The 57,671-nt window shown below is 63.0% G+C and carries 49 protein-coding genes (1 of these 49 running past the window's edge); 29 read left to right on the forward strand and 20 right to left on the reverse strand.

The features are described from left to right. The 3 genes from AC1DX4_RS32105 to AC1DX4_RS32115 all read left to right on the forward strand — a co-directional run. The coding region (locus tag AC1DX4_RS32105) for a beta strand repeat-containing protein (RefSeq protein WP_477224141.1) at nucleotides 1–3,121 on the forward strand (3,121 nt) is incomplete at its 5' end. 61 nt (nucleotides 3,122–3,182) lie between these two features. Next, nucleotides 3,183–4,877, forward strand: coding sequence for a type I secretion system permease/ATPase (locus AC1DX4_RS32110; protein WP_477224142.1), 1,695 nt, complete (start codon nucleotides 3,183–3,185; stop codon nucleotides 4,875–4,877). 19 nt (nucleotides 4,878–4,896) lie between these two features. Beyond that, nucleotides 4,897–6,234, forward strand: a complete 1,338-nt coding sequence (locus AC1DX4_RS32115) for an HlyD family type I secretion periplasmic adaptor subunit (RefSeq protein ID WP_477224143.1) — start codon at nucleotides 4,897–4,899, stop codon at nucleotides 6,232–6,234. 73 nt (nucleotides 6,235–6,307) lie between these two features. On the opposite strand, the gene AC1DX4_RS32120 is transcribed toward AC1DX4_RS32115, so the two are convergent. The 8 genes from AC1DX4_RS32120 to AC1DX4_RS32155 form a co-directional block, all read right to left on the reverse strand. Continuing rightward, nucleotides 6,308–7,039, reverse strand: coding sequence for an ABC transporter permease (locus AC1DX4_RS32120; protein WP_477224144.1), 732 nt, complete (start codon nucleotides 7,037–7,039; stop codon nucleotides 6,308–6,310). A gap of 4 nt (nucleotides 7,040–7,043) precedes the next feature. After that, nucleotides 7,044–7,751: an ABC transporter permease gene (locus AC1DX4_RS32125; protein ID WP_477224145.1), complete on the reverse strand. Its 708-nt coding sequence runs from the start codon at nucleotides 7,749–7,751 to the stop codon at nucleotides 7,044–7,046. A 162-nt stretch (nucleotides 7,752–7,913) separates the two neighbouring features. Next, nucleotides 7,914–8,711 (reverse strand): transporter substrate-binding domain-containing protein, encoded by a 798-nt coding sequence (locus tag AC1DX4_RS32130; protein WP_477224146.1) that lies wholly within the window; start codon nucleotides 8,709–8,711, stop codon nucleotides 7,914–7,916. A 75-nt stretch (nucleotides 8,712–8,786) separates the two neighbouring features. Continuing rightward, nucleotides 8,787–10,757: a DUF2817 domain-containing protein gene (locus tag AC1DX4_RS32135; protein ID WP_477224206.1), complete on the reverse strand. Its 1,971-nt coding sequence runs from the start codon at nucleotides 10,755–10,757 to the stop codon at nucleotides 8,787–8,789. A 67-nt stretch (nucleotides 10,758–10,824) separates the two neighbouring features. Further along, a complete protein-coding gene (locus AC1DX4_RS32140; RefSeq protein WP_477224147.1) occupies nucleotides 10,825–12,351 on the reverse strand; it encodes an FAD-binding oxidoreductase in 1,527 nt (508 codons plus the stop codon). Continuing rightward, the gene (gene hisC / locus AC1DX4_RS32145) at nucleotides 12,348–13,469 is read right to left on the reverse strand and encodes a histidinol-phosphate transaminase (RefSeq protein ID WP_477224148.1); all 1,122 of its coding nucleotides are present in this window, start codon (nucleotides 13,467–13,469) and stop codon (nucleotides 12,348–12,350) included. Before hisC ends, AC1DX4_RS32140 begins: the two co-directional genes overlap by 4 nt. A gap of 47 nt (nucleotides 13,470–13,516) precedes the next feature. Further along, nucleotides 13,517–14,644: a 2Fe-2S iron-sulfur cluster-binding protein gene (locus AC1DX4_RS32150; protein ID WP_477224149.1), complete on the reverse strand. Its 1,128-nt coding sequence runs from the start codon at nucleotides 14,642–14,644 to the stop codon at nucleotides 13,517–13,519. Next, nucleotides 14,641–15,681 carry an aromatic ring-hydroxylating dioxygenase subunit alpha gene (locus tag AC1DX4_RS32155; protein ID WP_477224150.1) on the reverse strand — a complete coding sequence of 347 codons (1,041 nt, stop codon included), beginning with the start codon at nucleotides 15,679–15,681 and terminating at the stop codon, nucleotides 14,641–14,643. The genes AC1DX4_RS32150 and AC1DX4_RS32155 overlap by 4 nt, the downstream gene beginning before the upstream one ends. On the opposite strand from AC1DX4_RS32155, the gene AC1DX4_RS32160 reads away from it, so the two are divergent. Further along, the gene (locus tag AC1DX4_RS32160; protein ID WP_477224151.1) at nucleotides 15,648–16,718 is read left to right on the forward strand and encodes a LysR family transcriptional regulator; all 1,071 of its coding nucleotides are present in this window, start codon (nucleotides 15,648–15,650) and stop codon (nucleotides 16,716–16,718) included. The two genes, AC1DX4_RS32155 and AC1DX4_RS32160, sit on opposite strands and share 34 nt — an antisense overlap. A gap of 130 nt (nucleotides 16,719–16,848) precedes the next feature. Here the strand turns inward: AC1DX4_RS32160 and AC1DX4_RS32165 are convergent, their stop codons facing one another. Then, nucleotides 16,849–17,754, reverse strand: a complete 906-nt coding sequence (locus AC1DX4_RS32165) for a LysR family transcriptional regulator (protein ID WP_477224152.1) — start codon at nucleotides 17,752–17,754, stop codon at nucleotides 16,849–16,851. Nucleotides 17,755–17,889: 135 nt separating this feature from the next. Between AC1DX4_RS32165 and pxpA the strand changes: the two genes are divergently transcribed. From pxpA to AC1DX4_RS32215, 10 genes are all read left to right on the forward strand, one after another. Continuing rightward, nucleotides 17,890–18,612, forward strand: coding sequence for a 5-oxoprolinase subunit PxpA (gene pxpA / locus AC1DX4_RS32170; RefSeq protein WP_477224153.1), 723 nt, complete (start codon nucleotides 17,890–17,892; stop codon nucleotides 18,610–18,612). 67 nt (nucleotides 18,613–18,679) lie between these two features. Further along, nucleotides 18,680–18,913 (forward strand): acetyl-CoA carboxylase, encoded by a 234-nt coding sequence (locus AC1DX4_RS32175; RefSeq protein ID WP_477224154.1) that lies wholly within the window; start codon nucleotides 18,680–18,682, stop codon nucleotides 18,911–18,913. Beyond that, nucleotides 18,913–20,277, forward strand: coding sequence for an acetyl-CoA carboxylase biotin carboxylase subunit (locus tag AC1DX4_RS32180; RefSeq protein WP_477224155.1), 1,365 nt, complete (start codon nucleotides 18,913–18,915; stop codon nucleotides 20,275–20,277). The genes AC1DX4_RS32175 and AC1DX4_RS32180 overlap by 1 nt, the downstream gene beginning before the upstream one ends. A 9-nt stretch (nucleotides 20,278–20,286) precedes the next feature. Next, nucleotides 20,287–21,162, forward strand: a complete 876-nt coding sequence (locus AC1DX4_RS32185; RefSeq protein ID WP_477224156.1) for a 5-oxoprolinase subunit B family protein — start codon at nucleotides 20,287–20,289, stop codon at nucleotides 21,160–21,162. After that, the gene (locus AC1DX4_RS32190) at nucleotides 21,152–22,123 is read left to right on the forward strand and encodes a 5-oxoprolinase subunit C family protein (protein ID WP_477224157.1); all 972 of its coding nucleotides are present in this window, start codon (nucleotides 21,152–21,154) and stop codon (nucleotides 22,121–22,123) included. The genes AC1DX4_RS32185 and AC1DX4_RS32190 overlap by 11 nt, the downstream gene beginning before the upstream one ends. 251 nt (nucleotides 22,124–22,374) lie before the next feature. After that, nucleotides 22,375–23,127 carry an ABC transporter ATP-binding protein gene (locus AC1DX4_RS32195; protein ID WP_477224158.1) on the forward strand — a complete coding sequence of 251 codons (753 nt, stop codon included), beginning with the start codon at nucleotides 22,375–22,377 and terminating at the stop codon, nucleotides 23,125–23,127. Next, nucleotides 23,124–23,858: an ABC transporter ATP-binding protein gene (locus AC1DX4_RS32200; RefSeq protein WP_477224159.1), complete on the forward strand. Its 735-nt coding sequence runs from the start codon at nucleotides 23,124–23,126 to the stop codon at nucleotides 23,856–23,858. Before AC1DX4_RS32195 ends, AC1DX4_RS32200 begins: the two co-directional genes overlap by 4 nt. Nucleotide 23,859: 1 nt before the next feature. Continuing rightward, on the forward strand, nucleotides 23,860–24,765 hold the full coding sequence (locus AC1DX4_RS32205; protein ID WP_477224160.1) for a branched-chain amino acid ABC transporter permease: 906 nt from the start codon (nucleotides 23,860–23,862) through the stop codon (nucleotides 24,763–24,765). Between the two features lie 3 nt (nucleotides 24,766–24,768). Then, complete coding sequence (locus AC1DX4_RS32210) at nucleotides 24,769–25,857, forward strand: branched-chain amino acid ABC transporter permease (RefSeq protein WP_477224161.1); 1,089 nt, start codon at nucleotides 24,769–24,771, stop codon at nucleotides 25,855–25,857. A 42-nt stretch (nucleotides 25,858–25,899) separates the two neighbouring features. Next, nucleotides 25,900–27,096, forward strand: coding sequence for an ABC transporter substrate-binding protein (locus AC1DX4_RS32215; protein WP_477224162.1), 1,197 nt, complete (start codon nucleotides 25,900–25,902; stop codon nucleotides 27,094–27,096). Between the two features lie 102 nt (nucleotides 27,097–27,198). Here the strand turns inward: AC1DX4_RS32215 and AC1DX4_RS32220 are convergent, their stop codons facing one another. The 9 genes from AC1DX4_RS32220 to AC1DX4_RS32260 form a co-directional block, all read right to left on the reverse strand. Then, nucleotides 27,199–27,615, reverse strand: a complete 417-nt coding sequence (locus AC1DX4_RS32220) for a nuclear transport factor 2 family protein (protein ID WP_477224163.1) — start codon at nucleotides 27,613–27,615, stop codon at nucleotides 27,199–27,201. Then, entirely contained in the window at nucleotides 27,612–28,994 is a 1,383-nt protein-coding gene (locus tag AC1DX4_RS32225) for an aspartate aminotransferase family protein (protein ID WP_477224164.1), read from the reverse strand. The genes AC1DX4_RS32220 and AC1DX4_RS32225 overlap by 4 nt, the downstream gene beginning before the upstream one ends. Before the next feature lie 95 nt (nucleotides 28,995–29,089). Next, nucleotides 29,090–29,821 (reverse strand): LamB/YcsF family protein, encoded by a 732-nt coding sequence (locus tag AC1DX4_RS32230; protein WP_477224165.1) that lies wholly within the window; start codon nucleotides 29,819–29,821, stop codon nucleotides 29,090–29,092. An 11-nt stretch (nucleotides 29,822–29,832) separates the two neighbouring features. Then, nucleotides 29,833–32,181 carry a xanthine dehydrogenase family protein molybdopterin-binding subunit gene (locus AC1DX4_RS32235; protein WP_477224166.1) on the reverse strand — a complete coding sequence of 783 codons (2,349 nt, stop codon included), beginning with the start codon at nucleotides 32,179–32,181 and terminating at the stop codon, nucleotides 29,833–29,835. After that, a complete protein-coding gene (locus tag AC1DX4_RS32240; protein ID WP_477224167.1) occupies nucleotides 32,174–32,671 on the reverse strand; it encodes a (2Fe-2S)-binding protein in 498 nt (165 codons plus the stop codon). The genes AC1DX4_RS32235 and AC1DX4_RS32240 overlap by 8 nt, the downstream gene beginning before the upstream one ends. Further along, a complete protein-coding gene (locus tag AC1DX4_RS32245; RefSeq protein WP_477224168.1) occupies nucleotides 32,668–33,519 on the reverse strand; it encodes an FAD binding domain-containing protein in 852 nt (283 codons plus the stop codon). Before AC1DX4_RS32245 ends, AC1DX4_RS32240 begins: the two co-directional genes overlap by 4 nt. Nucleotides 33,520–33,676: 157 nt before the next feature. After that, a complete protein-coding gene (locus AC1DX4_RS32250) occupies nucleotides 33,677–35,644 on the reverse strand; it encodes a hydantoinase B/oxoprolinase family protein (RefSeq protein ID WP_477224169.1) in 1,968 nt (655 codons plus the stop codon). 3 nt (nucleotides 35,645–35,647) lie between these two features. Next, nucleotides 35,648–37,675 carry a hydantoinase/oxoprolinase family protein gene (locus AC1DX4_RS32255; RefSeq protein WP_477224170.1) on the reverse strand — a complete coding sequence of 676 codons (2,028 nt, stop codon included), beginning with the start codon at nucleotides 37,673–37,675 and terminating at the stop codon, nucleotides 35,648–35,650. Between the two features lie 104 nt (nucleotides 37,676–37,779). Next, nucleotides 37,780–38,760 (reverse strand): AraC-like ligand-binding domain-containing protein, encoded by a 981-nt coding sequence (locus AC1DX4_RS32260; protein ID WP_477224171.1) that lies wholly within the window; start codon nucleotides 38,758–38,760, stop codon nucleotides 37,780–37,782. Nucleotides 38,761–39,123: 363 nt separating this feature from the next. Here AC1DX4_RS32260 and AC1DX4_RS32265 point away from each other — a divergent pair, with 363 nt between their 5' ends. The 5 genes from AC1DX4_RS32265 (at nucleotide 39,124) to fabG (ending at nucleotide 45,094) form a co-directional block, all read left to right on the forward strand. Continuing rightward, nucleotides 39,124–41,394 carry a propanediol/glycerol family dehydratase large subunit gene (locus AC1DX4_RS32265; protein ID WP_477224172.1) on the forward strand — a complete coding sequence of 757 codons (2,271 nt, stop codon included), beginning with the start codon at nucleotides 39,124–39,126 and terminating at the stop codon, nucleotides 41,392–41,394. Next, nucleotides 41,391–41,810 (forward strand): diol dehydratase small subunit, encoded by a 420-nt coding sequence (locus tag AC1DX4_RS32270; protein ID WP_064992266.1) that lies wholly within the window; start codon nucleotides 41,391–41,393, stop codon nucleotides 41,808–41,810. The genes AC1DX4_RS32265 and AC1DX4_RS32270 overlap by 4 nt, the downstream gene beginning before the upstream one ends. 9 nt (nucleotides 41,811–41,819) lie before the next feature. Next, nucleotides 41,820–42,518 carry a cysteine hydrolase family protein gene (locus AC1DX4_RS32275; protein WP_477224173.1) on the forward strand — a complete coding sequence of 233 codons (699 nt, stop codon included), beginning with the start codon at nucleotides 41,820–41,822 and terminating at the stop codon, nucleotides 42,516–42,518. A 98-nt stretch (nucleotides 42,519–42,616) separates the two neighbouring features. Continuing rightward, on the forward strand, nucleotides 42,617–44,143 hold the full coding sequence (locus tag AC1DX4_RS32280) for an APC family permease (protein ID WP_477224174.1): 1,527 nt from the start codon (nucleotides 42,617–42,619) through the stop codon (nucleotides 44,141–44,143). Between the two features lie 186 nt (nucleotides 44,144–44,329). Beyond that, nucleotides 44,330–45,094, forward strand: a complete 765-nt coding sequence (fabG, locus tag AC1DX4_RS32285; RefSeq protein ID WP_477224175.1) for a 3-oxoacyl-ACP reductase FabG — start codon at nucleotides 44,330–44,332, stop codon at nucleotides 45,092–45,094. Nucleotides 45,095–45,107: 13 nt separating this feature from the next. Here fabG and AC1DX4_RS32290 read toward each other — a convergent pair whose 3' ends face one another. Together AC1DX4_RS32290 and AC1DX4_RS32295 are read right to left on the reverse strand one after the other, a co-directional pair. Next, nucleotides 45,108–46,118: a phosphotransferase enzyme family protein gene (locus AC1DX4_RS32290; protein ID WP_477224176.1), complete on the reverse strand. Its 1,011-nt coding sequence runs from the start codon at nucleotides 46,116–46,118 to the stop codon at nucleotides 45,108–45,110. Between the two features lie 117 nt (nucleotides 46,119–46,235). Next, nucleotides 46,236–47,519 carry a class-III pyridoxal-phosphate-dependent aminotransferase gene (locus AC1DX4_RS32295; RefSeq protein ID WP_477224177.1) on the reverse strand — a complete coding sequence of 428 codons (1,284 nt, stop codon included), beginning with the start codon at nucleotides 47,517–47,519 and terminating at the stop codon, nucleotides 46,236–46,238. A 102-nt stretch (nucleotides 47,520–47,621) separates the two neighbouring features. Here AC1DX4_RS32295 and AC1DX4_RS32300 point away from each other — a divergent pair, with 102 nt between their 5' ends. The 10 genes from AC1DX4_RS32300 to AC1DX4_RS32345 form a co-directional block, all read left to right on the forward strand. Next, the gene (locus AC1DX4_RS32300) at nucleotides 47,622–48,383 is read left to right on the forward strand and encodes an SDR family NAD(P)-dependent oxidoreductase (RefSeq protein WP_477224178.1); all 762 of its coding nucleotides are present in this window, start codon (nucleotides 47,622–47,624) and stop codon (nucleotides 48,381–48,383) included. 350 nt (nucleotides 48,384–48,733) lie between these two features. Continuing rightward, nucleotides 48,734–49,096 (forward strand): DUF3088 domain-containing protein, encoded by a 363-nt coding sequence (locus AC1DX4_RS32305; RefSeq protein WP_477224179.1) that lies wholly within the window; start codon nucleotides 48,734–48,736, stop codon nucleotides 49,094–49,096. A 189-nt stretch (nucleotides 49,097–49,285) separates the two neighbouring features. Continuing rightward, complete coding sequence (locus tag AC1DX4_RS32310) at nucleotides 49,286–50,272, forward strand: MsnO8 family LLM class oxidoreductase (protein WP_477224180.1); 987 nt, start codon at nucleotides 49,286–49,288, stop codon at nucleotides 50,270–50,272. Between the two features lie 28 nt (nucleotides 50,273–50,300). After that, nucleotides 50,301–51,653 carry an LLM class flavin-dependent oxidoreductase gene (locus AC1DX4_RS32315; protein WP_477224181.1) on the forward strand — a complete coding sequence of 451 codons (1,353 nt, stop codon included), beginning with the start codon at nucleotides 50,301–50,303 and terminating at the stop codon, nucleotides 51,651–51,653. Beyond that, entirely contained in the window at nucleotides 51,653–52,882 is a 1,230-nt protein-coding gene (locus tag AC1DX4_RS32320; protein WP_477224182.1) for a M20 aminoacylase family protein, read from the forward strand. Before AC1DX4_RS32315 ends, AC1DX4_RS32320 begins: the two co-directional genes overlap by 1 nt. Then, a complete protein-coding gene (locus tag AC1DX4_RS32325; RefSeq protein ID WP_477224183.1) occupies nucleotides 52,879–53,403 on the forward strand; it encodes a GNAT family N-acetyltransferase in 525 nt (174 codons plus the stop codon). Before AC1DX4_RS32320 ends, AC1DX4_RS32325 begins: the two co-directional genes overlap by 4 nt. Nucleotides 53,404–53,589: 186 nt before the next feature. Continuing rightward, nucleotides 53,590–55,392 carry an amino acid ABC transporter permease/ATP-binding protein gene (locus AC1DX4_RS32330; protein ID WP_477224184.1) on the forward strand — a complete coding sequence of 601 codons (1,803 nt, stop codon included), beginning with the start codon at nucleotides 53,590–53,592 and terminating at the stop codon, nucleotides 55,390–55,392. Between the two features lie 110 nt (nucleotides 55,393–55,502). After that, nucleotides 55,503–56,444 (forward strand): ABC transporter substrate-binding protein, encoded by a 942-nt coding sequence (locus tag AC1DX4_RS32335; protein ID WP_477224185.1) that lies wholly within the window; start codon nucleotides 55,503–55,505, stop codon nucleotides 56,442–56,444. 102 nt (nucleotides 56,445–56,546) lie between these two features. Then, a complete protein-coding gene (locus AC1DX4_RS32340) occupies nucleotides 56,547–57,485 on the forward strand; it encodes an ABC transporter substrate-binding protein (RefSeq protein WP_477224186.1) in 939 nt (312 codons plus the stop codon). A 37-nt stretch (nucleotides 57,486–57,522) separates the two neighbouring features. Further along, nucleotides 57,523–57,671, forward strand: partial view of an LLM class flavin-dependent oxidoreductase gene (locus AC1DX4_RS32345; RefSeq protein WP_477224207.1) — the 5' end (the start) only. 883 nt of this gene lie beyond the right edge of the window; the window shows 149 of its 1,032 coding nt (coding positions 1–149); it begins with the start codon at nucleotides 57,523–57,525; its stop codon lies beyond the right edge, outside the window.

Below are 57,671 nucleotides of genomic sequence, written 5' to 3' on the forward strand. Positions count from 1 at the left end.
GCGCGCGCAGGCCAGTACGGCCGGCATCTATGGCGACTTCTCGATCGACGCCGACGGCGCCTGGAGCTACGCCGGCAACGGCGCCCACAACGAACTGACCGCGGGCCAGGTCGTGACCGACACCTTCACGGTGACGAGCCAGGACGGCACGGCGACGGGGACGGTGACSGTGACCATCACCGGCACCAACGATGCGGCGACGGTGAGCTCGGACTCGAAGTCCGTGACCGAAGGCGACACGGCGGCGGCGCTGAACACCGGCGGCCAGCTGACGATCACCGACCCAGACACGGGTGAAGCGCATGTGGTGGCGCAGGCCAGTACGGCCGGCATCTATGGCGACTTCTCGATCGACGCCGACGGCGCCTGGAGCTACGCCGGCAACGGCGCCCACAACGAACTGACCGCGGGTCAGGTCGTGACCGACACCTTCACGGTGACGAGCCAGGACGGCACGGCGACGGGGACGGTGACGGTGACCATCACCGGCACCAACGATGCGCCGGATATTCATCTTGTGGGAACGGGGACGCCGGACACTGCATCGGCGACCCTGACGGAAACCAATGCCGGCCTCTCGACCACGGGCACGCTGACGGTGACCGATGCCGATCTCTCCGACACGGTGAGTTCTTCGGTCACGACTGTCGTGGCTTCGGGAACGACGGCTGGCCTTGGTCTGACCAACGCCCAGCTTCTTGCCATGATGGCTGTTACACCGACATCGGGCTTGGCCGCCAATCCGGCGGACACCCACAACCTCGGCTGGACCTTCAATTCCGGCACGCAGGCMTTCGACTATCTTGCTGTCGGCCAGTCGCTGACGCTCACCTACACGGTCCARAGCACCGACAACAATGCAGCCTCGGACACCCAGACCGTGACGGTGACCGTGAATGGCACCAACGATGCGCCGGATATTCATCTTGTTGGAACGGGGACGCCGGACACTGCATCGGCGACCCTGACGGAAACCAATGCCGGCCTCTCGACCACGGGCACGCTGACGGTGACCGATGCCGATCTCTCCGACACGGTGAGTTCTTCGGTCACGACTGTCGTGGCTTCGGGAACGACGGCTGGCCTTGGTCTGACCAACGCCCAGCTTCTTGCCATGATGGCTGTTTCGCCGACATCGGGCTTGGCCGCCAATCCGGCGGACACCCACAACCTCGGCTGGACCTTCAATTCCGGCACGCAGGCATTCGACTATCTTGCTGTCGGCCAGTCGCTGACGCTCACCTACACGGTCCAGAGCACCGACAACAATGCAGCCTCGGACACCCAGACCGTCACCGTCACCGTGAATGGCACAGACGACGTCAGTGCTACGTTGATTTCCTCCGTCGTGGACGGCGCCCAAGGAAACAACGCAGCGCCAAGCACCGTGAAGATAACGTTTGCTTCGGCGGTCAACGCGAATTTTGTGAATCTCTCGGACGTGATGCATGTCACCGGCCTGCCGAATGTCAGCGTGATCGCGGGGTCGGGAAGCTTCAATGCAGCCCACACTCAGTATACGTTCCAAGTCGACAAGGGCGCTGGAAGCAACAACGGCTCGTCCTACACGCTTAATATCGATAGCGGAGCATTCACGGACACCACAGGGCATACAAACGCAGCGAAAACCCAGTCAGGCCTCAAACCCGCAGGCACGTCCGGCGAGCCCATCAATCTCGCCCTGACCGATCCATCGCATGAAGGTGCACTCATCACCCTCACGGTGAAGGACGTGCCTTCGGGCTGGACGATCGACGGTGCGACCCACAATGCCGACGGAAGCTGGACGACACAGACCAGCGACCTGCACGGGCTGACCGTCACCACACCGGCCAGTTTCACCGGGGCAGCCGTGCTCGACGTCCAGATGACCTGGATCAACGCCGACGGCACGGTGGGCACAGCGTCGGTCGCCGACAATGTCGAGGCCTACGCTCCGGGTTCGCCGATCTTTGCCTGGTCCGGCGACGACGTGCTGACCGGCTCCCACGGCAACGATCTCTTTGTCTTCTCGCAACCGATCGGCGCCGACACGGTGCACAATTTCGATGCGGCCGCCGACCAGATCGATCTCATCGGCTACAACGGATTGGCAGACTTTGCCGACCTCCAGACGCATATCGCCGACGATGCCCATGGCAATGCGGTGATAACGCTCGGCGACGGACAGTCGATCACGCTGGACGGCGTGCACTCGGACGCGCTGACCGGCAGCAATTTCGTCTTCGACCAGACACCGGTAGTTAACAATTCCGGCACCATGACGATCGGCGACGGCGCTTTGCTGCCGCTCAGCGGCATTATCAACAACAGCGGTCTCATCTCGCTCGACTCGACCGGCGGCGATACGTTGCTGCAGGTCATCCAGCATGGCATGACCCTGCAGGGTGGCGGACAGATCCTGCTGTCCGACAGCGCCACCAACGTCATCTCCGGCACCGGGCCGGACGTCACTCTGGTCAATGTCGACAACACGATCTCCGGCGCCGGCCAGCTGGGCGGCGGGATGCTGAGCCTCGACAACAGGGGAACCATCATCGCCTCCGGCTCGAACGCGCTGGTCATCGATACCGGTGGCAGCGTCGTCATCAACTCCGGAACGCTGGAAGCAACGGGTTCGGGCGGCTTGACGGTCGCCGGCGGCCTGGCGAATTCAGGCATGCTCTGGGCCAATGGCGGCGACATCGTCATCCATGGCCAGGTTACCGGCGACGGCGATGCCACCATCGGCAATCTGTCGAAGCTCGAGTTCGGCGCCGCTTCGTCGACCGACGTCACCTTCGGCCACGACGCTGCCGGCACGCTGCAACTCGACGATTCCTTCGATTACAGCGGCCGGATCGGCGGCATCACCAATGATGACAGGCTGGACCTTAGGGACATCCTGTTCGGTGCGGGAACGACGGCCGTCTATCAGGCAAACCAGGATGGCAGCGGCGGAACGCTGACCGTTTCGGATGGCACCCATGGCGCCGCGTTGCATCTGGTCGGCAGCTATGATGCGAACGCGTTCAAACTTGCCGATGATGGCCAGGGCCATACCGTCGTTTCGTACAATCCGGCGGAATTCACGCTCACCGGCATCGGCGATGGGGCGATTTCAAACGACTTCGTGGTGTGAACCAAAAAGGGCCGCCGTCAGCGGCGGCTTACCTGACAAAGTATCGAGTGGGGTTCTGGAAGTGGATAGCAAGTCTCGAATTGTGAAGGATGCGCTTCGGGCATGCCGCCGCTATTTTCTGGTTGCGGCGGCATTCAGCCTGGCGATCAATCTGCTCTATTTGGCCTCCCCGCTCTACATGCTGCAGATCTACGACCGGGTTGTCACAAGCGGCAGCGAAACCACACTGGTAATGCTGACCCTGGTGTTGCTGGCGGCCTTTCTTTCGCTGGCAGGCCTCGACCTGGTACGCGCCTGGATACTGACGCGTGCCAGTGCGCGGCTCGACCGGCTGCTGTCGGCCAAGATCCTCGCCGCGTCGGTCGAAACCCCATCGCCCGGCTCCTCGCCGAGCCAGCCTATCCGAGACTTCGACACGTTCCGGCAGGTCATCACCGGCAGCGGCATCCACGCCCTGTTCGACCTGCCATGGTCGCCTATCTACATCGGCATCATCTTCCTGCTGCATCCGTGGCTCGGCTTCTTCGCACTGGGCTGCTCGCTGCTCTTGATCGGCATGGCGGTGCTCAACGAGTATCTCGTGCGCTCGCCGCTGAAGCAGGCCAACGAACTGGCGACGACCAACTATAACTTCACCGAGATGAGCCTCAGGAACGCCGAAGTCGTTCGCGCCATGGGGATGATCGACGGTCTCATCCGCCGCTGGGGGCGCGACCGCAACCTGGCGCTGCGGCGCCAGGCGGAGGCAAGCGACCGTGCCGCCCTGATGTCGGGCCTGATCCGTTTCCTGCGGCTCACCATGCAGTCGCTGATCCTCGGCCTCGGCGCCTATCTGGTCATCGAACGGCAGATTACCGGCGGCACCATGTTCGCGGCGAGCCTCCTGCTGGGTCGGGGGTTGCAGCCGGTCGAGCAGATCGTCGGCCTCTGGCGCAGCCTGATCCTGGCGCGGGCGGCGTTGGCAAGGGTCGAGAAGCTGGTCGACGGTGGCGCGCGGAACGAAAGATCGTTTAACCTGCCAAAGCCGAGCGGCAAGATTTCGGTCGAGCAGGTCAGCTTTGCAATTGCCAGCCAGCAGAAGGTGCTTCTGCGGGACGTATCGTTCCGGCTGGAAGCAGGCGAGGCACTGGGGATCGTCGGCCCTTCCGGCGCGGGCAAATCGACGCTGGCACGTCACCTTGCCGGCGTCATGCAACCCAGCCGCGGCACAGTCAGGCTGGATGGCGCCGACCTGTCGCAATGGGGGCATGACGCGCTCGGCGACCATATCGGCTACTTGCCGCAGGATATCGAGCTCTTCTCCGATACGGTCGCCGCCAACATCGGCCGCTTCAAGACCAATGTCGACCAGGAGGTGATCGAGGCCGCGCGGCTCGCCGGTGTGCACGAGATGATCATCCGCCTGCCGCAGGGCTACGAGACCCAGATCGGCGAAGGCGGCGCAGTTCTTTCGGGAGGATACCGGCAACGGATCGCTCTTGCCCGGGCGGTGTTCGGAACGCCGAACTTGATCATTCTCGACGAGCCGAGCTCCAATCTCGACGCCGATGGCGACCGTGCGCTGAGCGACTGCGCGATTGAGCTGAAGCGCCGCGGCAGCACGGTGATCATCGTCTCGCACCGGCCCTCTACCTTGGCGAATGTCGACAAGATCCTTCTGTTGCGCGATGGCGCCGTCGAGGCCTTCGGCATGAGAAACGAGATCGTGGCGCTGCTCAACCAGCGCGCGGCTCCAATGGCGGTGGCAACCCAATGAGCTGTGGCCGGAGAGATCGATGAGCGACGGCGCCCTTACCTATAAGAGCCTGCCTGGCGAGACCGGCATGCTGGCTCCGGATTCGATCCGGGTGCCGGCCTATGTCGGCCTGCTGATCATCGTCGCCTTCTTCGGCATCTTCGGCGGCTGGGCGGCCTTTGCCCCGCTGAACGGCGCCGTGCTCGCGGACGCCATCGTCAAGGTGGAAGGCAATCGCAAGAGCGTACAGCACTTCGACGGCGGTACGGTGAAGGAGATCCGCGTCAAGGATGGCGACGTCGTCAGGAAGGGCGACGTCATGCTGAAGCTGGACGACACCAGGATTCGGTCCGAGTTCAATCTTTACGCCCAGCAATATGCACTGTTGCGGGCAACCGATGCCAGGATCCGGGCCGAACTGGACGGCAGCGCGGCTGTTGCCTTTCCCAAGGACATTCTCAAAGAGCACGAGGACTATCTCAGGGATGCGATGGCAAACCAGATCGCCGACCTGGAAAGCCAGCGTGCCTCGATGGCCGGCGCCAGACAGATCCTCGAGCGGCGGATTGCCGAGCTCGAGGAGCAGATCCAGGGCAAGCAGTCCCGGGTCGAATCCTACCAGGCCCAGCTGCAATCGACGATCGACGAGAAGGCCAGCCTGTCAAAGCTGCTCAAGGCCGGATTGACGACCCGCCCACGCATCCTGGAACTGGAAAGGTCCGCCTCGGATCTGCAGGGCCTGATCGACGAGAACCTCGGCGCGATCGGCGGCAGCCAACAGAGCAAGGCCGAACTGCAGAGCCAGATCGCGCAATTGACCTTTGAACGCCGAGCCAAGCTGTCGGCGATGCTGATCGAAACGCAATCGAACCTTGCCGACCTCGTGCCAAAGATGTTTGCCGCCCAGGCTGCCATGGACCGGGCCGAAGTCCGCGCGCCCTATGACGGCCAGGTGATGGATCTCAGCGTCTTCTCGATCGGCGCCATCGTTTCCCCGGGCCAGACCATCCTCGACATCGTGCCGACCGAGAATTCACTGATCGTCCAGGCGCAGATTCGCGTCGAGGACATATCGAACCTGCGACCCGACATGGCCGCCGAAGTTCGGTTCACATCCTACAAGCAGCGCTCGATACCCATAATCCATGGCCGCGTCACCCGCATTTCGGCGGATCGCATTACCGACAGCAAGACCGGGTTTCCCTACTATCTCGCCGACGTGGCCGTCGATCCGGTGGAATTGGCGGCGGCCCCCCAGATCGCCCTTTATCCAGGCATGCCGGCGTCGGTCATGATCGTCACCGAGGAACGCACCGCGCTCGACTACATACTGGGCCCGCTGGTTGTGTCGTTCCACTCGGCGTTTCGCCAGAAATGACGGGTTGCTAAAGGTCCAATCACCGGCCGAACGCAGTTCGCCAGAGCCGCCGGTGTCCGACGCCAGGAGCGCGTTACAAAACGGCCGCGGATTCCTCCGGGCGAGGTGCGCTAATTCCTTGGCGAGATTGCGTCTCATGCCGCATGAGAAAACGCTCCAACAGGCGGATGATCGCAATCAACGACAGATTGACCACCAGATAGAGCAATCCGGCAATGGCGAAGATTTCGAAAATCGCGAAGGTCTGGCTCATGAGCCGCTTGGCATAGCCGGTGATTTCCAGCACGGTGATCGTGGAGGCCAAGCTCGTGCCCTTGACCACAAGGATGAGCTCGTTTCCATAGGCTGGGAGGGCTTGGCGGATCGCAAGCGGGAACTCGATGCGGCGAAAGCGCAGAACGCGCGACATGCCGCAAGCCTGGGCAGCTTCGACAAGGCCGACTGGCACCGACATCAACCCTCCCCGCAAAATCTCGGACGTATAGGCTGCGGTGTTGAGCGCCAACGCCAGTACGGCGCACCGAGAGCCGTCGCTGATCACCCACCATAAGAGGGCATTGTCCCTGATCAGGCTGACCTCGCCGAGGCCGTAGTAAAAGATGAATATCTGAACCAGCAGCGGAGTGCCGCGGAAGACATTGCTGTAGCCTTTGGCAAAGCCGGCCAACAAGCCGTTTGACGATAGCCTCATCAACGCCAATCCCAGGCCGAGATTGAAGCCTATGAGCACCGAAACCAGTGTCAGCGCGGCTGTGACCCACAGGCCCTTGAGGAGAACCGGAATCGCGAGCTGGATGAGTTCCATGGTCCTACCTCCTCGCCCGGATTCGCAGCAGGCGTTCGATCCCATCGAAACCGGCCTGACTGACAAGCGTGATGACCAGATAGACAACCGCCGCAATCAGATAAAAGACAAACGGGTGGCGGGTGGAGTTCGCACCGATGTAGGAAATACGCATCAGCTCCTGAAGCCCAACCACTGAAACCAGGGCCGTGTCCTTGATCGTGGTCTGCCAGACATTGTTTATGCCCGGAACCGCGATGCGCAGCATCTGCGGAGCTATGATGCGGCGAAATATCCGACTGGCTGGCAGGCCAAGGGCTCGCGCAGCCTCGATGTGCCCATTGGGAATCGACGCCAATGCCCCCCGGATCACCTCGGTCGAGTAGGCGCCCGAGATCGCAGCAATGGCGATCACGGCGATGACGAACGCATAACCGCTCTCCGCCAGCCCGGCATAGCCGAAGGCAGTGATGACCTTCGTCACGAATTCAACCGAACTGAAAAACAGAAGGTAGATAACGAGCAGTTCGGGGACGCCCCTGACCACGGAAGTATATCCGTCCACCAGAAGCGAGAGCGGGAACATCCTGGCCCATTTGATCAGACCACAGACGACGCCAATCAGCAGCCCGGCAACCATGCTGGACAAACCTACCGCGGTCGTCACGGCAGCGCCCCGCAGAATAGCGGTCACCCAACCACCTTCCCAAACCTGCCAGAGGCCGAATTCCATCTGAGTTGCCCTAGATCTACTGCGCGAACGAGACAAATTTGCATGCGAACCGCGCTGGCCGAGATTGCCAGCCCCGGGGCCGGCGCCATCAGACGAGCGCCAAGCCCGACTTTCGCATGCGTCTGGCTTGGCCAGGCGCATGCGATGTGGTTTTGAACGCCGTTAGTTGCAGGGCCGGGAAATGTCCGATTTGAACCATTTCTGGCTGGCCTTGCCGATCGAGCCGTCGGCGATCAGCGCGCAAAGCGCCTTGTCGATCTTGGCCTTGAGCTCAGTGTTCTCCTGCGCGATGCCAACGCCGATGCCCTCGCCAAGCGTGGGATCGAACGTGCTCTGGATCTTGACGCCGACCAGCTGAAAGTTTTTGCCATCCGGTTTGTCGAGGAAGTCCTGCAATGCGGATTGATCCGCGAAAGCAGTGTCGATGCGGCCGCTCGCAAGGTCGATCTGCATCTGGTCGAGCGTATCGTATGTTTTCAGGTCGGCATTCGGCGCCCGCTTCTCAAGAAAATGCGCGTGGGTCGTTCCAGCCTGCACGCCGACCTTCTTGCCATCGAGCGATTTCAGCAGTGTGTCGACGTCGGTAACGCCCGCAAGATCCGAGCCCTTTGCAGCGACGAACATGTTGGCCAGTTCGGCGTATCCGACGCTGAAGTTGATCTCCTTCTTGCGGTCAGCGGTGATCGACATGCCCGAGATGATGACGTCGAAGCGCTTGGCCTTCAGTGCCGGAATGAGGCCGTCGAAGGCCTGCACGACGAAATGGCACGTCACTGCGAGTTTGGTGCAGAGCAACGCGCCGACATCGGCGTCGAAACCGGTGACGTTGCCATTGGCGTCGGACATGCTCCACGGCGGGTAGGCGCCTTCCGTTCCGATGGACAACTCGCCCTCGGCCGCCAATGCGCTTCCCATGCTTCCCGCGAGACATGCGAGCAGCGTCAAGACTTTCAATTTCATATCAGTTCCCCTTGTTGTTGGTCTTCATTGCCGTTGTCCGGTGCAAACCGGACGCTTCGAGAATGCGGGCTTCCCTCACAGTGTCCGTGCCAGGAATTGGCGCAGACGCTCCGAGCGCGGGCTGCCGAACAGCTCCGCTGGCGCACCCTCTTCCTCCACCTTTCCCTGGTGGAGAAACAGAACCTTGTGGGAGACCTCGCGCGCGAACTGCATCTCGTGCGTCACGAGGATCATGGTGTTGCCTTCCTCCGCCAGTTGACGGATCACCCGCAGCACCTCGCCGACCAACTCGGGATCGAGCGCCGATGTCGGTTCGTCGAAGAGGATGACTTTGGGACGCATCGCCAGCGTGCGCGCGATCGCGGCGCGTTGCTGTTGGCCGCCTGACAGCTGGCCCGGATAGTGGGCGTGCTTGTCGGCGAGCCCGACCTTCTTCAACAGAGCGTGCGCATGTTCGACGGCCTTGTCGCGAGGTTCCTTCAACACATGCCGGGGCGCCTCGACGATGTTCTCCACCACCGTCATGTGCGGCCACAGATTGAAGTTCTGGAAAACCATGCCGACGCGGGCACGGATGCGTTCGACCTGCGCCATGTCGGCTGGCCCTAGACGACCGTTCGACAGCGGCTTCATCTTGATCACCTCGCCGTCGATGGCGACCTTGCCGCCATCCGGCTGTTCCAGAAGATTGATGCAGCGCAGGAACGTGCTCTTGCCCGAGCCCGACGAGCCGATCATGGAAATGACTTCGCCGGCATGCGCCGTGAGGTTGACGCCCTTCAACACCAGGAGCGGGCCGAAGCTCTTGTGAAGCTCGTCGATCTGTACGGCCGGCGTGGCGATCTTCGCCTCTTCAGTCGGCGCCGGATCCGCCGCCACGGCGGCAACGGTCGGCCGCGTCCGTTCGCTGCCGATGGCCGCGTCCTGGGTTACCTCGACAGTCCCTAGATCCGCCAGCGCACGGTCGAAATAGCGCAGGCTGCTGGACAGGCAGGTGCGTTGCCAGTCCGGGTCATCCGGAAGGAAGGCAGCGCGCAGCGTGTCCCGGATCCGCTTGCCCAGCGGCGATTCGATCTTGCCGAAAAGATGCAGCCAGTTGTCTGCCTGCACCGCCTCCATGACGGCAGGCCCGTCCAGCGTGCCGCATTCGACGACAAGCGGCAGCACGCGTGCGTCCGGCATGGCCCTTCGGACAGCGTCGGAGACGTAGCCGGTCGCGGTGGCCGCGATGCCGGTGCCGGTCTTGGCGCCTGGGCCGGTCAGCACTGTTGCCAGCGCCGGCCCGAAAATGGATTTGCCCCAGGCAAGGCCGGCATGTTCGGAGCTCGCGACCGAAAGCAGAGCCGGATAGCCATATGGTCCTGCTCCGGTATGCAGGTCGAAGACGATGACCTGGCGCGCCGCGCCGGCAAAGGTCTTCAGGATTTCGTTCAATGTGCGGTTCGACCAGACCGGGCCACCACCGCCGTAGAACATGCCGTCGGCGAATTCATACTGGCCGGCCTCGACGATCGCCGCCAGCCCGGCATGCCCAAGCCTCTGGCGCGCGGCCGCGAGCTTCTCGTCGGCCGCTATGCGGTCCGGCCCTTCCCACTCGCGATAGGCCACGGCGTCGTGCAGGCCGGCATAGCCATTGTTGACCGGAGTGCTCGAAGACCAGTCGATGAAGTTGCGGTTGAGGTCGACATTGTCCTCGTTGACGCGCCGCGACCATGCCGTGCCCCAGGGATTGATGAGGTGAATGGCAAGGATCGCCGTGTCGCCGGGCAGGCGCCGCAGGTTCTTCTGGCCGAGCCAGGCGGTCTGGCAGGTCGAGCCGAACGGGCCCTCGACACCATGCGTGCCGGAGATGAGCACGATCAGCTTGCGCGCATCGCGGCGGCCAAGCAGCGCCACATCGGTCGCCAGCGTCTCGCCATCCGGGCCGTTCAGCGGATGAACATATTCAGACAGTTCCGCGCCCGCCCGCTCAGCTGCGTCGCGAAATCCCTGGCGCAAGATGGCGAAATCACAGGCGTAGGCTGGTGCTGGCTCATCATGGCGCATGGTCGATCCCACTGGACCGCTGGCGGTTGCGGTCAATCCGTTCATTCCCTGTCGTTCCACCGTGGGGCTATTCATCATTGTGGTCGCTCGCGTGCTGAGGTGGCAATCGGCGCTCATTACCGGAAAGGAGCGGCCTTGAGGACCGGACGAACCAGGCATCAGAGGGAAGCACCTTGCCGGGGTTCATGATCGACTGATCGTCCAGCGCAAGTTTCACCCGCTCCATCACCGCGAGCTTCGTCGGGTCGGCCGTCGCCAGCAGCGAATGGATGCGCTTGGACCCAACACCGTGCTCGGCGGAAAAGGAACCGCCGATCTCCCGCAGTCGGTGATACAGGACGCCCTCGACAGCCTCCGCCATGTCAGGCGCCAGCGGACCCTGACGGTTGAGGATGATATGCAGGTTCCCATCGGCCAGGTGCCCGAAGACATAGGGCGCAAGACCCGGTTCGATCGCAGCGAGCCCGGGCAGGATTCTGTCGAGATAGGCAGGAATTTCCGACAGAGGCACCGAAACGTCGAAGGAAGGCGCATTGGGATGGGCGCGATAGAGCACACCGGTGTCCTCGCGCAACCGCCACAGGTCGTCCTCTTGCCGCCGCGAGCCGGCAATGATGCCGGTGGCTTCGGGATAGCGCTCCATCACGTCCGAATAGATCCGCTCGAAATCCTCGCGCAGCGCCTCTTCGCGGGCGCCGCCAAGCGCCAGCAGCAGGAACAGCGGCTGGTCGAGCGGCACACCGGGTTCGGACCATTCATGCGCGGCGGCGGCCATGCTGAAAAACGAGGTCCACATCGCCTCCGCCGCGCGCAGATGCCCGGCATCCGATTCAAGCGCCAGGCGAATGGTTTGCAGCGCCGCTTCGACAGACGGCAGCCCGAAAAGCGCGGTGGCCGTGGCTCGCGGCGAAGGGTCGAGCTTGACGACCACGCGGGTGACGATGCCAAGCGTGCCCTCGGCGCCGATGAAGAGATGCTTCAGATCGTAGCCGGCGGAATTCTTCACCACCCGGGTCAGATCGGAATAGACCGATCCGTCGGCCAGCACGGCCTCCAGGCCAAGCACGCGGTGGCGCATGACGCCGTGGCGAAAGGCCATCACGCCCCCGGCGTTGGTGGACACCATGCCGCCGATCGTCGCCGAGCCGCGCGCGGCAAGGTCGATGCCCGGTTCCAGCCGCTGTTCGAGCGCGGCCATCCGCAGGGCCTCGAGGGTGACGCCGGCGCCGACCACGGCCACGCGTTCGAGCGGATCGAGCCGCTCGATGCGATTCATGCGTACCAGGGAAAGAACGATCTCGCCCGGCCGCGAAACGCTGCCGCCGACCAGACCGGTCGTCCCGCCTTGCGGCACGATGGGAATCCCGTTCTGGCAGCAGATGCGCACCACCGCCGCGACCTCGTCGGTCGATGCAGCCGCAACGACGATGCCGGCGCCGCGATCCGTCCCGTTCGAACCAAGGTCGATCGCCCCGGCATCATCACCGATGCGCACATTCGGTGCGCCAACGACATCGCGGATCGCGTCGACAACCGATAACGGCACCGCTTGCTCGATCCAGTTCGTTTGCCTGGGAGACGCGAGGCCGCTCATCGCCCCGCCAATCCCTGAAGCGCTGTGATCAGCCGATCATTGTCGGCCGGCAAGCCGATGGTCGCGCGCAGATAGTGCTCGTAGCCGGCTTCGCGCCACGCCTTGACGATGATCCCCTGCTTCAGGAGACCGGCGGCAAGGCTAGAGCTGTCGCCCTTGCAGTCGAAGAACAGAAAGTTCGTTTGCGATTGGGCAACCGCGAAGCCGAGGCCGGCAAGTGCGGCGGCCGTGCGCACGCGCTCGGCCCTGATGCGGCCCGCCGACGCCTTCATCCAGCTTTCGTCGGCCAGTGCCGCGATGGCGGCGGTCTGCGCCGCCGCATTGACGTTGAACGGCGTCTTGGCGGCCGCGATCACCCTTGCCAGTTCGAGGCCGGAACAGACGGCATAGCCAACGCGCAGTCCCGCCAGGCCATAGGCCTTCGAGAAGGTCCGCAGCACCACATGGTCGATGCCGCTGTCGCGCAGGACTTCGATGCCGTCGGGCGCGCCGGGATCGGCGAATTCGAAATAGGCCTCGTCCAGGACAAGAAGCGTGCCGGGCCGCACGGCGGCGATAACCCGTTGCAGGCTGGGATAGTCGAGACCCGGCCCGACCGGGTTCCACGGCGAGGATATGAAAACGATACGCGGCCGGGCGGCGATCGCCGTCTCGAGCGCGGCAAGATCGAACCCCATCTCGGGTGTCATGGCAATCTTGACGACATCGGCACCGGCCGCCAGCGGCTCTATCTCATGCAGGCCGAAGCTCGGCACCGTCGTGACGACCGATGCGCCCGGCACCAGGACGGCGCGCGAGATGGCGGCGATCATCTCCTCGGAACCATTGCCGGCAACGATCAGCTGGGGATCGACCGCCAGTTTTTCGCCAAGTGCTGCCCGCAGCGCCGTGCAGGCCGGATCGGCATAGCGCCATGGCTCGAAGGAGGAGGAGGCCAATGCGGCCATGACGGCGGGAGAACACCCATCCGGGTTCTCGTTGCTGGCCAGCCGCGCGATGTCGTGGCGGCCACTCAGCGCCCGCGCCATCGCGATGTTCATGCCGGCATTGTAGGGCGGCAAGGCAGCGATATGCGGATTGAGCGGCAGGCTCGACGCTGGTTTGACCGACTGTTCCAAATCCCGACTTCCGTTTCCCCGCGCCCATGCGCAGCATCACGATCTTGTCAAATATCCAGGACGACTGATCCGCGCGGCTTGGAGCAGCACAGCAGCACCTCGCCTGCCCCAAGCTCATCCAGCGGTTCTTCGAAATAGGTGACGTCGCCTGAGATCAGCCGCGACTTGCATGTGCCGCAGATGCCGGCCCGGCAGCTGAACTCCGGCAACAGACCCTGGTTCTCGGCGAAGTCGAGCAATGATGCGGCCGAGCCATCCCAGACGGCCGTCCGGCCCGACTTCCGGAATTCCACGATTGTCGCCTCCCCGGCCGGCTCGATCCTTGCCTGCTCTGCAGGAGCTGCGGGAGCTCGCACGGCATCGGGCTCAAGCACCGTCGCCGGGCCGAAGAATTCGTAGGCAATGCGATGCTTCGGTACGCCAAGCTCGCGTAGCAGGGCGTAGATCGCCTGCATGAACGGCGGTGGGCCACAGAGGTAGAAATCATAGTCGTCGATCGGCAGCAGGCGCTGCAGCACCGCGCGCGAAATCATGCCTTCGCTGTGGAAGCGCTGCTCGGCTTTGTCACGCTCGGACGGAGACCGGTAGCAATAGTGCGCGGTCAGGCCGGGCCGGGTCGTGACCAGGCCGGTCACCTCGTCGCGCAAGGCATGCACACCCCCATTCTCGCAAGCGTGGATGAAGACGGCACGGCGGTCCAGCATCGAAGCCAGCGCGTGCAGCATCGACACCATTGGCGTCAGCCCGACGCCACCGCTGAGCAGCACGACTGGGCGGTTGCTGGCCTTGTCGAGCACGAAATCGCCGCGCGGCCCTTCCGCCTGAAGCACATCGCCGACCTCGATCCGGTCATGCAGGAAGCACGAGCTTACCCCGTCGGGCAGCCCCGGCGCGGGTGCTGCTTCGCGCTTCACGCTGATCCGATAGCGAGTGCTGTCGGGGGAACAGGAGACGCTGTAGTTGCGCAGCACATATCCCCTATCGCCGGCTGCCTCCCGTGCTACCGGAATCCGGAACACCAGGAACTGGCCCGGCTGGAAGTTGCGCCAGTCCTGTGGATTGACCGGCTCGAGATGGAATGACGTGATGACGGCGCTTTCGCGCACCTTCGCGACCACTTTCAGGTCGCGAAACCCGCTTCTTGCGATGGTGTCGCGAGCGGCGAATGCGTTCATTCGGCGGCCGCCAATTGCTGGCTCTCGCTGGCGATCAGCTTGGCCAGGTTACGGCGAAAGCGCAGCGGGCCGACATCGATCTTGAGATCGAGATTGGGCGTGCGCTTGTTGGCCATGCCTTTGTGCACGGCATTGAGCACGGCTCGGTCCTCGTCGAACGCGCCGCGCACGGAGGTCGCAAACTGGCGCGAAACCTCCAGATCGTCGGGGGCGAAATTGCGCATCTGGAACCAGTAATATTTCGTCTGGTTCTCATCGACCGGCGTCATGAAGTTGTAGCTGTCCATGAGGAACACGTCGTCGTGCAGCGGCTTGCCCTCGCCGCCGGTGCGGGCCGGCACGAAGATCGCCTTGATGATGGCGTTGGAGGGGTAGCGCACCTCGTAGTGCTGCTTGCGGTCGCAATTGCCGGAGAATTTGAGGAAAGGCGCATAGAAGGGCGCCGGTGCGGCATCGACCACCCAGCGCCACACGGTCACGCCGTCTGTACCCACGGTGGTTTCGAGCGGCGCATCCTCCATTGCCTGAACGCCGCCGAAAGACGATTGGTGTACCCATGACACATGGGAAGGATCGAGCAGGTTGTCGGTCATGTAGAGGTAGTTGCAATCGAGCAGCATCGACTCGCCGCGATTGACGCCCCAGATCGGATCGCCCCAGTGATCGACCTCGAAAATGAGAGCAGGATCGGCCTTTTCCGCTTCGCCCATCCATATCCAGAGCAGTCCGTAACGTTCGGCAATCGGATAAGAACGAACGCATGCGACATGCGGTATCTTTTCAGCACCGGGCACACGCGTGCAGGTTCCAGTGCTGTCAAAGGTCAGACCGTGATAGCCGCATTCTACCATGTCGCCCTTGATGCGGCCCATGGACAGCGGCAACTTGCGATGCGGGCAGGCGTCTTCGAGGGCGGCCACGGCACCATCCGTGCGGCGATAGAGGACAATATCTTCGCCAAGGATTCGAGTGGGCTTCAGCTGGTCCGTGACCTCATGGTCCCATGCGGCAACGTACCAACAGTTTCGAAGAAACATGGCGTCCTCCCGAGCTTGTGAACGCCAAAACGAATAGCTCCCGGACGGCAGACGACATAGGGCTTGCATCTGCGTTCTATTTTAGAAATGCTAAAGCAAGCCGACCCCAGGATCATCCCCAGGTGAAGAAAACGCCCCCTCTGCGCGCGATACAGGCCTTCGAGGCTTTCGGTCGATGCGGCAGCGTGACGGCCGCAGCCAACGAGCTTGGCGTTTCCGTCGGCGCGGTCAGCCAGCAAATCCGCAAGGCGGAGGATGTGCTCGGGCTCAGTTTACTCGAGCGCCGTGGCAGGAACGTTGCCCTCACGTCTTGGGGACGAACCTACCATGCGGCCATTTCGTCGGGTTTCGACCAGATCCGCAACGCCCAGCACATCGTCGAGCGGGCGCGATCGGAAAGTGCGCTGACCATTTCCTGCCTTCCCTCGCTCGCCAGCAAATGGATCGCGCCAAAGCTTCTGGATTGGCAAATAGGCCACGCCGGCGCGACGGTGCGTCTCGTCGGCGCCGAGCAGGAGCCGCGTTTCGACAAGGATCAGGTTGATTTCAGGATCTCATACGGCACCAAGGTTCACGACTACGATCACTATACCGAACTGTTCACGGATTGGGTGGTGCCTGCCTGTGCGCCAGGGTTGCTGGTCAATCGGCCTGTCCACAAGCCTTCGGATATCCTCGATTTTCCTCTCCTGGGCATAGAATGGGCTCGAGATCATCAATCGCCGCCAAGTTGGGCTGAATGGGCAAGCAGGATCGGCGCACCCCATCGAAAGACATCAGGTGAAGTTGCCTTTTCCTTGTCGAGCGCCGCGATCGACGCTGCGATCAATGGAAAGGGGTTTGTGCTTGCGCAATTGTCGATGGCCGCTGACGATATCGCCGCAGGTCGGCTCATCGTGCCGTTCGATCAGCGGATAAGGTTGTCCGACGCCTATTTCCTCGCCTGGGACCGTGCGGCGCTGGAAAAGCCATTCGCACCAGAACTTCGTGCCTGGATCGTTTCGATCTCCAAACGCCTGGACGCTCCTCCAGTCTGAGGCAAAGCGTCTGTCTGACGGTCAGTGTTAGAGCCAATTCCAGGAAAGGTGGGAAACGGTTTTCCGTCCGGAATTGCGTCAAAACAAAGAGTTAGAGCAGGTTGCCGTTTCCGTGAAACGGTGAACTGCTCTAGCCGCCACCGCCCATGGTCACGGACATGAAGGCCCGGAAGGCCGCCGCCGCCGGCTCGATTGGTCTGTCACGCGACCATGCCAGGCCGACATCCATGCTGGGGATGGGCTCGACAAGCCGGCGCACTTCGATGCGCTGCCCCTCCAAAGACCAGGGTCGGTAGACCATGTCTGACAGGACAGTGACCCCCATGCCTGCAGCCACGAGCGAGCGCACGGCCTCGACCGAACTGGTGGTAAGGACTGTGCGGAGCGAAAGCCCCGCGGCATCCCAGTAACGGGCGGCCGTGGTGCGTGCCTCATCCACCGTCAGCATGACATAATCTTCCGCCGCCACATCGGCGAGGCTGATTTCCGGCCGTGCTAGCAGGTGATGATCAGCCGAAAGCCAGAGCCGGCGATTCGACCGCATCAAGACCTCCTGCGCCAATTCCTCAGTATGCGCCAGGTTGGACACCAGCATCACAGCCATGTCGATCTCCCCGCACATCAAGCCGCTTTCGAGAGCGTCCCGGGGCAGTTCCAGCACCTCGACCTCGATCTCGGGATAGGTCTTTCGGAACCGCGTGTAGTGGCGCGACATGTAGTAGCCGACGACGGTGTAGGTCATACCAAGCCGCAGCTTGCCCGCCAGGCCTTTCCTGTCGCGCAAGGGGCTTCGGACAGCGGCAGCGACAGCCCCGGTGATAACACGCGCATGTTCAAGAAACCGCGCGCCCTCCATCGTCAACCTTACGCCAGCGTGGTTTCGCTCCAAAAGCCGTACGCCCAGGTCAGCCTCCAGCGTCTTGATCGCCGCAGTGACCGCCGATTGCGAGATGTTGAGTTCCACCGCGGCATGACTAACCTGTCCGCTCTCGGCGGTGGCGATGAAATAATCCAACTGTTTCAATGTGATGGTCATGGTGCGCCCCGGCCCAGAACCATTATCTGTTTTTTTGATATCACAATCAATAAACTACTATTTCACAAGTGCCCCCGCATGCGCAAAAAATGCTGCAACGCCGCAAAGACGGCAGCTTCGAGGGGTAACAATGCGATGGCGGTAACGCTAAACTGCGACATGGGCGAAAGCTTTGGCCTTTATAAGGTTGGCGATGATGTCGGCATGATGCCGATCATCGACGTTGCCAATGTCGCCTGTGGTTTTCACGCTTCCGATCCCGATCACATGCACGCCGCCGTCCGCAGCGCCAAGGCGAGTAGCGTAAAGATCGGCGCCCATCCAGGCTTGCCGGACATTCAGGGTTTCGGCCGGCGAGAGATGCGGATGACCCGCGACGAAGTCAGGAACACCATCATTTACCAGGTGGGCGCGCTTGCCGGCTTCCTCAAGGCAGAGGGTATGGAACTCCACCATATCAAGCCGCATGGCAGCCTTTACTTCATGGCCATGCAGCAGGAGGCAATCGCCCATGGCGTGTGCGACGCGGCAGAGGTTTTCGGCGTACCCCTGTTCGGCATGACGGGCACCCTGCACGAGAAGATCTATCAGGAGCGCGGTATCCCATTCGTCGCCGAGTTCTATGCCGATCTCGACTACGATGCCTCCGGCAAGCTGATCCTGACACGCGTTCATGACGCCAAGGACCCCGCGGAGATGGCCGAGCGTTGCGTGCGCGCCATCAGCAAGCGCGAGGGCACGGCAGAGGATGGCAGTTTCTTCCCCGTACGCTGCGAAACCATCTGTGTGCATTCCGACACGCCGAACGCCATCGAAATAGCCAGGGCCGTGCGCACCGCAATCGCCCCTTGGCACTGAAGTCGACTTAAAACCGCCCGCGCGGGCGGTTCCGAATTAGCCTGTCTGCAGTTTTCCGGAGCTTTTTATGGCCCAGATCCTTTCACCTCTTCCCGGCACTTTCTATCGGAGCGCTTCGCCAGACCAGCCGCCCTACAAGGCTGATGGCGACGCGGTCGCCGCCGGCGACATAATCGGTCTCATCGAAGTGATGAAGTCGTTCCACGAAGTGAGGGCCGAGACGGCCGGTACCAACATCCGCTTCCTTGCCGACAATGAGGACCCCATCATGGCCGGCGCACCCATCGCGGATCTCGACTGATGCTGAAAAAGCTTCTGGTTGCCAACCGGGGCGAGATAGCGGTCAGGATCATCCGGGCCGCACAAGATCTGGGCATCGCCACCGTGGCGGTGTACTCGGCCGCAGACGCCGGGTCGCTCCACGTCCAGCTTGCGGACGAAGCGGTCAATATCGGCCCACCGGCAGCAAAGAAGTCCTATCTCAACATCGAAGCGCTTCTGAAGGCTGCCCGTGACACCGGTTGCGACAGCGTTCACCCCGGCTATGGTTTCCTTGCCGAGAATGCCGCGTTCTCCGACGCGGTCACAGGCGCTGGATTGGTCTTCGTCGGCCCGTCGGGAGATGCGATCCGGATGATGGGAGACAAGGTCTCGGCGCGATCGGCCGCTGCCGCCGCCGGTGTCCCAGTGGTGCCAGGCTCGGCTGGCCGGGTCGAAGGCCTCGAGGCTGGCCGCCAGGTGCTGGCCGAAACCGGTTTTCCAGTGATGATCAAGGCCGCGGCAGGCGGCGGCGGGCGGGGCATCCGCATTGCCAACTCGCTCGCCGAATTCGAACAGGCCTTTCCGCAGGCCGAAGCGGAAGCCCTCGCCGCTTTTGGCGACGGTGGTCTCTACTTGGAAAAGGTGATCGGCAAGGCCCGCCATATCGAGGTGCAGGTCCTGGCGGACGGAAGCAATGCCATCCACTGCTACGAGCGGGAGTGCTCGCTGCAGCGGCGACGCCAGAAGGTTTGGGAAGAGGCGCCGTCGCGCGCGCTTTCCGACGGGTTGCGCGAGGAACTCTGCGCTTCGGCGGTCGCTTTGGCCAAGGCGGTCAGATACTCTGGTGCCGGCACGGTGGAGTATCTCTATGATCATGACGCCGACCGCTTTTACTTCATCGAGATGAACACCCGCATCCAGGTCGAGCACCCTGTCACCGAGGCGATCACCGGCATCGATCTCGTTGCCGAGATGCTTCGCATCGCCGGCGGCGAGAAGCTGCGGATTCGGCAGGGCGATGTCTCCGTCAAGGGCCATGCGATCGAAGTCCGGCTCAATGCCGAAGACCCGGCGAAGGAGTTCGCTCCCTTCCCCGGGCAGGTGGCCGAGCTTCGCATTCCCGGCGGTCCGGGCGTACGTTTCGATTCCATGCTCTACCAAGGCTATCAGGTGCCGCCCTTTTATGACTCGCTGCTTGCCAAGCTGATCGTGCATGCGGAGACGCGCGAGGCTGCGATCATGCGCCTGATCCGCGCGCTCAACGAGTTGAAGATCGGCGGGCTCAAAACCACCAAGCCGCTGTTTCTTGCGCTCGCCGCCGATCCGGCGGTGCGGACAGGAGACGTGCATACACGCTGGCTGGAAGGCTGGCTCATCGAAAACGCCGCCACTTTGGCGGGCTAAGGAGGACCGATGTCGATACGATTCAACTTCGGCGGTGACGAACATATCTTCGGCGAGGTGTCCGAGGAGATGTCGCTCACCTCCTTCTTCACCGGCCTTTCGATGACCAACGCGGTGCGTGCGGCAGACATAAGAGGCGTCACCGAGATCTGCCCGGCCAACGCCAGCTTCCAGATTCGCTTCGACCCCGACATCGTCAAGCCGCAGGATTTGCTCAGCGAACTGAAGTCGATGGAAGAGGCGGCCTCAAAGGCAGACCCGGTTCTGAAGACCCGGATCATCGAGCTGCCGGTTTACTTCCAGGATCCATGGACGCGTGAAACCTGCTTGCGCTTCCGCGAGCGCCACCAGGACCCGACCTCCACCGATCTTGAATATTCGGCACGCATCAACGGCTACGCCACGGTGGAAGAGTTTATCGCGGCCTATTCCGGCCAGCCCTGGTTCGTGTCCATGGTCGGCTTCGTCGCCGGACTGCCCTTCCTGTACCAGATGGTCGAGCGCAAGAAACAGATTCAGGCGCCGAAATATCTGCGTCCACGCACCGACACTCCCAAGCTCACCATCGGCCACGGCGGCTGCTTTGCAGCGATCTATTCGGTGCGCGGCGCCGGCGGCTACCAGATGTATGGCATAACCCCGGCACCGATCTACGACCCGACCATGAAGGTGCGCTACCTCTCCGATGATATGTGCCTGTTCAAGCCAGGCGACATCGTGAAGTTCAAGGCCATTGGCCGCGATGACTACGACGCCACGCTGGAGGAAATCGAAGCCAATCGGTGGCAACCGACGGTTCGCGAGTGCACCTTCAGCCTGAAGGACTTCAACGGCGATATTTACGGCACCAATGCAAAGCTGATGGAGCTTATCAATGGCCGTTAAGGTAATCTCTCCCGGCCTTTCGACTTCCGTGCAGGACCTTGGCCGACCGGGCCACTATCATGTCGGCATCCCCGAAGGCGGCGGCATGGACCGCTTTGCCACACGCATCGCGAACCTGCTTGTCGGCAACGATCCGGGAGCCGCGGTGCTCGAAGCCACCTTCATGGGACCCGAACTCGAATTCACCCAATCCGCGATCGTCGCCGTCACGGGAGGAGAGCTCCCACCCAAACTCAATGGCGAGGAACGGCCGACCTGGGAGAGCTTTCCGGTGAAGGCGGGAGACCGGCTTTCCTTTGGTTTCCTCAAGGGCGGTGCGCGCGCTTATCTGGCCATCTCCGGCGGCATCGACGTGCCGGTGGTTCTCGGCTCGCGCTCGACTTACATTCTGGGCGCGCTCGGCGGCCATCAGGGCCGCACGCTGAAGGCAGGCGATGAACTCCCCTTAGGTGAAGGCTCGGGCAAAGCCGGTCTTTCTCTGCCCGCAAATCTGCACCGCGCGCGGAACAATCCGGCGGAACTCAGAATGCTTCCTGGCCTGTACTGGCATCGGATTACTGAAGCCGCCGGCAATCGGTTCTTCGAGGAAACCTGGAAGGTCGCGCCCGAAGCCGACCGCATCGGCTATCGCTTCCGGGGCGGGACGCCGCTGGAGTTCGTTGAGCGCGAGCAGCCTTTCGGCGCGGGCTCCGACCCCTCCAACATCGTCGACGCCTGCTATCCCTACGGATCCGTCCAGGTGCCGAGTGGCACGGAGCCGATCGTCCTTCACCGGGATGCGGTTTCGGGTGGCGGCTACATGATGCTGGGTGTGGTGATCTCGGCCGACATGGACCTGATCGCCCAGCTCCAGCCGCACACTCCCGCGCGTTTCGTTTCGGTGACGCTGGAAGGCGCGCTTGCCGCGCGAGCCGAACAGCGCGCCGCGCTGGCGCGTGCTGAAGAGTACCTGGCCGGCTGACGTCGGCCTGGAAAAATGCCGGCGGAGGAGCCGGAGGCGAGGAGATCGGTCGGCCAAAACCGACCGCGCGTGGCGGAAGACAAAATCCGGTGCGCGAAACGACAAGACGACGCCGGGCAACGGCGTGAATTTGGCATCCGAGCAGTCCGTTAGAGACCGCCGGAACCGACAGGGGAAAGACATTAGCAACGTGACTGGCCGCAAGGCCGGATGCTTCGCGCCTTTCCGTCGGTAAGAAGAAGGAAAGGGACATGAGTCATCTGAGCGCGGAGAACGTCTCGGTGTCGTTTGCGGGGCTAAAGGCCCTGTCATCGGTAGACCTCCAGATTACGCCTGGCCGTATCGTTGGTCTCATCGGCCCCAATGGCGCCGGCAAGACCACGCTGGTCAACGTGCTGACGGGCTTCCAGGCTCCGACCGAAGGCACCGTCAAGCTCGACGGGGCGGCACTCACGGGTCTCAAGCCGCATCAGGTCCGTCGGCGCGGCATCGCCCGCACCTTCCAGGGTGGGCGGCTCTTCCGCGACCTGCCGGTGCTCGACAATCTGGAGGTGACCGGCGTTGGTCTGGGAATGAGCCGGCGCGCTGCCATCGCCGAAGCCGAAGCGATGCTCGACTGGATAGGCATCGGCGCACTCGGCTCCCGCATCGCCGGAACCTTGCCTTATACGGATGAGCGCCGTGTCGCCATTGGCCGTGCCCTGATGGGACGGCCCGCATACATCCTGCTCGACGAGCCCGCGGCCGGCATGAGCACGCTGGAGGCGCGGGAGCTTTCGGCCCTGATAAGACAGATCGCCGGCGATCTCGGCTGCGGTGTCCTGCTCATCGAGCACAATGTCGGGCTGGTGCTCGGCCTTTGCGAGCATATCGTCGTGCTCGATTCCGGAGCGATCATCGAACAAGGCCCGCCCGCCGCGATCCGCGACAGCGAGAAGGTGCGCCACGCCTATATGGGCACGGCCGCCAACACCGACCTGCCTGTGCTGGAGGTGATGGAATGAGCCTGCTCGCCCTTTCCGATATCACCATCCGATATAGCCGTCTGACCGCGGTCCGCGACGTCTCCTTCTCCATGGACGAAGGAGAAATCCTGTTCATCACCGGCCCGAACGGAGCCGGGAAGTCTTCGCTGCTGCGTGCGATCGCCGGCGTGACACCGGTGGCGGGCGGCCGGATCGACCTTGCGGGCCATGAGATCACCGGCCAGGCGCCGGAGAACATCGCCCGGCTCGGATTCTCCATGGTGCCGGAAGGGCGCGATGTCTTCGGCTCGCTGACGACCGAAGAGAACCTTCTGGTCGGCGCTGGCATGCACGCCCGCGACCGCGGCTGGCGCAGCCGGGCGGCCGACGAACTCGAAGCCGTTTACGCAACCTTCCCGATGCTGAAGGAGAGGCGGCACGGGCAAGCTGGATTGCTGTCTGGCGGGCAGCAGCAAATGCTCGTCATCGGGCGCGCGCTGATGACCAATCCGCGGCTTATAGCCATTGACGAACCTTCGCTGGGCCTCGCCCCCAACATCAACGACCAGGTCTACGAGCGGCTGATCGCTCTGCGTGCGCAGCGCCAGCTCACGCTGCTGATCGTGGAGCAGAGTTCGGCCCGGGCGATGATGGTGGGCGGGCGGATGATCCTGATGCGCGGCGGGCAGATCGTGCTCGATGGCGACGCCCGGACACTCGGCAACGGCGAGGCGATCCAGGCTGCCTATTTCGGTTACGAGGACCATTGAGATGCTCCAGATCCTGTTTGATGCACTCTCGCTTGGTTCGCTCTACGCGCTGGGCGCACTTGGCATTGCCCTTATCTTCGGCGTCATGCGGCTTGTGAACTTCGCGCATGGCGACGTCATCGCCTTCTGCGTCTTCGCGCTGCTGTGGCCGTCGACGGATGCCATGGCCATCGTCTTTGCTGGCCAATTGCCGTGGTACCTGCTGGTGCCCTTCGTGCTGCTCTGCGGGGCCGGGTTGTCGGTGCTGTGTGAAATCATCGTCTTCAGGCGGTTCCGCAAGGCAAATCCGGCAACGATGATGATCGCTTCCTTCGCGCTCGGTTTCGTCATTCGCTATTTTCTGCTGATGCTTTTCTCAAGCCGGCCGAAGTCGATCAATCTCCTCCCCGAGCTCTCCCAACCCGTCGAGATTTTCGGCGCCCGGCTGCCGCTTCTCCAGCTCATCACCATCGTCGCGACGATGTTGATCCTGTTGGGTCTGACCGTCTTTCTGCGCCGGACCCGGTTCGGACTGGAAATGCGGGCGGCGGCGGAGAATTTCTCCATGGCGCGCATGCTCGGCGTCCGCGCCAACCGGGTCATCATGGGGGCCTTCGCGCTGTCCGGCGCGCTGGCCGGTGCCATTGCCTTGATCTTCGTGGCCCAGACCGGCACCGCCGATATCCAGATGGGGGCGGCGATCATGCTGATGGCGTTCATCGCAACGGTTATCGGCGGCCTGGGCAGTCTGGCTGGCGCCGTGCTGGCGGGGTTCCTGCTCGGTGCCGCGTCGGTGATCATGCAGGTCATGCTGCCCATCGACGCCCGGCCCTTCCGCGATGCCTTTGTCTATGGAGCGGTCGTCCTTGTTCTCCTCTTCCGTCCGCAAGGCCTGATTTCGGCCCGTGGCACAAAGGAAAGGGTCTGATCCATGTCCGCAGCGTCCCCGGCCATCGAGCCGCACCTGACCACCGGCACCATCGTCGCCAAACCCCCTCGGCCCTTCGTGCTGGCGCGCCGTACCATCATCACGCCCATCCTGCTAGCGCTGTTGATGATCGCCATCGCACTGCTGACGATAATGACCGGATCGAGACCATTCAATCAGGTGATCATTGACGTCTTCCTCCGGGTCATCCTCGTCGTCGGCCTTTATGTATTTATCGGCAATTCCGGCGTGCTGAGCTTCGGCCATATCGGCTTCACCTGCCTCGGCGCCTATGTGGCGGCGTGGCTGACGATCAATCCCGTCATGAAGAAGATGGCCTTTTCCGGTCTCCCCGGCTGGCTGATAAAAACCCAAATGCCCTATTGGGAGGCGGCCATCATCGCCGCGATCTTTGCAGGACTGGCGGCGCTGGTCTTCGGGCGGATCCTGATGCGGCTATCGGGCATCGCCGCCTCCATCGCCACCTTCGCCATGCTGGCAATGATCAACACGATCTACTCCAACTGGGAAACCGTCACCGGCGGGACATCGTCGGTCGTCGGCATCCCGATCATCCGCTCGATCTGGCCCTATCTGATCGCCGCCATCATCTCGATCTTCATTGCCTGGGCACATGCCATATCGCGTTCGGGCCTCGCACTGCGTGCCGCCCGCGACGAACCGACGGCGGCAGCAGCCTCCGGCGTCGATATCCCCAGGGAGCGGCTTGTCGCCTTCGTGATCTCCGGTGCCATAATGGGGCTCGGCGGCGCCTTGATGGCCCACTCCATCGGGGTTGTAACGCCGGACACCTTCTATCTCGGTCTCACCTTCATCACCATCGCCATGCTTGTCGTTGGCGGCATGGGCAGCCTTTCGGGCGCCGTGATCGGTGTCGTGTTCCTCTCGGCCCTGATCCAGACCCTGCGCTGGCTGGAAGCCGGGGTTTCCATTGGCGACGTCGCCTTCGCCATACCGAAAGGCCTTCAGGAGATCGCCCTGGGTATCATCATGATCATCATTCTGGCGCTTCGTCCGGCAGGCGTTTTCGGCAATCGCGAGATCTCTTTAACCCGCAACCGCGGTGACTGACCGGCGGATTGTAAGCCGCCGTAACCTTGAAAGGAGAAGTCTATGATAAACAAACTAAAAATAGCGACAGCAACGATGCTCTTCACCGCAACGGCTGCGTTTCCAGCCTTGGCGGACGACAGCAAGATCGTGGTCGGTTTCGCCACGGCGGAATCGGGTTTCATGGAGGCTTACGACAAGCCTGCCACCGATGCCGCGTTGATCCGCATCGACGAAATCAACGCCGCCGGCGGTCTTCTGGGGAAGAAGATTGAAGTCGTGAAAGCCGACACCAAGTCCGACCGTGCCGAAGGCGCAAAGGCCGGTCTTTCCGTTCTCGACCAGGGCGCAGACCTCGTCGTCGTCTCCTGCGACTACGACTTCGGTTCGCCCGCGGCACTCGCCGCCGAGGCGGCTGGCAAGGTTTCCTTCTTCCTCTGCGCTGAATCCGTAAAGGCGGGCATACAGGGCGTGGGTCCGCACAGCTTCTCGGCGTCGGTGCTGGCGGCCGTGCAGGGAGCGACGATGGCCGAATGGGCATACAACAAGAAGGAGGCCAAGACCTTCTACCGCCTGCTCGACACCTGGACCGAATACAACAAGGGCATCTGCGACGGCTTCGACTGGATGATGCCGAAGCTGGAGACCAAGGGCGCCAAACTTGTGGGTCAAGATACCTTCAAGAACGACGACCCCTCAATCGCTGCCCAGATCAGCCGTATCAAGGCCCTGCCAAAAGAACCCGATGCGATCATGCTTTGCACCATGATGCCGGGCTCTGTTTCGGCGGTTAAACAGATCCGCGCCGCAGGCATCAATTCGATGATTCTCAACGGCTCCGGGGTGGACGGCAGCTACTGGCTTTCGGCCGTACCTGACCTTTCCAATTTCTACGTTCCGGTTCAGGGTTCCATCTATGGCGACGACCCGAATCCGGAAGTCAACAAGTTCAACGCAGCCTACAAGGCCAAGACCGGCGCCGACCCGTCTTCCATGTATGTCTATCCAGGCTATGTCATGATCGACGTCTGGGCAAAGGCCGTTGAACGCGCCAAGAGCATCGACGCCGATGCCGTTGTCGCGGAACTCGAAAAAATGAAGAACGAGCCGACCCTCTTTGGTCCCCGCACCTTCACCTCCGAACTGCACCACCAGAACCAGACCAAATACCTGATCGCCGACACCGAGAAAGGCAAGCCATCGATCGTCGACAGCTGGACGATCTCCGAACCGATCCCGCTTGACGCGCTCTTGAAGTAGTGGTGGCGGCCGGCTCGGTCCGGCCGTTCTTCCCATCCGGCAAAGCAAAAAAACCCGGCCAGCATGATGCGGGCCGGGTTCGATTTATCAGCCGATGACCTTTTACGTCCGGGCCTTGCGATAGGAATCCTTGAGCGCAATCCGCGCGCCTGAAAAAACGAAAATGTCGCAGCCGTCGACCTCTATCTTGTCTCCCGCCGCACTTGTTCCCGTGAAGCGCCAGGAAGACAGTCCGGTATCTCCGCTGACCACATGGCTGCCATTCGACCAGGCAGCATCCGGAAAGGTTGAAAAGATAGCGGCATAGGCAGCGCGCACGGCTTCCCGTCCAATGTGACGGCGACCGCTCGGTTCGGGTCCAGCCGAGCCATGGAAGGCGCAATCCTGCGCCATGCAGGCCATCAAGCCGTCGAGGTCGTGGGCGTTCCACGCCGCCATGAACTGGCCAAGAAGCGCGGACCGCTGAGCCGGAAGATCGCCGCCGGTCATGCCGGTTTGGTTAGCATGTTCGCCGGTCATTCCAGCCCCTCCTTCGCGACAGCACCGGTTAGCCGGTCCAGCGATCTCGACATGCGGGTCATGATTTCCGCAATGTCCTCTGCCGTCACGATCATCGGCGGGCAAAGCGCAAGCTGGTCGCCGATATTGCGGAAGATGAGACCTTCTTCGTGACCGATGACCGACGCTATCGCGCCCGCGCGGCCTACTTTTGCAAAAGGCCGCTTGGTCGCCTTGTCGGCAACCAGCTCGACCGCCCCGATCAGGCCGGTGCCGCGAGCCTCCCCGACAAGGGGATGATCGGCAAACGAGCGAATACCCGCCTGGAAGGCCGCTTCCATCCGGGCCGCATTGCCCATCAAATCGCGTTCCTCGATGATGGCGAGATTCTCCAGCGCAACGGCCGTCGCGACCGGATGACCCGACGCCGTGAAGCCGTGGCCGAAATTGCCGATCGTGGCGGTGTTGTCGGCAATCGCATGATAGATCGCATCGGAGAAAATGACGGCGGCAAGCGGCATGTAAGACGACGTGATTTGCTTGGAGACCGTCATGATATCAGGCGTGAAGCCGTATTTCTGAGCGCCGAAGGGCGTTCCAAGACGGCCAAAACCGCAGATCACTTCATCTGCTATCAAAATGATATCATTTGCCCGGCAGATTTTCTCCACGCCTTCCCAGTAGCCGACCGGCGGTGGCAGAACGCCGCCAGCTGCCATAAGCGGTTCTCCTATGAAGGCTGCGATCGTATCAGCCCCTTCTTCCGCAATCACCGCTTCCAGCTCGGCAAGCAAACGCGCCGTGAAGGCCGCTTCGTCTTCTCCTTCCATGCCGAAACGATAGAAGTGCGGGCAGGTCAGGTGGCGAACGGGAATCGCCGGCAGGTCGAAGTCGCGATGGTTGATCGGCAGGCCCGTCAGGCTGCCGGAGGCGACGGTGATGCCGTGATAGCCCTTGGTCCGTGCCAGGAATTTCTTCTTCTTGGGCCGGCCCAGCGCATTGTTCATGAACCACATCATCTTGACGATGGTGTCGTTGGCCTCCGAACCCGACGACGTGAAGAACACACGCGTCAGGTTTTGCGGCGTCATCTCCACCAGCTTCTCCGCGAGCCGGATGGACGGCTCATGCGCCTTGGAGGAGAAGGTGTGGTAGTAGGGCAGCTTCAGCATTTGCTGATAGGCAGCGTCGGCCAACCGCTTTTCCGAAAAGCCGACGCCCACCGACCACAGCCCGGCGAGCCCTTCGATATATTCCTTGCCACGTTCGTCATACACACGGATGCCGTCGCCGCGGCTGATGATCAGCGGCCCGGTTTGTTCGTGCTGACGCAGGTTGGTGTAGGGGTGCATGGTGGTGGCGATGTCGGCGGCGGCGAGAGAGTTGGAAAGCGCGTCCATGGAAGTCCTCAGCGGCTCGTGGAAATGGTTCGGGTTGTAGGCTCGAGATCGTCCTCGATCCCATGCATAGAGCCTTTACGATTCGGAAAAATGAATCATGGGAGGCTTTTGGAATGCGTGTCGATGATCCGCCGCATCAACGCGGCGACGTCGCGCGCATTCGGCGGATCGGAGTGGATGCAGACGGTGTCGAACTCGACTGGACGGACCGTGCCGGCTACCGTGACGAGTTCGCGTCGGGTAAGCGCTCCCACCATGCGGTGCTCGGCAAGCGTCAGGTCGATGGCCGACTGGACGCGCGGGATGATCAGGCTGCCGCCGGGAGCGTAGGCAAGATCGGGAAAGAACTCGCCCACGAAGGCGACGCCGAGTTCCGCTGCCGCCGCCTCGTGGAAGGTTCCCGCCATGCCGAAAAGCGGGACGCCGAACGGCTTGACCGCCGCGGCAATTGCCCGGGCGGTGTCCATGTCGTGCGCGGCCATGCCGTAGATGATGCCGTGCGGCTTGACGTGGCTGAGCCGTCCGCCCTCGGCGGCCAGTATCCCTGTCAGAGAGCCTATTTGGTAGAGGAAGGCGGCTGTCAGTTCCTCCGGCTGAAGTTTCATTTCGCGCCGGCCGAACCCCTCGCGATCGGGAAGGGAAGGATGCGCGCCGACCTGTTTGCCATGCGAGAGCGCGAGCCGCACGGTCTTCAGCATCGTCCATGGATCGGAGGCGTGGAAGCCGCAGGCGATGTTGGCGCAATCGATATGCGGCATGATGCCGGCATCGTCGCCGAAGCGCCAGTTGCCGTAGCTTTCCCCCATGTCGCAGTTCAGGGTGACCATGGTTTGGTGCCTCAGCTCAGAGTGTTTGCTGCCCAGCCGGGGGCGATGTGCGGGAATTCCGGCGGTGGTTCGTGCTCGTGCAGCAGTCGAAGCACGCGCGGCGGCATCAGCGGCAGTTGCCGCACCGGCTTGCCGATGGCGCGTGCCACCGCGCAGCCGATCGCCGCGCCCACGGCCAGGATGGGCACCTCGCCCGCGCCCTTGGTGCCGAGCGGCCCCATCGACGGTGCACCCTCATAGAGGTCGGCGGCGACCGGGATCACGTCCTGCGCCAGCGGCAGGCGATAGGTCTCGAAATCGTCCTGCGCGATGCGTCCGTCGGCGGTGATCGTCACCTCCTCATGCAAGGCGTAGCCGAGACCCTGCACGACCCCGCCCTGTATCTGGCCCATGACCGCGCGCGGGTTTAGCGCACGGCCGACATCCTGCACCACGCGATAGGCCAGAACCTCGACATGGCCGGTGTCCGGGTCAACCGCCACCTCGGCCTCGTGCACGACGAAGACGGGGATGTCGAGCGCATCGATGAAATGCCCCATGGCGCAGCCCGCCATGGCCGGCGTGTTCCTGGCCGTAAAGGCTCCGCTTCCGGTGATCGGGCCGGTGGTTGCCTGCGCATGGGCGACGACAGCGGGGATCGACATGCCGGAACCGGGACGTTCCGCGATCTCGACACGCCCCTCCCGCAGTACCAAATCTTCCGGTCGGGTCTGGAGCATCTCGCCGGCGGTCCGCAACAACTTCTCGCGCACCTCCGCGCAGGCGGCCACACTTGCCGCGCCAATGGACACTGTGGTCCGTCCGCCGCCAACGCCGACATCGAGACCGGCGGCATCCGTATCGGCTTCGCGCACGATCACCTGGTCGGGAGCAAGGCCGAGCTGCCCGGCCACGATCTGCGGCAGGGATTGCACCATCGTGCCGGAACCAATCTCCACACCCGACGTGACCAGTGTTGCACTGCCGTCGGCGTTCAAATTCACCGTCGCCGCCGAAGGCCCGACGAAAACGAACCATGTGCCGACCGTGGTCGCAATTCCATAGAGCCTGCCGTCGGCCTTGGCCTCCGATGTGCCGGTACTGGCGCGCAACGTCTCCATGCGATCGAGCATCGGACCCAGCACGTCGGCCTCGAAAACCTGGCCAGTGGCGCCGAGATCGCCATCTCCCAGGACATTTTTCTTCCGAAACTCCATCGGGTCGAAACCCAGCGCATCGCAGATTTCGTCGGTATGTCGCTCCAACGCGAATGTGTTGTAGACGCCGTTGCAAGCGCGGAAAGCACCATTGGGTGGCGTGTTGGTGTATACGGCGCGGCTGACGAGCCGCGTGGCGCCAACCTTGTAATTGCCGCCCAGCGTATGCGCCGTCATCGTCGTCAGGAAGACCTGTTCGCCGCCATACGCACCGCAGTCCATCAGCACGACCGCCTCGCGTCCGGCGATGTATCCTTCGGCGGTGACAGCGGAGCGAATGCGGATTTCCGCATTCTCGCGGCAGAGGCAGGTTGCCATCTCTTCCTGCCGGGTGTTTTCCAGGACCACCGTGCGCCCGGTCATCCGCGCCAGAAGTGCCGTGATCGGCTCGATGGACGCATCGAATTTCAGGCCGAACCCGCCACCGACAGGCGGCACGGTGACCCGCACACGCCCGGGCGCAAGCTGCATGACCCTTCCGGTGACGTTGCGCACGGTCCAGGGCACCTGCGTCGAGGTCTGGATATGAGCACGGCCATCCTCCCAGGAGCCGATGGCAACGCGCGGTTCGAAGGGCACGTGGCTCTGCCGGCCGACGGTGAAGCTGCTCTCGACAATGCGTATATCGGGTCGGGCGAAGGCAGCATCGACGTCGCCGCGACTGGATTTTGCCTCCCATGCGATGTTGCCGGCACGTGCACCACCTTCCGTGAGCACCTCATAGCCGCGCCAGCCCTCGTGAACGAGGCGGGCGGCGGGCCGGAGCGCATCGGCCATGGTGAGCACCGGTGCCAGCGGCTCGACCTCGAGCATGATGGCGGCAAGTGCCGCCCGCGCCTGCTTATCCGTCTCGGCAGCGATGACGGCGATTGGCTCGCCGTGATAGCGGATCGTGTCGATGGCCAGGAGCGGATGGTCGGCGATGCCGATGCCGTAGAGGCCTGGCGCATCGGCGCCGGTCGCCACCGCGCGCACGCCAGGATAGCGAAGTGCCGCCGAAACGTCGAGCTTGAGGATACGCCCCGCAGGAACGGTCGACCGCAGCAGCACGGCATGTAACATGTCGGGGCGAACTCGGTCGTTGGTGTATTTCGTGCGCCCGCGCAGCTTGTCCTGCGCATCGCGGCGGGGAAGATTCATCACCGTGGCGGACAGCTCAGACATTGATGCCTCCCACCAACTGGCCGGTCTTGCGCGCCTGGTCGAGGCAGTCGGCCACGGCGTCGACGATCCGCTCATATCCGGTGCAGCGGCAGATGTTGCCGACCATCGCGGCCTTGATTTCAGGCCGGCTCGCATGCGGATTGTCGCGCACGAACGCCGAAAGGCTCATGACCATTCCAGGAAAACACATGCCGCATTGCACGGCATCGGCGGCCTCGAAATTGGCCTGGAGCGGGTGCAGCGCCTGGTTTCCGGAACTCAATCCCTCGATGGTCGTCACCGCGCATCCCTGGACCAGGCCAACCGGCTTCAAACAGGACGGCACCGCTTCGTCGTCGACATGCACCGTGCAGGCGCCGCAGAAGCCTTCGCGGCACACGGCCTTGGTCCCGGTCAGGAATTGGTCCCGCCGCAGGATGTCGACGAGCGGCGTCATCGGATCGCCATGAAAGCGGCAGTCCTCGCCATTCAACTGGAATGTCACAATCATGCCAGGCCCTCGGTCCTGAGAAGTGCGGCAACGCCGCGCTTGACCAGCGGCGGAAGAACCTGGCGCCGGTACCAACCCTCGGCTTCCCTGCCGTCGCGGCCCTGAAAATCATTGTGCTCCAGTGCAAGCTCGGCGGCGCGTTGCGGATCGAGCTCGGAGGCAGGGTCCGCCCCCATGGCCTGTTCGAGCGCCGTCCAGCGCCGCGCTACAGGCTCCACCGAACCGACGGCAATGCGACACCGCTTGTTTCTGTCCACCGCGAGCGAGACGATGGCGACCGGGTAGTCGCCGGCTTTCCGAAGCGGCAGGCGGATATGCGCACTTGCGATCAGGTCGCGGCGCAGATGAATTCTCGTCACGATCGCTTCGGTCAGCAACGTGTGCCTGTCTTTGAGGAAATCCGAAATACCGAGAAGTTTTGGACCTTCGAACGTCTCCAGCTCCACCGTCGCCTCACAGGCGAGAAGCGCGGGGGCGAGATCGGCGGCGGCAAAGTCGAGGGCACAGAGGTTGCCGCCCACGGTGGCAACCCTTCGGATGCCGGGATTGGCCGCACCCTGCGCCGCCGCAAGCAGACCTTCGAAGCCCGCTGCCCCATGCAACGCGCGGCCAAGTGCTGCGTGGGTAACAGCGGCACCGATGACGACATGGTCCGGTTCGATTTCGACCTTGGACAAGGCCGGTATTCGGTGGAGTGCGACCACCGCCTCGGGGAGGTCGACCCCGCGCCGGGGATCACGCATCATCCAGGTGCCGCCGGCAAGCACCGCAGCACCTTGCCGGCGTGCAGCCAATGCCTCTTCAAGTGTGCTGGCCGCGGTGAACGATCGTTCCACGCCTGGTGCCATCTGTCATACCCCTCGGAAGCAGCCAACTTTCGCGGCGCTCCAACATTGTTGCTCCAGCTTCAAGCTCCTGTGAAATAGTAATTCTTTGAATATCGTATCGAAAAAACAGATAGCTCCATGCAAGCGCCCGCAAGGTTTGCGGCGCGCTCGTTAGCGCTCAGACCCAGCGGGCGACGGTCCGTTTCTCAAAGCTCTCACGGAACTGGGCGGTGGTTTTGGGAAGCAGTTCGCCGGTCTCCCAGTCGAGGATCACGGCATAGTGCCGAACCGCATCGAGCGTATCGATCTCACCGGAGCGGAATTTGCGCGCGACCTCCTCGGGATCCATGCGTGCCCAGCCCTTCCGTTTCGACCGGATGTCGGCACGGCAGGCTTCGGTCGCCGTCTCGTCGATTTCGTACTGGCACAGGTCGCGGTCGATTTCGTGGATCACCACGCCGTAGTCGGTCTTGGCTCGCTCCAGGGAAACGTAGTCGTCGATGACGTCCTCCATCACCTTGCGGGGCTCTCGCTCGAGTGGATCGCCGAAACCGCCGCCGCCGGCCGTCGGACGAGCGAACTGGTCGCCTGTGTGGACGGGGTAATCGGAGAACACGGAGCCGAGCCAGATCTCGGTCCCCTCTCCGGCGCGTTTCATGGTCAAGCCGTGGGGCATCGACGGCAGTCCCCCTTCGACACCCCAGACGACAGCGCGCTCGCGGTCGCAAATATAGGACATGACGGCATTTTCGGCCTCGAGCAACAACGAGGTCTTCTGCACGCCGACGCCGCCCCGCCATTTGCCGGGACCGGCTGAATCCTGCTTGATCTGAAACTCGATCGTCCGCGTGGGATTGACCCGCTCGTTGCCTTCGTTCGGCTGCGACATCAGCCCCGTTCCGAAGCAGGCGGTGGTGACATCGGCGCCATCCTTGCCGTTGCGCCCGCCCCAGCCGCCAGGCAGCCATTCGTAGAACATGAAGATCGGCTTTTCGGGTTTGCGCGCGTCCCGTCCCCCGGCCAGCAGATATTCGAGGTTGAAGGCGCAGGCGATGGCGCGTTCTGGCATGATCTTCGACCACATCTCGAAGATCGCGTTCATGATCTTTTCGAACGGCATCAGGAACCCGGTCACCGCCACCGGCCATTCCGCGCTGACGACGCTGTTCTTCGGCGCGGTCACCTCGATCATCCGGTAAAACCCGCTGTTGAGCGGGAGGTCCGGGAAGAAGGTCTTCATGCCGGCGACCACGGCCGAGAAAGTCGCGCCCGGCGCGGAATTGTACATCGAGGCGATGGTCGAATGGCTTCCCGTAAAATCGTAGTGGATCGTGTCGCCCTTGATCGTCATCTTGATGCGGATCGGGATCATGCCCTCGCCGGCTCCGAGATCGCGGTCGATATAGTCGACCGTCTCCCAGGTGCCGTCGGGCAGCTCCGCGAGGCGCTTTCGCACGGCGCGTTCGACGTAGTCCTGAACCTCCTCCATGCCGCGCACCACCTGGCCGCGCCCGTACTTCTTGACCAGCCGCAGCAGTTCGCGCTCGGCCGCGTGCGTCGCCTGCGCCTGGGAATGGATGTCGCCAATGATCGAAGCCGGATCGCGCGTGTTGGCGGCGATCATGTTGGCGACGTCGGAGCAGAAGCGGCCGCGCTGGAAAAGACGCAGCGGCGTGATCCGCAGGCCTTCGCGGAACATGTCGCGGGCAGTGACGTCGAAGGAACCCGGCACGGAGCCGCCGAGATCCGACCAGTGGCCGTTCGACTGGGAGAAGCCGATCAGCTTGTCTTCGTCGAAGATCGGCCGGACGAGCCGCACGTCGCTGAAATGCGTACCGCCGGCATAAGGATCGTTGATTGCGTAGACGTCGCCGGGCGCCATATCGCCTTCGAAGACCCGGATCACCTCCTTGCACGTGTTGTGCAGTGTGCCGACATGGACCGCGATGTCATAGTTGCCCTGGGCAACGGAGTTGCCATCGGCGTCGTGGAGGGCGTTCGAAAAGTCTCGGTTGTAGATGACGAAGGAATAGCAGGTGCGAAGCATCTGTTCGGCCATCTGGTCGACGGTGGTGATGAAGGAGTTCTTCAGCACCTCGAACGTTACGGGGTCGAGGCCAGGGCTCGTTTCAATCAGCTTTGTCATGTCTCAGCCTTTCGTCACGATGAGAATGTTCAGGAAGCCGTCGACGGTGGCGCTCATTCCCGGCGGAACCACGGTGGTGGAATCGAACTGTTCGACGATGGCAGGTCCTGTGAAGGCAGCGCCGGCGCTGAGTTGGTCGCGTTCATAGACAGCCGCGTCATGAGAGACGCCGTCGAACCAGACGCCGCGGCGGCCGAGCGGCTTGGGCACATGAGGCAAGACTTCGTGCCGCGGTATCTCGGCTTTCGGGACGATGCCGATCGCCTTGACCGCGATGCGGAAGATCGACACCGGCGCCTCTTCGCGGCGGTAGTTGAACTCGCGTTCGTGTTCGTTGTGGAATGCCTCGATCAGCGAGCAGATGCTCTCGATGCGCGCCGGCGCTGACACCGCAAGCGAGCGCCACTGGCCCTGATACATCATCTCGACCGTACGCTGCAGCGCCATGTCTTCCTGCGCTACGCCCTCATGGGTCAAGCGCTCGACGGCCTGTTTTTCCATCGAGACAAACGCCGACTGCATCTCGTCTGGCGAGACAGTCGAAGCATCGGCCATGAAGCTTTCGGAGAAATCGTGTTGCACGTCGACGAGAAGGCAACCGAGCGCGGAGGTGACGCCGGGATTGGGCGGCACGATCACGGTTGGAATCGAAAGCTCCTTGGCCACGGCCGCTCCGTGCAAAGCGCCTGCACCACCGAATGCGACGAGTGCGAAGTCGCGCGGGTCATAGCCTCGGCTGATAGAGAGAAGCCGGACGGCATTGCCCATATTGGCGTTGGCGACGGCGATGATCGCCTCGGCCGCCTGGTGGAGCTCCATGCCGAAGGGTGCCGCCACCGTCTCCTGCACCGCCTGGGCGGCCAGGGCTGGGTCGAGTGTGATCTTGCCGCCCGCTAGACTGGTACCGAGACGGCCGAGCACGACATTGGCATCGGTGTTGGTGGCAATGCGGTTGCCATTCTTGTAGCAGGCCGGGCCTGGAAAGGCGCCAGCGGACTGCGGTCCGTTGCGCAGGCTGCCGCCCTCGTCCTGCCATGCCAACGACCCGCCGCCGGCGCCGATGGTCAGCACTTCGATGGAGGGGAAGCGGATCGGATATCCGAATTCGATGTACCAGTCTTTTGTGATGCGCGACTCCCCGTTCCATGCGAGCGAGACGTCGGTGCTGGTGCCGCCCATGTCGAAGCCGATCGAATTCGGGAAGCCACAGAGATTTCCGATGAAGCGGCTTGCTATCGCGCCGGCGGCGATGCCCGATCCCGCGAGCCGGGCCGAGAAATCCTTGACGCTCGCGGGTGTCATGACCCCGCCACCGCTGTGCAGCAGCAGGAGATCTCGCTTGTATCCGGCCGCGGCAAGCTTTTCTCCTAGACGCGACACGTAGTCGACGACGACCGGGGCACAGACGGCGTTGGCCATGGTGGTGGAAAACCGTTCGTGCTCGAAGATTTCCGGCATCACCTCCGAGGAGATCGAGACCGGCAGATCCGGCATTGCCTCCTTCAGGATCTCACGCATGCGGCGCTCATTGGCGCCGTTGACATAGGAGTTCATGAAGCAGACGGCGATGGACTTGACCTGGCGTTTCTTGAGAATGTCCGCGACGCGGCGCGCAGCCTCTTCGTCCAGCGCTTCCAGGATCGTGCCCTCGGCACTGACCCGTTCCCGGACGGTCAGCCGGTCGCGGCGCGGGATATAGGGCTTGGCGACATCCTTGTAGGTGTCCCAGAGATCTTCCTTGTTGGCGCGGCGGATCTCGACAACGTCACGGAAACCCTCGGTGCAGACCATAGCGGTGCGTGGCAGGCGGCGGGTGATCAGCGCATTGGTGGCGACCGTCGTGCCATGAGAGAACATGGTCACCTGCGAAAGATCGATGCGGCCCTGCTCCACGCCATTCATAATGGCCTGCATGGGATCGTCAGGCGTGGACGCGGTCTTTTCGATACGGATCGCGCCGCTGTCTTCGTCCATGATGCAGATGTCGGTGAAGGTCCCTCCGACATCGACGGCAACTCTAATTCGGCTCATGACAGTTCCTTCGCAAGGTCTTGCGGGCAAAGCCCCGCCTTCGCCGCCCCCTTGCCGGGGTGACGTCGCAATGAATGGTGGAATTGGCCCGGATTTCGTCGGGTCTAGTGCCGCTCTCTCGAGGTCGACGCGCGGCCCGCCCGGCTCGCTGCTTCGCGACGTGTATCCGTCGGTGCGCAGCCGAACCGCGTCCGGTAGTGCTTGCAGAACTGGGACTGGTCGGCGAAGCCCCAGCGGTAAGCGATCTCGGCAACGCTGCTGATGTTGGTCACCGACATCAGTTCCTCGGCGCACAGTTCAAGCCGGGCGTCGCGGATGAAGCCGTTGATCGACTGGTTGCTGTCCTGAAAAAGAACCTGCAGGTAACGGAGCGAGATGCCGCAGGCATCAGCCACCGCCTGCGGGCCGAGGCCGGAAGTCTTCAAATTGTCGCGAATATACTGCTCGGCGCGATGCAGATGGCCGGCCCGGATCGACGAGATGCTGCTGTCCAGCACGCGATCGTCGCTCACGATCGACAGGCACAGCATTTCCAGGATGTGCCTGCCCATCATCTCACGAGCGACTTCCGTGATCTCATCGAGATGGCCGATCGTGGTTCGCACCGTGTCGAGGAAGAGCGCGGCGATGCCTTGGGTCGCGTCGAAACTGAGCGCACTGAGCCGTTCGGCGGATCCGATCCGTGCCCGAACGCTCGATGACGGCACCTTCAGGACCCACAGCGCGTTTGGCTTGCCGTGCCAGAATTCGTAAGGTGCATCTCCCCTCTCGACGAGAAAGCCCCCCGGGCTGCAATTGACGGTTCTCGACCCTTGCGAGAAATTCACCTCGCTCATCTCCGGGATGGTGATGAGCAGGCTGGCGTCACGCTCGTTGAGGAAATGGCGGCGATGGCGGCGATAGCTTACGGCATCGCAGCGCATTTTAGACACACTGACGAGCCCGAGAGAGAAGGTTTCCAGCGTGCCTGAAAATTCGCGACGGTTGCGATACTCGGTGTCGAGCGGAAAATAGGCTTCGGTAACAGCGGCTTGCCAGGCATCACCACCTGCGGGACCGCCGATCGTATCGACGACGTATTTCATTCCCCGACCTTTCTGGTTGGCCCGGTTAGCCCGGTGTTTTTCTGGAGATTACAGGAATCCACCGGCGCGTATTGGTCAAAAACGAATAAACTTATGTGGTTGTTTGGCGGCTGGCTCGCTTTCCCATGCCGTCGCGCCTGGTCATGGACGAGCAAAACAGGATGCCGGCAACGGTGGCGGTCGTCGAGCCGACCGGCTCGAGACGCTGGTGATCGTGCGCTTGGCGGACGATGAAATCGCCGTGGTGTTTCTCGACCGCATTTCCTTGTGGCCGGGTGCAGACCCTTCGGCGACGCTCGATCCAGACCATTGTGTGGCGAGCGGGCATTCACTAGTCTTTCTGCCGGGTCGAGGATCGCACGCATGACGCCGAAACTGAACCGCTGGAAGCGCTTCGCCGACTGGGACGAGCGGCCGTTGCGGCTGGACAAGTTCGCGGTGGAAGACGCCGCCAACGGCTTCTCCGCCTTCTCCAGCCCGGCCGACCCCAAACCTGGCATCGGCATCAGCGGCGGGCGCGTCGTGTCCCTCGATGGGGTGCTCGAACACGACTACGACATGATCGACCGCTTCATCGCCCGCCATCACATCGATCCGGACATAGCGCCCGAAGCGATGGCGCTGGACTCGGCGACCGTCGCGCGCTGGCTGGTCGACATGAACGTGCCGCGCGAAGCGCTGGTGCGGCTCGCCCATGGCATGACGCCCGCGAAACTCGCCGAGGTGGTGTCGCAGCTCAACGCGTTGGAGATCGCCTTCGCCTATTCGAAGATGCGGGCACGCAAGACGCCGGGCAACCAGGCGCATGTAACCAACGCCAAGGACGACCCGCTGCAGCTCGCCGCGGATGCCGCAACTGCCGTCGCCTTCGGCTTCGACGAGATCGAGACAACGATGCGCGTGTCGCGCAACGCCTGGTCCAACGCCGTGGCGTGTGCGGTGGGCGGCGCCGTCGGCCGCTGGGGAACGCTGTTCCAGTGCTCCAGCGAGGAAGCGGAAGAGCTGCGCATCGCCATGGCCGGCTTTACCTCCTACGCCGAAACCGTTTCTGTCTACGGCACCGAGAAATCGTTCACCGATGGCGACGACACGCCGTGGTCCAAGGCATTTCTCGCCGCCGCCTATGCCTCGCGCGGCGTCAAGATGCGCTGCACGTCGGGCGCTGGCTCCGAATTGCTGATGGGCTTCCATGAAGCAAAATCGCTGCTTTACCTTGAGGCGCGCTGCCTCTGCCTGCAGCGCGGCATGGGCGTGCAGGGCACGCAGAATGGCGGCATCGACGGAGCGCCGTTGACCGCCACTATTCCCGGCGGTGTCCGCGAGTTGATGGCCGAGAACCTCATCGCCGTCTGGCTCGATCTCGAATGCGCATCGGGCAATGACGCGCGCTCCACCGAATCTGAAATTCGTGTCGGCGCCAAGATCCTTCCCTACCTGATCGCCGGCTCGGACCTGATCTGTTCCGGGATGGGATCGATCCTGAAATACGACAATTCGTTCAACCCTTCGCTGATCAACGGCGAGGAGCTGGAAGACTATCTGGTGCTGCAGCGCGATTTCGAGGCCGATGGCGGGCTGACGCCGCTGCCAGAGTCACGCGCGATCGAGCTGCGCGAGCGGGCGGTGGAGGCGATCGCCGCCGTGTTCGAGGAGCTCGGCCTGTCAACGCCGACCGAGGACATGAAGACCAGTGTGGTCTACGCTTCCGGCTCCGACGATACGCGCAGCCTGATGCCGCGCGACGTGTCCTTCATCAGTGAGGCCATCAAGGAGCGCGGCATCACCGTGATCGACGTGGTCAAGGCGCTGGCCAACCGCGGCTTCCGCGAAGAGGCTGAGAACCTGCTGAACGTGGTGAAGCTGCGCCTTTCCGGCGACTATCTCCAGACCTCGGCGATGATCCGCAACGGGCGGATCGTCAGCGCGGTGAACGATCCGAACGACTATCTCGGTCCCGGTTCCGGCTATCGCGTGTCCGAAGAACGGCGCCTGCAGCTCAACGACATCCGCGACGTGCTGGATCAGAAGGAAGTGCTGCGTTCCGAAGCCCTGCACGAGAAGGACGAAGCAAGGCACATCCGCTATCGCAACCTTGGGCCGGCAGCCAGCGGGTCGGCAAAGGACGACGTCGTCATCGGCATCAGCCCGGCCTTTGGGCTAAAGCTTTACCGGACGACGGCCGGACATCGGCTGTCCGAGGTGCTTGGCGCCATGCTTGATGCAATCCGTGCACGCGGGCTCAAGGCGCGCGTCGTTCGCTTCCGCCACACCGCCGACACCTCCTTTCTCGGTCTGTCCGCCGCCCGGCTTGCCGGCAGCGGTATCGGCATCGGCATCCAGGCCAAGGGCACGGCCGTTATCCATCAGCGCGACCGCCAGCCGCACAACAATCTGGAACTGTTTTCCAATGCGCCGATCACCAGGCTCGAGCACTATCGTGCGCTGGGCGCCAATGCGGCCGCCTATGCGCTGGGTGAAATGCCGGAGCCTATCGTGGTGCCGCAGCGGGGCGAGGCCATGGGTTCGCGCTACCACGCCCGCGTCGCCCTCATCTACGCCATCGAAACCGGGCTGACCGAGGCCGGTGCGGCGCCCGAAGAGGTCGACATCACCCTGACGGGAGCGAAATCGTGACCCATACGCGCGCCGACTATCCGCTCGCCGAAACCCAGCCCGGCGCCGTGACCGGCAAGCACGGCAAGGCGCTTCCGGAGATCACGCTGGATGCGGTGCTTGCCGGCGAGGTGACGATGGAAGACCTTCGCATCACACCGCAGGCGCTGCAGGCCCAGGCCGACGTGGCGCGCGATGTCGGGCGGCCGACGCTGGCCCTCAACTTCGAGCGCGGGGCGGAGCTGGTAGAGGTGCCTCAGGATTTCATCATGCAGGTCTACGAACTGCTGCGCCCGGGCCGCGCCAAGTCCAAGGAAGAATTGCTCGAGGCCGCCGCCACGATGCGCGAGACCTACCAGGCCGAACGCATCGCCCGTTTCATCGAGGAAGCCGCCGAGACTTATGCGGCGCGCGGCCTTTTCACGTTCCGCTTCTGAAAGGACCGCATGGGCTGGAAAACCGGATTCCGTTCGCTCTACTACCTCGGCGCACCCGAGCCGGATGATCCGGTGCTGGTGCCGGCACAAACCGCCATCCTGGTCATCGACGTTCAAAACACCTACCTGGAACGACCGGATCGCGCGTCGCTTTCGCCGCAGGAACAGCACCGCTACGATCTGTGGACGCCGTTCCACGAGCGCATGCACGGCACGGTCATACCGAACACGGCAAGATTGCTGGAGTTGGCACGGCAAAATGGCATCGAATGCCTTTTTGCCCGCATCGCCTGCCACACCAGGGACGGGCGCGACCGCTCGCTCTCCCAGAAAATGCCGGGCTGGAACAATCTGCTGCTGCCAAAGAACGATGCGCCGTCGCAGCTCGTTGCCGAACTTCAGCCGGCCGGCGACGAAATCGTGGTGACCAAGACCACCGATTCCGCGCTGACGGGAACAAATCTGCGCCTGATCCTTCACAATCTCGGCATCAGGAATGTCATCTGCTGCGGCATCTTCACGGACCAGTGCGTGTCCTCGACGGTGCGCAGCCTGGCGGATGAGAGCTATGCGGTCATTGTACTTGAGGATTGCTGCGCGGCGGCGACCGAAGAGCTTCATCGCAAGGAGCTCGAAATCATCAACATGATCTACTGCCACGTGATGTCGAGCGGCGAGCTTGGCAAAATCATGGCCTTGGCAAAGTGACGCAGCGTCCGTAGTGTCATGGCTGCACTCGCAGGCCGGGACACATCGGCCGCCACGTGCGGGGACCAAATACAGCTGTCACGAATGGAGAGGGCTTCATGGCCATAGAAACTGCACGCGGGACGATCGACGTCTCGAAGAGTAACAGCATCAATCTTTTGCACTCAAAGGCCGTGGGGCTCGCCGGAGTGCTCTTTCTGGCCGTCACCGGCGCGGCGCCAATGTCGGCGATGCTGGGCAATGTCCCGTTCGCGGCAGGCTACGGCATCGGCAAATACACGCCGGCCGCCTTCCTGATGGCGACGATCGTGCTGACCATCTTCTCGGTCGGCTATGCGGCGATGGCATCGCGCGTGTCGTCCGTCGGCGGCTTCTACGCCTTCATCAGCCAGGGGCTCGGCCGTGAGGTCGGCATGTCGGCGGGCATTGGCTCGCTCGCCTGCTACTCGCTGTTCGAAGCTTCGCTGACGGGGCTGTTCGCATTTTTCGGCAATCTGTGGCTTTCCCAGCATTTCGGCATCAACGTGCCGTGGATCGTCCTTGCGCTCGGCATGATCGTGGTCATCGCTGCACTCGCCTACCGCGACGTGAAAGTGTCCGCACGGCTGCTCGGCATCGCCCTCATTCTTGAAGTGATCATGCTGGTGATCTTCTCGCTGGGCGTGCTTTTCGCTCATGGCGGGACGAATTTTTCCGGTGACTCGCTGAACGTGTTCAAGGTGTTTACGCCTGTCACCGAGCAGAAGGTCGGCGATGTGGCCATACCCGCTGGCGAGGCGGCTGTCGGCATCTTCATGGCGTTCTGGTCGTGGGTCGGCTTCGAAATGGCGCCGAACTATGCCGAGGAATCCCGCGATCCGAAGCGTATCATTCCGCAATCGCTGCTGATTTCGGTGATTGGCCTGGGCTTGTTCTACACCTTCGTCAGCTGGTGCGCGGTGGCGTCCTATCCCACCGAGGCCGACATGGTGGCCAAGGCATTCTCGGACGGGGTGAACTTCTTCCTGACACCGGTTCAGAATTTTGTCGGCGGCTGGGGCTACCAGCTGATGTCGCTGCTCATCCTGACCAGTTCCTTCGCCTGCGGCATGGCCTTCCACAACACCGCTTCCCGCTATCTGTACTCGCTGGCGCGCGAAGGCGTCCTGCCACAGGCAATCGCCGAGACGCATGACCACCACAAGAGCCCACACAAGGCATCGGCGCTGCAGTCGGTGCTGGCGGCGATATGGGTGCTGCTCTACGGCCTGGCCTACGGCTTCGACGATCCGTCGGGACAGGCCTGGCTTGGCGTCTATACGCTGTTTGCGGTGCTTGGCACCGGACTGCTGCTGGTGCTGCAGGCCGTTGTCTCGCTGGCGATCTACATGTGGTTCAAGAAGAATGGCGGCGGCAGCCTGCTGACGACGGTTATCGCGCCGTTGATCTCGCTGGTTGTCCAGCTGGTCCTCGTCTACACGCTGGTGGCCAACCTCGCGACGCTCGGCGGCACCAATGGCTTCGCCAGGAGCATCCCCTATGTCGGGCTTGCGATCCTGATCGTCGGCCTGATCTGGGGCTTCGTGCTGAAGTCCGCCAACCCCAAGGCATACGACAACATCGGTCACATGGTGAACGAAGGCTAATGCATGTCGCCCAAAAGTGGCCCCCGGTTTTGGGGGGAACGACATGCATAAGAACAATGACCTAAAGCGCATCGCATGAATCCAACCAAACGCGATGCGCTTTAGGGCGCACATCGCCCTGGCATCCTTTTCGGCAACGGGGACGGGGTATCACTCTGTCCCCGTCTCATTTTGGAGCTTCAGATCATGACCCAGTCTTTGAAGGGTCGGTCCGTTGTCGTTACCGGCGGATCGAAAGGCATCGGCAAGGGCATAGCGCGGGTGTTCGCGCTATCGGGCGCCAAGGTCGCCATCATCGCACGCCATCTCGACCAGGCCGAAGCCGCTGCCGCCGAGATCGGCCACGGCGCCTTCGGCGTGGTTGGCGACGTCACGTCGCTCGCCAGCATCGAGAGCGCCTTTGCGACAGTGGCCGCAAGAAACGGCAGCATCGACGTGTTGTGCGCCAATGCCGGAATTTTTCCGCAGGCGCGGCTCGAAGACATGAGCTCGGAACAATGGGACGAGGTTGTCGACACCAACCTCAAGGGCACCTTCCACGCGGTCAAGGCGGCGGTTGCCTATCTCAAGAAATCCGACCAGGGCCGCATCGTGCTGACCTCGTCGATCACCGGCCCGGTCACCGGTTTTCCCGGCTGGTCGCACTACGGCGCCACCAAGGCGGGGCAGCTCGGCTTCATGCGCACGGCCTGCATCGAGCTGGCGAAATACGGCATCACCGTCAACGCCGTCATGCCGGGCAACATCGTCACCGAGGGGCTTGCCGGCCTGGGCGAGGACTACCAGAAGACCATGGCCGCCTCGATCCCGCTCAAGCGGCTCGGAACCGTGGAGGACATCGGCTACGCCGCGCTCTACTTTGCGTCGAAGGAAGCAGCTTACGTGACCGGACAGACGATCATCGTCGACGGCGGCCAGATCCTGCCGGAGAGCCTCGAGGCGCTGGCCTGATGATGGCGCCCGCCTAGGAAAACTTGTTCAGATAGGCCTCGCACAGCCCGACCGTTCCCTCTGTGTAGGGCAGGCCCATCGACCTGGCGAGGTCCGTCTCCGCATGGGAGCCGATCCACGCAACCAGGAGCAGGCGGCGCAGCATCACGAAGGTCGGGATCTCGTCCTCGTCCGCCTTGGGCAGGTCAAGCACGCGGCGATAGCCGGTCGTCCATGAGCGGATAAGATCGGCTGCCTGCGGCTCGTGCTCGTAAAACGAGATCGGCGTCGCGGCGTCGTACATATACCAGCCGAAGCCGCAATCGTCGAAGTCGATAACCTTCACCGTCTTGCCGTCGATCAAGAGGTTGGCAAGCCGCAGGTCGCAATGAATAAGGCCGAAGCGGTCATGGCCCTTGCCGAAGGCGGCGAGCCTGCGGCCGATCAGCTCCGCGGTGTGGCCAAAGAGCCTGGCTTTCGCGGCGTCGACGCCCATGCCGTCACGCCAGCGTCCCCAGTGCGGGCTCTCCTCACCGAGGCTTGTCTCGAAATCCCACACCGGTCGGCTGAACCAGGAAGGGCGCCGCCACTGCCGGGTATGGAGGTGCATGCGGGCCGTCACCTCGCCCAGCACCTCGAAAGGCTCGCCAAGCGCCTCGCCTATGCCCGGCTCCGCACCGGTCTCCCATTGCGACAACACCACATTGCGGGGCTGCGCCAGCCTGGCATGGCCGACACGCTGGATCTGCTCGCCGTCCTTGCCCGCCACCGGCACGGGTGTGGGGACGATCCCGGTTTGGCGCAGATCGGTAAGCCAGGCCAGTTCGGACTGGATGGCGGTCCTCGAATGGTAGCCGTCGCGATGGATGCGCAGCGCCCAGCGCCGGCCGTCGGGAGCCGCAACCTTGTAGGTCGCGTTCTCCGACAGGTTGATCATCGCGACGGAAACGTCCGCCGGCAGATCGTAACGGGCGGTGGCTGCCTCCGCCGTCTCCTGCAGGATGCCGAGTTGCTGGTCATGGGTGAGCGCATCGAAATCCGTCACTGTCCGTCCTGCCCGATCATTGTGCCCATGTCCCCTGCCCGAACCCGCCCGATTCCGGCAAGTCCAGCCGCCAGCTCGAGCTGGACGCCCGGCAGTTTCAACCAGCTTTGAGCCATGTCAACTCGCCTTGCCCGCCTGATGCAGCAGTTCGCGGGCGCGCGGCATTGCCGCGTCGAAACGATCCATGATGTCCTGGCAGGTTTCACGATCCAGAAGCACGCCTGGCTTCCACTGCAACACCCGCTTGTCGAGCGACGAGAAGATCGCCCAGACGCCGTGCTCGTAGAGTGCGCGCGACACGAAGACGGCACCTTCCGGGTGATTGCTGAATTCCAGGCCGAGGATCACGCCTTTCTGGCGCACCCCGGTGAAGATGTCGCCGTGGCGAACCAGCATCTCGCGCATGGCCTGCGCCATGAACTCGGTCACCGTGCCGACATTGGCCACCAGTTCAGGCCGCTGCAGCATCTCGATGACCTTGTGGGCAACGACACAGCCGAGCTCGGCCCCGCCGGTGGTCGAGATGTGGGCCGCCCCATCCTCGTGGAGCCAGCCACCGGCCTTGTCATTCACCAGCGTCGCGCTGATCGGATAAAGACCGCCGGACAGTCCCTTTGCGGTCACCATGATGTCCGGCTGGATCCCATAGGCCTGCCAGCCCCACATGCTGCCGGTCCGCATCAGGCCGGTCTGGACCTCGTCGGCGATGTACATCGCGCCATGCTTTTCGCACAGTGCCTTGCAGGCGCTGAGATAGCCGTCCTTCGGCATCGGGAAGCCGTAGGTGGCGGGGATCGTCTCCATGATCAACGCCGCGACGTCTTCGCCCTTGAGCGCCTGCTCCATGGCGTCGATATCGTTGAAGGGCACCTGGATGAACGTTTCCGGCTGGTCGGAAAGAAAGATCTTGGTGAAGCGATCGTCGCCGGTCGCCACAGCGAGCCCCGAATGCCCGTGATAACCCTTGATGATCGACACGATCTTGCGCCGCTTGGTGGCATAGCGAGCGCTCTTGATGGCGATGTCCACCGCCTCGGCGCCGCCCGGCGCGAAGATCGCATATTTCATTCCCGGTGAGACATTGACGAGGGATTCGGCCAGCGCCGTCCGCGCCACGGAGGGAAACCAGTGGTTGCCGATATCGAAATAATCGAGCGCGCTCTTCAGCGTCTCGACCAGTTCCGGATTGCGGTGGCCGAGATTGTAGGTGCCGCCATTGAGGTGGAGGTCGATCAGGCGGCGTCCCGACACGTCGTAGAGGAAGTAACCTTCCCGCCTGCCGATCACCAGATCGATGCCGGCTTTCTGCCAGAACCTGGTCTTGTCGGGATTCCAGAAACGGATTGCCTTGTCGAAAAAATCCTGCTTCGACTCGAATTCGAAGGGGCCGAACTCGTACATGCCTGTCTTTTCCCCAGAGGTTGATCGGTGCGCAACAAGGCTGGCGAGGCTCGTCCGCCGGATGATGCAGGATTACGAGGCGGTAAGAAAGGGTGGAGAGAGATGATCCTGAAGGACAGGGCCGCGATCGTCACCGGGGCGGGATCGGGCATCGGCAGGGCGGCAGCGCTGATCATCGCGCGCGAGGGTGCGGTGGTCGGTGTGGCGGACCGCAGCGCCGACGGCGCCAACGCGACCGTCGACCAGATTGTTGCTGCCGGTGGCCGGGCGAAAGCGCTTGTGTTCGACCTGACTGACGATCAGGCGCTTGAAGCCGCTTTCCGCGATTTCATCGACACACAAGGCAGGATCGACATCCTGCACAATCATGCCGGCGTGCAGGTCGAGGGTGACGTGCTCGGTGTGAGCATCAAAGGCTTCGACACGTCCTGGACGCTCAATGTGCGGGCTCACTTCCTCGGTGCCCGCATCGTCTTGCCGTTCATGAAAAAGGTGGGTCGCGGGGTCATCCTCAACACGTCGTCGAGTTCCGGCGTGCTCTACGACCGCGAGATGATCGCCTATACGACGACCAAGCACGCGGTGATCGCGATGACCAGGCAGATGGCGGGCGACTATGGCCGCTTCGGCATTCGCGTCAACGCGCTTTGCCCCGGTTGGGTCGACACGCCCTTCAATGGCCCTTTCATCGCCCAGATGGGAGGCCGGGAAGCCATCGAAGCTTACATCCGCGAAAAAGTGCCGCTTGGCCGTTGGGCAAGCGTCGAGGAAATCGCGGAGGCAGTGCTGTTTCTGGTGTCCGACCGGTCCTCTTATATGACGGGCCAGATTCTGGTTATCGATGGAGGAGAGACGGTGATCTAGGTGGTTCAGGAGGTTGTCCACTAGGACCGGGCTGAGGCTTCAGCATAATGACCGATGAATCGAAGATCCCAAGTGTTTGATGCCAGGCATTGATGGATCATCGTTGCTGCCCGCATCAAGCCTGCAGTTCGTGGTGCTGAGGACGACGCGGCCGCACGATGGCTACATTTGCCTCCCAAGCCACGTCGACTGCATCAATTCCGACAGCAACTGCATTCGGAGCGGAAGCCGTTTAAGAGACAATTGTTGCTTCGCAAGGTGCGCCATTTGAAATCCTGGCCTTCGGCAATCCTCACCTATCGCAGTAGGTTACCGGTCATCTGACTATGGTGTCCGAAGTGGAAATGCCGTTGACCTCTACCGATCCCAACAAGCCCGTCCTTTTCCTGCTCTCCCCTGATTTCGAAGACGCCAAGTTCCCGGAGCAGCGATTCTTCTGTCGCCACTCCGCCCTGGTGGAAGGCGTGTTGGCCTCGTTTCCCAGGCTTGTCGATGCAATCGACATCCGACGGATCGCGTTCCCTCGGCCGCGCGCCGACGTGGTGGAGCTCGTCGGCGAAGCCAATCAGGGGCTCCCCGTACTCGTGCTGCCGTCGGGCGAGACCTCCCCTCACGCATCCGGCGAAGCCAATGGCCGCCAGTTCGTTTCCGGCGCCGAGCGGATCATCGATGCGCTGGTCGGGCATGGGCTGATCCCGCCGCCGCATCCGTGAAAGTTCGAGTGTCGATGCGAAACCCGCTCACAGGCCGGACATTCCAAAGCCGGTGCCCGATGAGAAAGGGTTTTTTCCTCAAGGGCCGAAACTCGGCATATAGTATATAAATTCTATAGACTATATGTACTACAATCTCTCCATGTGAAGACGTGGTCGCCACGCGGCCGAAGGTGGAGATGAGATCCCATGGCCTATGCGCTCAGCCTCCTCGACAAGAGCCCGCTCGCCCATGGAGAAAGCGCGACGGATGCGCTGAAACGAACCGTGGCGCTGGCACAGCTTGCCGAACGGCTCGGCTACCGCAGGTTCTGGGTGGCCGAGCACCACAATGTGCCTGAGCTCGCGAGTTCCTCGCCGGAGGTGCTGATCGCCTACCTGCTCGCCCACACCAGCCGGATCCGTATCGGTTCCGGCGGTGTCATGCTCCAGCACTACAGCCCCTACAAGGTCGCCGAGAACTTTCATCTGCTGGGGGCGCTGGCGCCCGGGCGGGTCGATCTCGGCATCGGCAAGGCGCCCGGTGGCCTGCCATTGTCGACACGCGCCCTGCAAGGCAAAAGTGACCCGTCGCACAGCCGGGATTTCGGCGAGCAGATCGCCGAGCTTAGCGCCTATCTCGACGGCGCCGGCCTGGTCGAGGGGCTGAGCGCCACGCCGCGTCCGCCGGTCGCGCCGCAGCGCTTCCTGCTCGGCGCCAGCGTCGAAAGCGCGCTGCTCGCAGCAGTGCATCAATGGGAGTTCGTCTTCGCCCGTCACCTCAATGGCGACGATGCCCTGCTCGACGACACGGTCGCGGCCTACCGGGCCCAAACCGGGCGCGCGCCGATCGTAGCTGTCTCGGTCATCGTCTCCGAATATGCCGGCGAGGCCGAGGCGCAGGCCGACAAGATCAAGCTGTTCAAGGTGCATGTCCCCGGCGCCCAGAGCGTCACCGTCGGCAGCGAGGAACAGGCAAAAGACTATGCGCGCCAGCTTGGCTCGGAAGAATACCGCATCGAGCCCAAGCAGCCGAGCGTGATTGCGGGAACACCTGACCAGGTCCGCTCCGAGCTCGACCGCCTGCACGCACGCTCCGGCACCAGCGAATTCATCGTCGAGCCGGCCGTCGGCGGCCTGTGGCGCCTTGCCACCGCCGAGATGCTGGCGCGCGAGCGGCCGGCGGCCGCGGCCTGAAACAAACGGATCAAGGAGCTTTGCCGTCATGAGCAATCAGCGAATTCCCTTCGGCATCATGCTGCAAGGCCCGGGCGGCCACATGAATGCCTGGAAGCACCCGAGCGTACCCACCGATGCCAGCACCAATTTCGACTACTACGTGCGCATCGCGCGGCAGGCGGAAGCTGCGGGCATCGCCTTCGCCTTCGTCGCCGACGGGCTCTACATCAACGAACAATCCATCCCGCATTTCCTCAACCGCTTCGAGCCGATCGTGCTTTTGTCGGCGCTGGCGGTGGCGACAAAGAGCATCGGTCTCGTCGGCACGCTGTCCACCTCCTACAGCGATCCGTTCACCGTCGCGCGGCAGTTCGGATCGATCGACGCCGTCAGCGGCGGCCGCGCCGGCTGGAACGCCGTGACCTCGCCGCTCGAAGGTTCGGCGAAAAATTACGGCCGCGACAAGCATCCCGAACACGCGCTGCGCTACGAGATCGCGGCCGAGCACATCGAGATCGTCAAGGGCCTGTGGGATTCCTGGGACGACGACGCTTTCGTGCGCGACCGGCAGGCCGGCCGCTACGCCGATTTTTCCAGGATGCACCGGCTGAACTTCAAGGGCCGCTTCCATTCTGCCGAAGGGCCGCTCAATCTTGGCCGCTCGCCGCAAGGACAGCCGGTCCTCTTCCAGGCCGGCGGCTCGGATGACGGCATCTCACTCGGCGGCCAGCACGCCGACGCCGTCTTTGCCAACGCCGCCGCTTTCGAGGAAAACCGCGAGCTGTCGCGCCGGCTCAAGGACAGCGCGGTCGCGCATGGCCGCTCGGCCGACCACATAAAAATCTTCCCCGGTATCGCGCCGATCGTCGGCTCAACGGAAGAGGAAGCCGAGCGCAAATATCGCGAGATACGCGACCTCGTCAGCGTTCACGAGGCGCTGCTCTATCTCGGCCGGTTCTTCGACCATCACGATTTCACTACCTACCCGGTCGACGATCCGTTCCCGGAGCTCGGCGACATCGGCAAGAACAATTTCCGCTCCACCACCGACCGTATCAAGCGTGTCGCCAGGGAGAAAAACCTCACGCTGCGCGAAGTCGCCCTGGATGCGGCCACATCGCGCAACGAATTCATCGGTACGCCCGAAAAGATCGCCGACCAGCTGATCCGCTGGGTGGATGGTGGAGCCGCCGATGGCTTCGTGCTCGGCTTCCAGGTCATCCCATCCGGGCTCGACGATTTCGAAGCGCATGTGCTGCCCATTCTGGAAAAGCGCGGCCGCCATGCGCGCAGCCAGATCGGCACGACGCTGCGCGATCATCTCGGCCTGCCGTTCAAGGAAAGCCGTTATGCGCAGGCTGCCTCTCGCGCGGCGCCAGCCACCGAGGAAGCCGCCTGATGACCTTTCAGGCCCCTCTGCTGTCGATCACAACCGAAGCGGCAATCCTCGACCACGCGGATGAATTCGTCGCGCTGCGCCGCAAGCTGCATAGCCAACCGGAGCTGGCCTATCACGAGAAAAAGACCAGCGCGCTGGTCGCCGAGCGCTTGCGACACTGGGGCTACGAGGTCGCTGAGACTATCGGCGGCACCGGCGTGGTCGGCACGCTGCGCAACGGGCTCGGCGAGAAAAGCATCGGCATCCGCGCCGACATGGACGCCTTGCCGATCGTCGAGGCGACCGGCCTGCCCTATGCCAGCACCAGGCCGGGAGTGATGCATGCCTGCGGGCATGATGGCCACACCGCGATCCTGCTGGCAGCCGCGCGCCATCTTGCCGAGACGCGGGAGTTTTCGGGCACGCTACGCCTGATCTTCCAGCCCGCCGAGGAAGGCGGCGCCGGCGCCAGGGCGATGATTGCAGACGGGCTGTTCGAACGCTTCCCGGTCGACGCCGTGTTCGGCCTGCACAATTGGCCGGGTGTGCCTGCCGGACAGTTCGCCTTCCTCAGCGGTCCTGCCATGGCTTCCGTCGATCTCGCCATCATCCGCATCGTCGGCAAGGGCGGCCATGGTGCGCGGCCCAGCCATGCCGTCGATCCGATAGTCGCCGCTGCCTCGCTGGTGATGGCCCTGCAGACGATCGTGTCGCGCAATGTCGACCCGCTGGAGACGGCGGTGGTCACCGTCGGCACGATCCATGGCGGCATCGCGGCCAATGTCATCCCCGACAGCGTCGAGCTGAAAGTCACTATCAGGACCTTCAGCGAGACGGTGCGGGACCAAATCCGGACGCGCATCATCGCGCTCGCCGAAGCCCAGGCGCAGAGCTACGGCGCGACAGCCGAGGTCACCTATCCGCGCGGCTATCCGACGCTCGTCAACCACCTGGAAGAGACCGAGTTCGCCCGCCAGGTGGCGCTCCGGCATTTCGGCGGCGAACGGATCGAGACCAATTTCCCGTTGATCACCGCCAGCGAGGATTTCGCCTTCATGCTCGAGGCGCGACCTGGCAGCTATCTCTTCATCGGCAATGGCGACAGCGCCGACCTGCACAGCCCCAACTACGACTTCAACGACGACATCCTGCCTGACGCCGCACGCTACTGGGTGGCGCTGGTCCAGGACTATCTCGCCGCGAACGAGGCTCCGCGGACAAGCGAGCCGGCCACAGGATCCACGCCATGACAGACAGCTTTCTCTACACGACACCGCTCGATCCGCGCGCAGCCCCCCTCATCGAAGCGCTGACCTGGGAATACACGACCCGCTACGGCGACCATTTCGGCGAACCGGGCGAAGAGATGCGCCGCTACCCCGCCGAGCTGTTCGCACCCCCCAATGGAAATTTTCTGCTGTTGCTGCGCGACGGCGCGGCGATCGCCGGCGGCGCCTTCAAGCGCTATGACGAACGCACCGCCGAACTCAAGCGCGTCTGGACGCATATCGACCTTCGCCGCCAGGGCCTTGCGCGCAAGGTGCTCGCTGAACTCGAGCTGCAGGCGGCGCGCCAGGGCTATACGAGGCTCTATCTGACCACGGGCTTCCGCCAGCCCGAGGCTGCGGGTCTCTATCTCAGCGACGGCTACACCGCCCTGTTCGACGCCAGCGTCGATCCGCAAATCCACGGCACGCTGCCCTTCGAAAAGGACATCAGCGCCCTGGCGCAGGAATTCGGACCGAACGCGCTCGAACGCAAGGCAAGCTGATCGGGCGCGCAGCCCACAGCAACTCGCCCACAAATATAGACTAATATAGACGAATTAACTCCGGATCACTAAAAATATAAAAACAGATGCCGTGATGCAGCTTTGGCATTCGCTAGTGTAACGTAGGTTTACTTGATAAATATATAGTACTCCCGCAACATTACTCCATTGGAGCAACGGCGATCCATGACAGTGACGGCCGACATAGGCGAGGTAGCCTCCCCCAGAAATGTGCCATTCACCTCCGACCGTCAGGGGTACAGGGTGGTGCCGGCGAAGCACCCCTGGCGCGCGGTCGGCACCGTCGTCGCCGTCTTGGTCATCTTCTTCACGCTGCAGTCGATCCTGACCAATCCGAGGTGGGGCTGGGACGTCTTTGCCCGCTTCTTCTTCTCCGAGCCGGTGCTGGTCGGCCTTGGCCGCACGCTGCTTCTGACCGTGCTCGCCTCAGCGCTCGGCTTTTTTCTCGGGACGCTGCTCGCTTTCGCGCGCGTTTCTGCCTCGCCCCTGCTGTCGGGCGTGTCGTGGGCCTATATCTGGCTGCTGCGCTCCATCCCGCTGATCGTGCTGCTGCTCGTCCTCAACAATCTCGGCTACCTCTATCCGACCATCGATGTCGGCGTGCCTTTCACCAGCCTGCTGTTCGCGCAGTTCAACACCGTCGAAGTGTTCAGTCCGTTCTGGGTCGCGGTGGTCGGGTTGAGCCTCAACCAGGCCGCCTTCTCGGCCGAGATCATCCGCGGCGGCATTCTTTCCGTCGACCAGGGCCAGCAAGAGGCCGCCGCCGCGCTTGGTCTTTCGCGGCGCCGGCAGGCACTGGGCATCGTGCTGCCGCAAGCCATGCGCGCCATCCTGCCCAGTGGCTTCAACGAGATCATCGGCTTGGCCAAATCGACCTCGATGGTCTACGTGCTGGCCCTGCCCGAGCTCTTCTACACCGTCCAGGTCATCTACAAGCGCAATCTGGAAGTGATCCCGCTCCTGATGGTTGCGACCATCTGGTACCTCATCATCATGAGCGTGCTGTCGATCATCCAGCTCGGCATCGAGCGGCGCTTTTCGCGCGGCGCCGTGCGCACCCCGTCCGGCCCACTCCTACCCAATCTGCTTGCCTTCCTGTCCGGCCGCGGCGCCGCACCGGCTGCCAAACCCGCACCCCTCGTCCCGGCACCAGCGACCACGGTTCGCAAGCCACTGGTCACCGCTGGCGAGAAACTGGCGCGGCGCGGAGTCGGGCGCATCGAGATCCGCGGCGTCTCCAAGCGGTTCGGCACGCTGACCGTGCTCGACGGCGTCGATCTCGATCTGGCGCCTGGCTCGGTGACGGCGATCATCGGTCCGTCCGGCGCCGGCAAGTCGACGCTTCTGCGCACCATCAACCATCTCGAGCGGACCGACACCGGGTTCATGACCATCGACGACGAGCTGGTCGGCTACCACCGCGACGGGCAGACGCTCTACGAACTCAAGGAAGCGGCGATCCGGCGGCGGCGCGCCGCGATCGGCATGGTGTTCCAGAACTTCAACCTCTTCCCGCATCTGACGGTGCTGGAAAACATCATCGAGGCGCCTGTCTCGGTGCAGGGCGTTGCGCGCGACGAGGCGATTGAACTGGCAAGGGATCTGCTCGCTCGCATCGGTCTGCCGGAGAAGGCCGACGCCTATCCGCGCCACCTCTCCGGCGGCCAGCAGCAGCGCGTTGCCATCGCCAGGGCGTTGGCGCTGAAGCCAAAGGTGCTGCTCTTCGACGAGCCGACCTCGGCGCTCGATCCCGAGCTCGTCGGCGAGGTGCTCGACGTCATCAAGGAACTGGCGACGTCAGGCACAACCATGGTGATCGTCACCCATGAGATCGGCTTCGCCCGCGAAGTCGCCGACACCATCGTCTTCATGGACGGCGGCAAGATCCTCGAGGTCGGGACGCCGTCCAGGGTCTTCACCACGCCCGCCCACCAACGCACGCGCGAGTTCCTCGCCAAGGTTCTCTAGCGACCGGAATTTCAGGGAAAACGCGCCGGCGTCATGTGCGAACCGCCGGCCTTCCAGGCTCCCTGTTCGGGGAGCTCAACCCCGCACGTCCACAATGCAAGGAGAGACCCATGACACTCTACCGAAAGCCGCTATCCCTCGCCTTCGGCGCGATCCTATCGGCCATATCCTTCGCCTCCGTCGCCACCGCGGCGGAATTCGATCTCAGTCCCGAGCAGCCGGGCCGAATTCACGCCGAAAAGAGCGAGAAGGCAGCCGCGGCAATCGCGCCGACTTTCAAATTCGCCAAGGAAGGCTATCTCACGGTCGCCACCAGCCCTTGGGATCCGCCGGTCGGCACCTACGCGACCGATGCCAAGACCGTGGTCGGCACCGATCCCGATATCACGGTGCTGATCGCCGAAACGCTGGGGCTGAAGCTTGACCTGGTTGCGGTCGCCTGGGCCGACTGGCCGCTCGGCCTTGCCTCCGGGAAATATGATGCCGTCATCAGCAATGTGACGGTGACGGAAGAGCGCAAGGAAAAATTCGACTTCTCGACCTACCGGCAGGACGTGCTCGGCTTCTATGTGAAGGCCGACAGCAAGATCACCTCCATCAAGGAACCGAAAGACGTCGCTGGTTTGAGGGTGATCACCGGTGCCGGCACCAACCAGGAAAAGGTGCTGCTGGAATGGGACCGCGAGAACGTCGCGGCCGGGCTGAAGCCTGTCGAGGTCCAGTACTATGACGATTCGGCGGCAAGCCAGCTCGCCATTCAGTCGGGCCGCGCCGATGCCGAGTTCAATCCGAACGCCACGCTTGCTTACTCTGCCGCCGTCGGCGGCAAGACCAAGCTGGTCGGCATCGTCAGCGGCGGCTGGCCGCTGACCGCCGAGATCGCGGTGGCGACGCGCAAGGGCAGCGGTCTCGCCGATGCCATCACGCTCGCCATCAACGAGCTGATCGCCAGTGGCAAATATGGCGAAGTGCTGAAGAAGTGGAGCCTCACCGCCGAAGCCATCGACCAGTCGCGCACCAACCCGCCCGGCCTACCGAAGCCCAACAGCTGAGCCAAAACGCGTTGAAGGCGGACGCCATCTGCGTCCGCCTCTTCCGTCATGCATGCGTGCGCACGACGTGCACAGACAACACCGCGAAAAATTGGAAATCCAATGTTCTTGAGAACCAAAGCGATCCCCGCCGTCATCGGCATTTCGGCGTTTCTGGCGGCCTCGCTCGTGTCGCTCGCATCGGAGCCTTTCGACCTCAGCCCCGAACAGTCTGCGCGCCCTCGCACCGAGAAGGACCCCGCCCTCATCGCGTCGACCCCGGAGCGGTTCAAATTCGTCGAGGACGGCGTCCTCACGGTTGGCATCGCCCCCGGCGGAACGCCGCCGATTGCTACTTATGCGACCGATGCGGCAACCGTCGTCGGGGCCGATCCGGACATCGCCCAACTGATTGCCGACAAGCTCGGCAGGAAACTCAACCTCGTTGCGGTGGCCTGGGAAGACTGGCCGCTTGGCCTGACGTCGGGAAAATACGATGCCGTCATCAGCAATGTCGGCGTCACCGAAGAGCGCAAGCTGAAGTTCGATTTCTCGAGCTACCGGCAAGGCCTGCACGGCTTCTATGTGAGGAACGCCAGTTCGATCACCTCGATCAAGGAACCGAAGGACATTGCCGGGCTGCGCATCATCACCGATGCCGGCACGATCCAGGAAAAGATCATTCTCGAGTGGAGCAGGTTGGATGTCGAAGCCGGGCTGAAGCCCGTAGAGATCATCTATCTCGATGACACCGCCGCATCGAGCCTGGCAATCCGCTCCGGCCGCGCCGATGCGATCTTCTCGATGAATTCGGCTCAGGCCTATCAGGCGGCGCTTACCGGTGAAACCCGATCGGTCGGAATCGTCAATGCCGGCTGGCCGCTGACAACCGATGTCGGCGTCACCACGAAGAAGGACAGCGGCATCGCCGGGATCATCACCGCGGCGCTCAACGAGGCCATCAAGGACGGAAGCTACGCGAAAGCCCTCGCCAGATGGAACCTTTCCGCCGAGCAGATCGCGCAGTCGCGGACCAATCCGCCCGGGCTGAAGAAGTACTAGGTGCCGGCATCGAAGGGAGACAGCGGCCTTGACGACAATCTCGCACAGCATCCGCAGGCTCGCCTTCCTCACGCCCGGCAACTATCCGGACAGCGATCCGCATTCGGGGCTGGAGAAAACACTCCAGCTGTTCGAGCTCGGCGAGCGGCTGGGCTATGACGGCGCCTGGGTTCGGCAGCGCCATCT

It is taken from the genome of Mesorhizobium sp. P3_A8 (assembly GCF_056402995.1).

Coding starts and splice junctions, on each gene's coding strand:
- AC1DX4_RS32115 (WP_477224143.1), top strand. CDS start 4,897: ATGAGCGACGGCGCCCTTACCTATAAGAGCCTGCCTGGCGAGACCGGC.
- AC1DX4_RS32120 (WP_477224144.1), bottom strand. CDS start 7,039: ATGGAACTCATCCAGCTCGCGATTCCGGTTCTCCTCAAGGGCCTGTGG.
- AC1DX4_RS32125 (WP_477224145.1), bottom strand. CDS start 7,751: ATGGAATTCGGCCTCTGGCAGGTTTGGGAAGGTGGTTGGGTGACCGCT.
- AC1DX4_RS32130 (WP_477224146.1), bottom strand. CDS start 8,711: ATGAAATTGAAAGTCTTGACGCTGCTCGCATGTCTCGCGGGAAGCATG.
- AC1DX4_RS32135 (WP_477224206.1), bottom strand. CDS start 10,757: ATGCGCCATGATGAGCCAGCACCAGCCTACGCCTGTGATTTCGCCATC.
- AC1DX4_RS32140 (WP_477224147.1), bottom strand. CDS start 12,351: ATGAGCGGCCTCGCGTCTCCCAGGCAAACGAACTGGATCGAGCAAGCG.
- AC1DX4_RS32150 (WP_477224149.1), bottom strand. CDS start 14,644: ATGAACGCATTCGCCGCTCGCGACACCATCGCAAGAAGCGGGTTTCGC.
- AC1DX4_RS32160 (WP_477224151.1), top strand. CDS start 15,648: ATGCGGCAACGTACCAACAGTTTCGAAGAAACATGGCGTCCTCCCGAG.
- AC1DX4_RS32155 (WP_477224150.1), bottom strand. CDS start 15,681: ATGTTTCTTCGAAACTGTTGGTACGTTGCCGCATGGGACCATGAGGTC.
- AC1DX4_RS32165 (WP_477224152.1), bottom strand. CDS start 17,754: ATGACCATCACATTGAAACAGTTGGATTATTTCATCGCCACCGCCGAG.
- pxpA (WP_477224153.1), top strand. CDS start 17,890: ATGGCGGTAACGCTAAACTGCGACATGGGCGAAAGCTTTGGCCTTTAT.
- AC1DX4_RS32175 (WP_477224154.1), top strand. CDS start 18,680: ATGGCCCAGATCCTTTCACCTCTTCCCGGCACTTTCTATCGGAGCGCT.
- AC1DX4_RS32180 (WP_477224155.1), top strand. CDS start 18,913: ATGCTGAAAAAGCTTCTGGTTGCCAACCGGGGCGAGATAGCGGTCAGG.
- AC1DX4_RS32185 (WP_477224156.1), top strand. CDS start 20,287: ATGTCGATACGATTCAACTTCGGCGGTGACGAACATATCTTCGGCGAG.
- AC1DX4_RS32190 (WP_477224157.1), top strand. CDS start 21,152: ATGGCCGTTAAGGTAATCTCTCCCGGCCTTTCGACTTCCGTGCAGGAC.
- AC1DX4_RS32195 (WP_477224158.1), top strand. CDS start 22,375: ATGAGTCATCTGAGCGCGGAGAACGTCTCGGTGTCGTTTGCGGGGCTA.
- AC1DX4_RS32200 (WP_477224159.1), top strand. CDS start 23,124: ATGAGCCTGCTCGCCCTTTCCGATATCACCATCCGATATAGCCGTCTG.
- AC1DX4_RS32205 (WP_477224160.1), top strand. CDS start 23,860: ATGCTCCAGATCCTGTTTGATGCACTCTCGCTTGGTTCGCTCTACGCG.
- AC1DX4_RS32210 (WP_477224161.1), top strand. CDS start 24,769: ATGTCCGCAGCGTCCCCGGCCATCGAGCCGCACCTGACCACCGGCACC.
- AC1DX4_RS32215 (WP_477224162.1), top strand. CDS start 25,900: ATGATAAACAAACTAAAAATAGCGACAGCAACGATGCTCTTCACCGCA.
- AC1DX4_RS32220 (WP_477224163.1), bottom strand. CDS start 27,615: ATGACCGGCGAACATGCTAACCAAACCGGCATGACCGGCGGCGATCTT.
- AC1DX4_RS32225 (WP_477224164.1), bottom strand. CDS start 28,994: ATGGACGCGCTTTCCAACTCTCTCGCCGCCGCCGACATCGCCACCACC.
- AC1DX4_RS32230 (WP_477224165.1), bottom strand. CDS start 29,821: ATGGTCACCCTGAACTGCGACATGGGGGAAAGCTACGGCAACTGGCGC.
- AC1DX4_RS32235 (WP_477224166.1), bottom strand. CDS start 32,181: ATGTCTGAGCTGTCCGCCACGGTGATGAATCTTCCCCGCCGCGATGCG.
- AC1DX4_RS32240 (WP_477224167.1), bottom strand. CDS start 32,671: ATGATTGTGACATTCCAGTTGAATGGCGAGGACTGCCGCTTTCATGGC.
- AC1DX4_RS32245 (WP_477224168.1), bottom strand. CDS start 33,519: ATGGCACCAGGCGTGGAACGATCGTTCACCGCGGCCAGCACACTTGAA.
- AC1DX4_RS32250 (WP_477224169.1), bottom strand. CDS start 35,644: ATGACAAAGCTGATTGAAACGAGCCCTGGCCTCGACCCCGTAACGTTC.
- AC1DX4_RS32255 (WP_477224170.1), bottom strand. CDS start 37,675: ATGAGCCGAATTAGAGTTGCCGTCGATGTCGGAGGGACCTTCACCGAC.
- AC1DX4_RS32260 (WP_477224171.1), bottom strand. CDS start 38,760: ATGAAATACGTCGTCGATACGATCGGCGGTCCCGCAGGTGGTGATGCC.
- AC1DX4_RS32265 (WP_477224172.1), top strand. CDS start 39,124: ATGACGCCGAAACTGAACCGCTGGAAGCGCTTCGCCGACTGGGACGAG.
- AC1DX4_RS32275 (WP_477224173.1), top strand. CDS start 41,820: ATGGGCTGGAAAACCGGATTCCGTTCGCTCTACTACCTCGGCGCACCC.
- AC1DX4_RS32280 (WP_477224174.1), top strand. CDS start 42,617: ATGGCCATAGAAACTGCACGCGGGACGATCGACGTCTCGAAGAGTAAC.
- fabG (WP_477224175.1), top strand. CDS start 44,330: ATGACCCAGTCTTTGAAGGGTCGGTCCGTTGTCGTTACCGGCGGATCG.
- AC1DX4_RS32295 (WP_477224177.1), bottom strand. CDS start 47,519: ATGTACGAGTTCGGCCCCTTCGAATTCGAGTCGAAGCAGGATTTTTTC.
- AC1DX4_RS32300 (WP_477224178.1), top strand. CDS start 47,622: ATGATCCTGAAGGACAGGGCCGCGATCGTCACCGGGGCGGGATCGGGC.
- AC1DX4_RS32310 (WP_477224180.1), top strand. CDS start 49,286: ATGGCCTATGCGCTCAGCCTCCTCGACAAGAGCCCGCTCGCCCATGGA.
- AC1DX4_RS32315 (WP_477224181.1), top strand. CDS start 50,301: ATGAGCAATCAGCGAATTCCCTTCGGCATCATGCTGCAAGGCCCGGGC.
- AC1DX4_RS32320 (WP_477224182.1), top strand. CDS start 51,653: ATGACCTTTCAGGCCCCTCTGCTGTCGATCACAACCGAAGCGGCAATC.
- AC1DX4_RS32325 (WP_477224183.1), top strand. CDS start 52,879: ATGACAGACAGCTTTCTCTACACGACACCGCTCGATCCGCGCGCAGCC.
- AC1DX4_RS32330 (WP_477224184.1), top strand. CDS start 53,590: ATGACAGTGACGGCCGACATAGGCGAGGTAGCCTCCCCCAGAAATGTG.
- AC1DX4_RS32335 (WP_477224185.1), top strand. CDS start 55,503: ATGACACTCTACCGAAAGCCGCTATCCCTCGCCTTCGGCGCGATCCTA.
- AC1DX4_RS32340 (WP_477224186.1), top strand. CDS start 56,547: ATGTTCTTGAGAACCAAAGCGATCCCCGCCGTCATCGGCATTTCGGCG.